Genomic DNA, 56,583 nt, shown 5'->3' with positions numbered 1-56,583 from the left:
GCGCTTTTTCATTCTCAGTCTTTGACAGAGGTCGCTCCATGCGCGTCGAACGGGTTCCATTCCGCTTAATCAGTGCCGCGACGGCTGCCATCTTGCTGGCGGCATGCGGACCAAAACAATCTGCTCCGCCGCCACAGGCCCCCGAAGTCGGCATCGTCACCCTCCAGCCGACGACCGTGCCCGTCGTCACCGAACTCCCCGGCCGTACCAGTGCTTTCCTCGTCGCGCAGGTGCGCGCGCGGGTCGACGGCATCGTGCTGCACCGCGAGTTCACCGAGGGTAGCGAGGTCAAGGCCGGCCAGCGTCTGTACAAGATCGATCCGGCGCCGTACATCGCGTCGTTGAACAACGCCAAGGCAACGCTCGCGAAGGCGCAGGCGAACCTCGCGTCGACCACCGCGCAGGCCAGTCGCTACAAGGTGCTGGTCGCCGCGAACGCGGTCAGCAAGCAGGACTACGACAACGCGGTCGCCGCCGAAGGCCAGGCCGCCGCCGACGTCGCCGCAGGCAAGGCCGCGGTCGATACCGCGCAGATCAACCTCGGCTATACCGACGTGACCTCGCCCGTGACCGGCCAGATCGGCGTGTCGCAGGTCACGCCGGGCGCCTTCGTGCAGCAGAGCGCGGCCACGCTGATGGCCACGGTCCAGCAGCTCGACCCGGTCTACGTCGACCTCACGCAATCGAGCCTCGATGGTCTGAAGTTGCGTCGCGACATCCAGGAAGGGCGTCTGAAGACGACCGGCCCCGGCGCCGCGCAGGTGTCGCTGGTGCTCGAAGACGGCCGTATCTACGCCGAGAAGGGCAAGCTGCAATTCACCGACGTGACCGTCGACCAGAGCACCGGCTCGGTCACGGTGCGCGCGATCTTCAAGAACCCGAACCATGTGCTGCTGCCGGGCATGTTCGTGCGCGCGAAGATCGACCAGGGCGTCAACCAGAACGCGCTGATCGTGCCGCAAGTCGGCGTCACGCACGACCAGAAGGGTCAGCCTACTGCGCTCGTCGTCGGCAGCGACAACAAGGTCGAACTGCGTCAGCTCGTCACTTCGGGCACCTTCGGCTCGTACTGGGTGGTCTCCGACGGCCTGAAAATGGGTGACCGCGTGATCGTCCAGGGCACCGACAAGGCGCGCCCCGGCCAGCAGGTCAAGCCCGTGCCGGCGCAGCTGCCCGGCACTCCGGCTTCCGAAGCCGCCGCGAACGGCGCGCAGACGGGGCAACCCGCGGCTCAACCTGCCTCCGCCGCGTCGGGCGCGTAATAACAGGGAGCCCGCCTCATGGCAAAGTTCTTTATTGATCGCCCGATTTTTGCATGGGTGATCGCCATCATCCTGATGCTCGCGGGTCTCGCGTCGGTGTTCACACTGCCGATCGCGCAATACCCGACCATCGCGCCGCCGTCCATCCAGATCAGCGCAACCTATCCGGGTGCTTCGGCGAAGACGGTGGAAGACACCGTCACGCAGGTGATCGAGCAACAGATGAGTGGTCTCGACCACCTGCTGTACCTCGCGTCGACCTCGGACGACTCGGGTACGGCCACCATCACGCTGACGTTCGCGGCCGGCACCAACCCTGACATCGCGCAGGTGCAGGTGCAGAACAAGCTGCAGCTCGCCACGCCGCTGCTGCCGCAGGCGGTGCAGCAGCTCGGCACCAAGGTCACGAAGTCGAGCAGCAGCTTCCTGCTGGTGATGGCGTTCGTGTCGACCGACGGCAGCATGAACAAGTACGACCTCGCGAACTACGTGGCGTCGAACATCCAGGATCCGATCAGCCGTATCGACGGCGTGGGCACGGTGACGTTGTTCGGCTCGCAGTACGCGATGCGGATCTGGCTCGACGCGAACAAGCTGAACAACTTCGGCCTGACGCCGCTCGATGTCGAAACCGCGCTGCAGGCGCAGAACGTGCAGGTCGCGGGCGGCTCGCTCGGCGGTACGCCGTCGGTGCCGGGTCAGGTGCTGCAGGCCACGATCACGCAGGCCACCCTGCTCAATACCCCCGAGCAGTTCGGCAACATCCTGCTGAAGGTGAATCAGGACGGCTCGCAGGTGCGTCTGCGCGACGTGTCGCACATCGAGCTCGGCGGCGAAAACTACAACTTCGACACCAAGTACAACGGTCAGCCGACGGCAGGCTTCGGTATCCAGCTCGCCACCGGCGCGAACGCGCTCTCCACCGCGAAAGCGGTGCGCACGAAGATCGCCGAACTGTCGAAGTACTTCCCGCACGGTCTCGTCGTGCAGTACCCGTACGACACGACGCCGTTCGTGCGCCTGTCGATCGAGGAAGTGGTCAAGACGCTGCTCGAAGGTATCGTGCTCGTGTTCCTCGTCATGTACCTGTTCCTGCAGAACCTGCGCGCCACGCTGATCCCGACGATCGCGGTGCCGGTGGTGCTGCTCGGTACGTTCGCGATCATGAGCGTGGTCGGTTTCTCGATCAACGTGCTGTCGATGTTCGGTCTCGTGCTTGCGATCGGTCTGCTGGTGGACGACGCGATCGTGGTGGTGGAAAACGTCGAGCGGGTGATGCAGGAGGAGGGCTTATCGCCTCGCGACGCAACCCGCAAGGCGATGGACCAGATCACCGGCGCGCTCGTCGGCGTGGCGCTCGTGCTGTCGGCGGTGTTCGTGCCGGTGGCGTTCTCGGGCGGCTCGGTCGGTGCGATCTACCGGCAGTTCTCGCTGACGATCGTCGCGGCGATGGTGCTGTCCGTGCTCGTCGCGTTGGTTCTGACGCCAGCGCTGTGCGCGACGATCCTGAAGCCGATTCCGAAGGGGCAGCACGAAAAAGCCACCGGCTTTTTCGGCTGGTTCAACCGTACGTTCAACACGAGCCGCGACAAGTATCACTCGGGCGTGCACCACGTGATCAAGCGCTCGGGCCGCTGGCTCATCATCTACATGGTGGTGATCTTCGCGGTGGGGCTGCTGTTCGTGCGACTGCCGAAGTCGTTCCTGCCTGACGAAGACCAGGGCACGATGTTCGTGCTCGTGCAAACGCCGGCGGGTTCCACGCAGGAAACCACCGCGCACGCGCTGAAGGACGTGTCGGACTACCTGCTCAACGACGAGAAGGCGATCGTCGAATCGACCTTCACGGTGAACGGCTTCAGCTTCGCGGGTCGCGGCCAGAATGCCGGTCTCGTGTTCGTGCGGATGAAGGACTACGCGCAGCGTCAGCATCCGGACCAGAAGGTGCAGGCGCTGGTGGGCCGTCTGTTCATGCACTTCAGCACCTACAAGAACGCAACGGTGTATCCGGTCAATCCGCCGTCGATTCCTGAGCTCGGCACCGCGGCGGGCTTCGACTTCCAGCTGCAGGATCGCGCGGGTATCGGCCACGCGAAGCTGATGGAAGCGCGCAACATGCTGCTCGGTCTGGCGGCGAAGGATCCGACGCTCGCGCAGGTGCGTCCGAACGGCCTGAACGATACGCCGCAGTTCAAGGTGAGCATCGACCACGAGAAGGCTTCGGCGCTCGGTGTGTCGCTGTCCTCGATCGACCAGACGTTCTCGATCGCGTGGGCGTCGGCGTACGTGAACAACTTCCTCGACACCGACGGCCGGATCAAGAAGGTGTACCTGCAGGGCGACGCGCCGTTCCGGATGAAACCGGAAGACGTGAACGCCTGGTTCGTGCGCAACGCCGCGGGCACGATGGTGCCGTTCTCGGCCTTCGCGAGCACCCAGTGGACGTTCGGCTCGCCGAAACTCGAGCGCTACAACGGTATCTCGTCGGTGGAAATCCAGGGTGCGGCCGCGCCGGGCAAATCGACCGGTCAGGCGATGGCGGCGATGGAAGCGCTCGTCACGAAGCTGCCGGCGGGCGTCGGTTACGAGTGGACGGGTCTGTCGCTGCAGGAGCGCCAGTCGGGTTCGCAGGCGCCGATCCTGTACGGCATCTCGATCCTCGTCGTGTTCCTGTGTCTCGCGGCGCTGTATGAAAGCTGGTCGATCCCGTTCTCGGTGATCATGGTGGTGCCGCTCGGCGTGATCGGCGCACTGCTGGCCGCGACGCTGCGCGGGCTCGAGAACGACGTGTTCTTCCAGGTGGGTCTGTTGACCACGGTCGGTCTGTCGGCGAAGAACGCGATTCTGATCGTGGAATTCGCGCGCGAACTGCAGCAGAGCGAAGGCATGGGGCCGATCGAGGCCGCGCTCGAAGCGGCGCGTCTGCGGTTGCGTCCGATCCTGATGACCTCGCTCGCGTTCATTCTCGGCGTGCTGCCGCTCGCGATCAGTAACGGCGCGGGCTCGGCAAGCCAGCACGCGATCGGTACCGGCGTGATCGGCGGGATGTTGACGGCGACCTTCCTCGCGATCTTCATGATCCCGATGTTCTTCGTCGTGATTCGCGCGAAGTTCGGCGGCGAGACGGAAGATCCGGATGAGGCGATGCGCCACTACCAACAACACCATCCGCACGATCCGCAAGGCGGCGCGACGGGTGGCACGGCCGACGGGTCGGATGACAATGGCACGGGCAAGGATGGGCATTGAGATGCAAAAACACTCTTTGATTGCAGTGGCGGTCGTGCTGCTCGCCACGGGTTGCACGATGGCGCCGCACTACGAGCGGCCCGCTGCGCCCGTGACGGCGACCTTCCCGACGGGCGGCGTCTACGACCAGCAGCCGGGCGCGTCCGGCGCGCACAGCGCGAACGGGCAGGCTGCCGCCGACATCGGCTGGCGCGACTTCTTCGTCGATCCGCGTCTGCAGCAGTTGATCGAAATCGCGCTGAAGAACAACCGCGATCTGCGTGTGTCGGTGCTGAACATGCAGGCGTCGGCGGCGCAGTACCGTATCGTCCGTGCGGAGCTGTTCCCGACGCTCAACGCCGCGGCCTCGCAAAGCAAGTCGCGCACGCCGAAAGACCTCACGGCCACCGGCCAGACGATCTCCAACTCGTACTCGGTGGGCTTGAACGCGTCGTGGGAAATCGACTTTTTCGGGCGCGTGCAGAGCCTGAGGGACCAGGCGTTGGCCACTTACCTCGGCACCGCGCAGGCGCGCAAGGCTGCGGAAATCGCACTGGTCTCGCAGGTGGCGAACCAGTACCTGACGGTGCTCGAACTGGACGATCTGCTGAAGGTCACGCAGAACACGCTGGTCACGGCGCAGGAGTCGTATCGGATTACCAAACTGCAGTTCGACAACGGCACCGGTTCGGAACTCGATCTGCGCCAGTCGCAAACGGTCGTCGAAACCGCGAGCGCGAACCTGCAGTCGCAGATGCGTTTGCGGGCGCAGGCCGACAACGCGCTGGCGCTGCTGATCGGTGAGCCGTTGCCGGCTGATCTGGCGCCAGGTCTGCCGCTGAGCGACCAGAGTCTGCTCACGGATATTCCAGCGGGCTTGCCGTCCGATCTGCTGACGCGTCGTCCGGACATCATGGAAGCCGAGGAGAATCTGCTCGCGGCCAACGCGAACATCGGCGCGGCGCGCGCGGCGTTCTTCCCGAAGGTCACGCTGACGGGCAGCGTCGGCACGCTGAGTCCCACACTCGGCGGCCTGTTCAAGCCGGGCTCGGCGGCGTGGAGTTTCGCGCCGTCGATCACGCTGCCGATCTTCGAGGGCGGGCAGAATATCGCCAACCTGAACCTCGCCAACATCGAGAAGAACGTGCAGATCGCCACGTATGAAAAGGCGATCCAGACGGCCTTCCGGGAAGTGGCGGACGGACTGGCCGCGCGCGGCACGTACGACGAGCAGATCGCCGCGCTTGAGCGGGATACCGCGGCCGAGCAGCGCCGGCTGGATCTGTCGACCCTCCGTTACAAGAGCGGTGTCGACAGCTATCTGTCGGTGTTGACCGCGCAGACTGCTCTGTATGTGGCGCAGCAGGCGCTGGTTACCGCGCGCATGGAGCGTCTGCAGAACCTGGTCACGCTGTATCAGGCGCTCGGCGGCGGCTGGATCGAGCACAACGGCGAGCAGCCGCGTCCCGCCGACGCACCGGTCGACTACGGTGCGGCGAGCGCGCCGGTTGCGGCATCGGCGGCGAGCGCGGGGTAAGCGCGGCGGGTTGATGAAACGCTGAAGCAAAACAGAAACGCCACGGCATGCCGTGGCGTTTCTGTTTATGCGCGGCATTCGGCGTCGCGCGAAGCATCAATGACGCATCAACGATGCTCAGTGCAGATCCGCCGCTCGCAGCATCTCGCTGTGCTGCGCTTCGCCGCCCACGCTTTTGTCGAGATCGCGGCCGGCACGGCGAATCTCGCTCTTCGCCTTCTTCTCGCTTTTCACGCCGTTGAAGATCAGGTTCAGCGCGACCGCAGAGACCGACGCGAGCAGAATCCCGCTATGCAATAGCGGCGACAGCGCCGGCGGCAGTTGCGAGAAGAAGTGCGGTGACACGACTGGTACGAGGCCGAGCCCGATGCTGACCGCGACGATGAACAGGTTGTGGTGATTCCTCACGAAGTCGACGCGCGACAGCACCTTGATGCCATTCGCCGCGACCATGCCGAACATCACGATGCCCGCGCCGCCGAGCACGAATGCCGGCACCGACGCGACCACCTGCGCCATCTTCGGAAACAGGCCGAGCAGCACGAGGATCACGCCGCCCATCGCGCAGACGAAGCGGCTCTTCACGCCGGTCACGCCGATCAGCCCGACGTTCTGCGAGAACGACGTATGCGGGAACGAGTTGAAGATGCCGCCGATCAGCGTGCCGAGGCCGTCGACGCGCAAGCCGCGCACCAGCGTTTTCTGGTCGACCGGACGATCGACCATGTCGCCAACCGCGAGGAACATCCCGGTCGATTCGATGAAGGTGACGAACATCACGGTGACCATCGTCGCGATCGACAGCGGATCGAAGTGCGGCAGGCCGAAGTGGAACGGCATCACGAAGCCGACCCACGGAGCGTGCGTGACGCCGTCCATGTTGACGCGGCCGAGCAGCAGCGCGATCACGAAGCCCGCGACGATGCCGAGAAGCACCGAGATATTGGCGACGAAGCCCCTGGCGAACTTGTTGATCAGCAGGATCAGCGTCAGCACGAGGAGCGACAGGCCCAGATACACCGGATTGCCGTAGTCGGGATTGCCCACGCCGCCGGCTGCCCAGTTGATGCCGACTTCCATCAGCGACAGGCCGATCACCGAGATCACGACGCCGATCACGACCGGCGGGAAGAAGCGCAACAGCTTGCCGACCGCGGGCGCGAGCAGAATGCCGATCACGCCGGCCGCGATCGTCGAGCCGAAGATGTCGAGGATGCCGAGCGAAGGATTGGTGCCGATCGCGACCATCGGGCCGACGGCCGCGAATGTGCAGCCCATGATGACGGGCAGGCGGATGCCGAAGATCCACAGTCCGAGCGTCTGGATCAGCGTGGCGATGCCGCAGGAGAACAGATCCGCGCTGATCAGGAAGGCGACCTGGTCTTTCGGCAGCTTCAGCGCCGCGCCGATGATCAGCGGCACCGCAACCGCGCCGGCGTACATGACCAGCACGTGCTGAATACCGAGGGTAAGCAACTGGCCCGCGGGTAGGCGCTCGTCGCACGGGTGAACCGTGTTTGCTTGCATATCGTCTGTCTCCACCATCTCGTTTTGGGATGACTCCAAGGTATCGGGGACGAAAAGTCGCAACAAGACCACGCGGGGCTATTCCGGCATTCCCGGCGGCGATATGCACGGGGGGCGTTTGAAAGGCAAATTAAAGCCACGCGTGGGACGGATCGGCCATCGGGCGGCGGCGAGCCCTATCGGGCGGCGGCCGCGAACGGTGCGTCGCGTGCGCGGCGCGGGTTCGTCGTGCGCGGGGATATGTGTGAGAATCAATGACGTCTATCAGGCTTCACGCATAGTGCTGTTTTGACGACGCACGTTGCCAGCCTCGCTGGCTGATTCCTCACCCTCATTTCAACGTCCCGCGCTCATGAGTTTTCTCGGCATCGACCTCGGCACCGGCTCCCTGAAAGCGGCAATCGTCGACGAACATGGACACGAGCAGGCGGTGTCGAGCGTCGCTTATGCGCTCATGACACCGCACGCGGGTTGGGCTGAAATCGACGTAAAGACCTGGTGGAACGCCCTCGTCGATGCCCTGGCGCGCCTGCCGCGCGAGCTGCGCGACGGGGTGCGCGCCATCGGCTTCTCGGGCCAGATGCACGGCGTCGTGCTGCTCGATGCAAACGGCGCAGCGGTGCGGCGGGCGATGCTGTGGCCCGACTCGCGCGCGCTCGCCGTGCTCGACGCGTGGCCCGAGCCGCAACCGAATCCGGTTGCGCCGGGCATGGCCGGTCCGCTGCTGCGCTGGCTCGTGCTGCATGAACCCGAAGCCGCGCGTCGCACGCGTTGGGCGCTGCAGCCGAAGGACTGGCTGCGTTTCGCGCTCGGCGGCGCGTGCGTGACCGATGCATCCGACGCGTGCGCGACCGCGCTCGCCGATCCCGCGGGCGTGCGGGACACGGCGCTGCTGGAACGCCTCGAGATTCCGCGCGAGTGGTTCGCGCCGCTGGCGCCGTCGTATGCGGCGGCGGGCGTGCTGTCGTCACAGGCCGCACAGTCACTCGGCCTGCCGGCCGGTATCGTGCTCGCGACCGGCGGCGCCGACACGCCGTGCGCGGCACTCGGCAGCGGACTTGTGTGTGACGGCGACGCGCTGCTGACGACCGGCACCGGCGGACAGATCGTCGTGCTCGCGAACGACGAGCCCGCGCCGCTGAAGGGCTTGCATCGCTATCGCGCGGCGAGCGATCACTGGTATCGGATGGCGGCGATGCAGAACGTCGGCATCGCGCTGGAGCGGGTGCGCGGGTGGCTGTCGTACGAATGGGCGGACGCTTATCGCGAGGCATTCGGCGATGCGGCAGACGCAAGCGCCCATGCAGCCGTTCACGCCGCGCCGACGCTGACCTTCCTGCCGTACCTGACCGGCGAGCGCACGCCGTGGTTGAATCCGCAGGCACGTGGCGGCTGGCTCGGTCTGTCGTTCGAGCATACGCGCGGCGCGATGATGCGTGCCGCGTTCGAGGGCGTCGCGTTCTCGCTGCGCGCGGGGCTCGACGCGATTCGCGCGAGCGGCGCGCCAGTGACGGCGCTCAAGCTCGCGGGCGGCGGCTCCGTCGATGCGCGCTGGCGACAACTGCTCGCCGACGCGCTCGACGTCGAGCTGCACGCGGTCGATTCTCCGAACGCGGCGCCGCGCGGCGCGGCGATCCTCGGCGGTCTCGCGTGCGGCCACTGGCAGATGCGCGATCTCGCCGCGCTCGCGCCGGGCGCGACGCGCGTCGCGGGTCCGCGAGGCGATGCGGCGCTCGTCGAACGCTATGCGCGTTTTATCGATCTGTATGGCAGGGTCGAGCCGTGGTTCGGTGCTACGACGCCGCGCGAGGCGAAGTAAAAGGCACGGTACTGAACGCGGCAACGCTACGGTCACGCACTTTGCAATACCATGACGCTTTTCGCGCGCCGCGCAGTCGACCGGCGCACTACGCCATTTCGCATTCACGGATCCAGAGGAGTATTGACGATGAAGACCAAAGCAGCGATCGCATGGAAAGCCGGTGCCCCGTTGACGATCGAGGAAGTCGATCTAGAAGGTCCGCGCGCCGGTGAAGTCCTGATCGAAGTGAAGGCGACGGGTATCTGCCACACCGACTACTACACGCTGTCGGGCGCGGACCCCGAAGGCATCTTCCCGGCGATTCTCGGCCACGAGGGCGCGGGTGTGATCGTTGATGTCGGGCCGGGCGTCGGCACGTTGAAGAAGGGCGATCACGTGATTCCGCTTTACACGCCCGAATGCCGCCAGTGCAAGTTCTGCCTGTCGCGCAAGACGAATCTCTGTCAGGCGATCCGCTCGACGCAGGGCAAAGGCCTCATGCCCGACGCGACCTCGCGCTTCTCGCTCGATGGCAAGCCGTTGTTCCACTACATGGGTACGTCGACGTTCTCGAACTACATCGTCGTGCCGGAGATCGCGGTCGCGAAGGTGCGTGAAGACGCACCGTTCGACAAGATCTGCTACATCGGCTGCGGCGTGACGACCGGCGTCGGCGCGGTCGTGTACTCGGCGAAGGTCGAGGCGGGCGCGAACGTGGTGGTGTTCGGGCTCGGCGGCATCGGCCTGAATGTGATCCAGGGTGCGAAGATGGTCGGCGCGGACAAAATCATCGGCGTCGATATCAACCCGGGCCGCGTCGAACTCGCGAAGAAGTTCGGCATGACGCACTTCATCAACCCGAACGAAGTCGAGAACGTCGTCGATCACATCGTGCAGTTGACCGACGGTGGCGCCGACTATTCGTTCGAATGCATCGGCAACGTCAAGGTGATGCGCCAGGCGCTCGAATGCACGCACAAGGGCTGGGGCCAGTCGTTCATCATCGGCGTGGCGGCGGCGGGCGAGGAGATCAGCACGCGGCCGTTCCAGCTGGTGACGGGCCGCGAGTGGAAGGGCTCGGCGTTCGGCGGCGCGCGCGGACGCACCGACGTGCCGAAGATCGTCGACTGGTACATGGAAGGCAAGATCAATATCGACGATCTGATCACGCACCGTCTGCCGCTCGAACGCATCAACGAGGGCTTCGACCTGATGAAGAAGGGCGAGTCGATCCGCTCGGTCGTGCTGTACTAAAAGAGGAGCGTCGCGATGCTCGAACTACTTTCGTCGCACGCCTGCCATGGCGGCGAGCAGCGCTTTTACAGGCACGAGTCGCGCACGATCGGTCTGCCGATGCGCTTCTCGGTCTACCTGCCGCCGCAGGCGTTGCCATCGAATGCGAATGTGCCCGCGCTGTTCTATCTCGCGGGGCTCACTTGCACCGAAGAGACGTTCGCGATCAAGGCCGGCGCGCAGCGCTTCGCGGCGCAGCACGGCATCGCGTTGATCGCGCCGGATACGAGCCCGCGCGGCGCAGGTGTGCCCGGCGAAGGCGCTGCATGGGACTTCGGCGTCGGCGCGGGCTTTTATGTCGACGCGATCCAGGAGCCGTGGGCGCGGAACTACCGCATGTACTCGTACGTGCGCGACGAGCTGCGCGAAACGGCGCTCGCGAACTTGCCGGTCGATGGCGCGCGCCTCGGCATCTTCGGTCATTCGATGGGCGGGCACGGCGCGCTGATGCTCGCGCTGCGCAATCCGGACCTCTATCGGTCGGTGTCGGCGTTCGCGCCGATTGCAGCGCCGATCCGCTGCCCGTGGGGCGAGAAGGCGTTCAGCGGTTATCTCGGCGAGAACCGCGAAGCGTGGAAGCAGTACGACGCGAGCGAGCTGGTCGCGCACGCAACACGCAAATTCGCGCAAGGGATTCTCGTCGATCAGGGGCTCGCGGATCAGTTCCTGCCCACTCAGCTGAATCCCGACGTGTTCGAAGCGGCGTGCAAAGCCGCGGGTCAGCCGCTGACGCTGCGCCGTCATGCTGGCTATGACCACGGCTACTACTTCATTTCGACGTTCATCGAGGATCATCTCGCGCATCACGCGAAGGTGTTGCTCGGCTGAAAAACGTTGCGGAGTGCGGCGCGAAATGAAAAACGGCGGCACGTGATGTGCCGCCGTTTTTTCGTGTGATCGGCGCAAGCAGCGCTCAATGCCGCTTCAGCAGACTCCCGCCATACACCACCGCCGACAGCACGGTGATCCAGAAGCTCGTCGGCCAATCGGTATAAAACGCGAGCGTTAGCCCGAGCCACGCCTGCGCGAGCGCGAACACGGCCGCGAGCACGACCCCGGTGGACAGCCGCGTGCTCAGGTTCTGCGCGGCGGCGGCCGGGCCGACCATCAACGTGAACACGAGCAGCACGCCGACGATCTGCGTGCAAGCGGCAACGGCCAGCGCGGCGATCGCGAGAAACAGCACCGACACGCGACGCAGCGACACGCCCTTCGCCTCGGCCAGCTCCGGTTGCAGCGACGCGAACAGCAGCGGCCGCATGATCGCCGCGAGCGCAACGAGACTGACCACGCCCAACGCCGCGAGCACGCCGAGCGTCGACGCATTCACGCCGAGCACGTTGCCGAACAGCAACGCCGTGACCTGCGTCGCATACGCGGTGAAGAAGTGCAGAAACAGCAGCCCGAAGCCAAGTGACAACGACAGGATCACGCCGATTGCGACGTCGCGTCCGGCGAGCCGTTCGCCGAGCGCGCCCATGCCGACACCGGCCGCGAGCGTGAAGCCGATCATCCCCCAGATGGGCGACACGCCGATCAGCACCGCGCCGGTCGCGCCGGTGAAGCCGACATGCGACAGCGCATGGCCGGCGAACGTCTGTCCGCGCATCACCAGAAAATAGCCGACCACGCCGGCCAGCACCGCGACGATCCCCGACGCCGCGAATGCGTTCACCATGAAATCGTATTCAAACATCGTGCGTGTGTCCGTCGCGTGAGTCGTGCGGGTGAGAGTGCTTGTGTGAATGACCGTGGCCATGATCATGCGAGTGACCGTGCGAATGCGCGTGCCCGCCGTCCCCATCGTCTTCGTGCTCGTGATCGTGCTTCTCGACTTCGACGCCGCCCGACATCACGAAGATGCGGCCATTGACGCGCATCACGTCGATCGGCGAGCCGTACAGACGCGACAGCACCGGCCGCGTAATCACTTCGTCGACGGTGCCGAGCGCCGCGACGCCGCTGCCGAGATACAGCACGCGATCGATCGAGTTCAGCAGCGGATTGAGTTCATGCGCGGAGAACAGCACGGCGATGCCGAGCTCACGCTGCACGTGCCGCACGAGTTCGACGACGCTCTTCTGATGATGCGGATCGAGGCTGATCAACGGTTCATCGAGCAGCAGCAGTTTCGGATTGCCGAGCAGGCACTGCGCGAGCAGGAGCCGCTGCCGTTCGCCGCCCGACAGCTCCGAGAGCGGCCGCTTCGCGAGATTCGTACCGCCGACGAGCTCCAGCACCCGATCGACGTCCGCGCGCGTTTTCGCATCCGCATGCGGCAGACCCCAGCGATGACCATCGGCGGCCATCGCGACGAAATCACGGCCGCGCACGCGGCGGCCGGCGAGCGCGCTGCGCGTCTGCGGCATATAGCCGATCGACGCGTTGCCGCGCTCGACCGTCTGCCCGAGTACGCGAAGCGAACCGGCCGCGGCCGGCACGAGGCCGAGCACCGCGCGCATCAGCGTCGTCTTGCCCGCGCCGTTCGGCCCGAGCACGCCAATGAACTCGCCCTGATTCACGACGAAGCTCGTGTCGCGCAGGATCGTGCGCTCGCCGAGTTCGAGCGTCACGTTATCGAGTTCGAGGACCGGCGTGCCGCCGCGGGCGGCGCTGGGTGCGCCCGGCGGCGCGCCCGCTGGCGCCTGATGGCCAGTCGAATTCATGGAGTCTTTCCTTTGGCGTTCGTTGCGCCGTTCACGTCACCGGTCGCAAGTGCCTGCTGCAGCGCATCGAGCTGCGTCAGCATCCACGTCTGATAGGTCTTGCCAGCCGGCAAGGTTTCGGTGACGCTCATCGTCGGTACCTTCGATTGTTGCGCGAGCTTCAGCATGCGTCGGGTCAGCGCCTCGGTGGCCTGGCTGTTGTAGATCAGCACGCGCACGCGCCGCTCGCGCAGATCGCGTTCGAACGCGGCGATATCGCCCGCGCTCGCTTCGGTGTCGTTCATCGTGGCCAGCTGGAAGCGCTGGTTGCGCATGGCGAGCCCGATCGCGTCCGACATGTAGCCGAACACCGGTTCGGTTGCCGTGACCGGCAGGCCCGCATAGCGGCCGTGCAACTCGGCGACCTTCGCGTCGATCGGCTTCAGCGAATCGAGAAACTTCGCGAGGTTCGCATCGTACGCCGACTTGTGCGCCGGGTCAGCAGCGGCGAGCGCGTCGCTCACCGCGCGCGCGACTTTCGGCATTGTCGCCGGGTCGTACCACAGGTGCGGATTGTCGCCGCCTTTTCTGCCGACCAGATCGGCCGCGACGATTACGTTGCGCTGCGCGACTTTCGACGCGGCCAGCAGCTTCGCCATCCACGGATCGTAGTCGGCGCCGTTGTAGACGACCAGGATCGCGTGCTGCAACGCGCGCGCGGTGGCCGGGCTCGCTTCGAACAGATGCGGGTCCTGGTCCGGATTGCTGAGGATGCTGGTCACGTCGACGCGATCGCCGCCGAGTTGCCGCACCACATCGCCATAAAAGTTCTCCGCGGCGACGACCGGGATTTTCGCGTCGGCGGCGAACGCGTTGTGGCCGAACCCGAGTGCCGCGACCGCGAGCAGGCAGGTGCACAGATGCGTGCGCGCAGACGTCGATCGCTTCAGCGCGCGGCGCGCTGCGGAGAACATCGAGCCGATTGTTTTCATCGTGGTTTCCTGCTGCGTGAGAGTCGAATGAGCCACTCGCGGTGGCGATGACGGCGTGAATCTCCCGACGGGGAGGGCGGGCCGGGCGGCGAGGCCGAAATGATATAACGTATCGCGATTTCGTGTCAGCGGGACGAATTTTCGCATGGCGCGCCGCACCATCGAAATTCGTCCGCGTGCCTTGACATGACCCAGTCCGTATCCGATCATTCGATCACTAACAGAGCAATTGTTCGCGCGACGAGCGTTCGCTCACTGCGCGCCAGAATGCAAGAACGAACCGGAGACAGGCAGTGGCACGATTGCAGGACAAGGTCGCCATTCTGACGGGCGCGGCGAGCGGTATCGGTGAAGCGGTGGCCCGGCGCTATCTCGACGAAGGCGCGCGCTGCGTGCTGGTCGACGTGAAGCCGACCGAAAGCATCGGCGGCGCGCTGCGCGGCACGTACGGCGAGCGCGTGTTGTGCGTCAGCGCCGACGTCAGGCGCCGCGAGGACATCGAGCGCATCGTCACGAGCACGCTCGGCTGCTTCGGCCAGATCGACATCCTGTTCAACAACGCGGCGCTGTTCGACATGCGCCCGCTCCTCGACGAATCCTGGGACGTGTTCGACCGCCTGTTCGCGGTCAACGTGAAGGGCATGTTCTTCCTGATGCAGGCGGTCGCGCGGCAGATGGTCGAGCAGGGCCGCGGCGGCAAGATCATCAACATGTCGTCGCAGGCCGGGCGGCGCGGCGAGGCGCTCGTTTCGCACTACTGCGCGACCAAGGCGGCGGTGTTGAGCTACACGCAGTCCGCGGCGCTCGCGCTGGCGCCGCATAAGATCAATGTGAACGGCATCGCGCCGGGCGTCATCGATACGCCGATGTGGAACGAGGTGGACGCGCTGTTCGCGCGCTACGAGAACCGGCCGCCCGGCGAGAAGAAGCGCCTCGTCGGCGAGGCGGTGCCGCTCGGCCGCATGGGCGTGCCCGACGACCTGACCGGCGCCGCGCTGTTCCTCGCGTCGGCCGATGCCGACTACATCACCGCGCAGACGCTGAACGTCGACGGCGGCAACTGGATGAGCTGAAAGACGAACTGGGAGCGGGCACGTCGGCTGCTCACAGCGGCGCGTGATGCCGTCAAACGAACGCAGCACCACATAACGTATGAGAAAGGAGACAACCATGAAACCAGCTTGCAAATTCGCGCTGAAGGCGGTCGGTGCCGGCGCGGCCACCTGCTTCGCGCTGAGCGCATCGGCGGCGACGGTGACGATCGCGACGCTGAACAATCCGGACATGATCGAGCTGAAGAAGCTGTCGCCCGCGTTCGAAAAGGCGAATCCCGACATCAAGCTGAACTGGGTGATTCTCGAAGAGAACGTGCTGCGGCAGCGCGCGACGACCGACATCACGACCGGCAGCGGCCAGTTCGACGTGATGACGATCGGCGCGTACGAAACGCCGCAATGGGGCAAGCGCGGCTGGCTCGCGCCGATCACGAACCTGCCGGCGAGCTATGACCTGAACGACGTCGTGAAGACGGCCCGCGACGGCCTGTCCGCGAACGGTCAGCTCTACGCGCTGCCGTTCTACGTCGAAAGCTCGATGACCTATTACCGCAAGGATCTGTTCGACAAGGCCGGCCTGAAGATGCCCGACCAGCCGACCTACGACCAGATCGCGCAATTCGCCGACAAGCTCACCGACAAGTCCAAGGAGCAGTACGGCATCTGCCTGCGCGGTAAGGCGGGCTGGGGCGAGAACATGGCGTACGGCACGACGGTCGTGAACACCTTCGGCGGGCGCTGGTTCGACGACAAGTGGAACGCGCAACTCACCTCGCCGGAATGGAAGAAGGCGATGACGTTCTACGTCGACCTGCTGAAGAAGGACGGCCCTCCGGGAGCCAGCTCGAACGGCTTCAACGAAAACCTGACGCTGATGTCGTCCGGCAAGTGCGCGATGTGGATCGACGCGACGGTCGCGGCCGGCATGCTGTACAACAAGCAGCAGTCGCAGATCGCCGACAAGGTCGGCTTCGCGGCCGCCCCGGTCGCCGTCACGCCGAAGGGCTCGCACTGGCTGTGGGCGTGGGCGCTCGCGATTCCGAAGTCGTCGAAGCAGCAAGATGCGGCGAAGAAGTTCATCGAGTGGGCCACGTCGAAGGATTACATCGAAATGGTCGCGAAGGATGAGGGCTGGGCCTCGGTGCCCCCGGGCACGCGCCAGTCCACTTATGCGCGCCCCGAGTACAAGCAGGCCGCGCCATTCGGCGACTTCGTGCTGAAGGCGATCCAGACCGCCGACCCGGATCATCCGACCTTGAAGCCGGTCCCGTACACCGGCGTGCAGTTCGTCGGAATCCCTGAGTTCCAGTCGTTCGGCACCGTGGTCGGGCAGAGCGTCTCCGGTGCGATCGCCGGTCAGATGACCGTCGACCAGGCGCTCGCGGCCGGCAACGCGGCCGCGGATCGCGCGGTCAAGCAGGCGGGTTATCAGAAGTAACTGCGCAGAAATAACTGCGCAGAAGTAACCCGGCAGGCCCGCCGCATCGACCGATGCGGCTCATGCAGCAGGGCGGCCGTTTGCCTGCGCCGTATGCGATGCGGCGCGTGTTGTGCGTCTTTCGGCACGGCATGCCGCATCGCGCGCACGCGGCTCAGGCGAATGCTCCGCGCATTACCGTACAGGTGTTCCATCATGCGTCCATTGCGCTTACCTCTGATGCACGCCCATCCACAGACAGAAAAAGAACGCGAGGCCCGTAAGGCCAATTCGGCGCGCTGGCTCGTCGCGCCGTCGGTCGGCGTGCTGGTTCTGTGGATGACGATTCCGCTCGCGATGACGATCTGGTTCTCGTTTTCGCACTACAACCTGCTGAACCCGGATCTGCGCGGTTTCGCGGGCTTCGACAACTACCGTTATCTGGCGACCGATCCTGCGTTCTGGCCGTCGATCGCGCACACGGTCGAGTTGATCGTCTCGGTGCTGGTGATCACCGTGGGCGGCGGCGTGCTGATGTCGATCCTGTTCGATCGCAAGTTCTACGGTCAGGGCGTGGCGCGCCTGCTCGCGATCGCGCCGTTCTTCGTGATGCCGACGGTCAGCGCGCTGATCTGGAAGAACATGATCCTGCACCCGGTGTACGGCCTCGTCGCGCAGGGCATGCGCGCGCTCGGCATGCAGCCGATCGACTGGTTCGCCGACTATCCGCTCACCGCGGTGATCATGATCGTCGCCTGGCAGTGGCTGCCGTTCGCGTTCCTGATCCTGTTCACGGCGATCCAGTCGCTCGACCAGGAGCAGAAGGAAGCCGCGAAGATCGACGGCGCCGGTCCATTCTCGATGTTCTTTTACATCACGCTGCCGCACCTGAGACGCGCGATCGCGGTCGTCGTGATGATGGAGACGATTTTCCTGCTGTCGATCTTCGCCGAAATCTATACGACCACGGGCGGCGGTCCGGGCAACGCGACCACCAACCTGTCGTACCTGATCTTCTCGCTGGGCCTGCAGCAGTTCGACGTCGGTCTCGCCTCGGCGGGCGGCATTCTCGCGGTCGTGCTGGCCAACATCGTGTCGTTCTTCCTCGTGCGGATGCTCGCGAAGAACCTGAAAGGGGAGTACGAAAAATGAGCCACGTTGCTTCCACTCCTGCGTCGACGACGCAGCCGATCGCGGTGGCGCACAAGTCGCCGTTCGAGCCGGTGCTGCGTGCGATTCCCGGCGTGCTCGCCTGGCTGGTCGCACTGCTGCTGTTCTTCCCGATCTTCTGGATGACGATCACCGCGTTCAAGACCGAGCAGCAGGCCTACGCGTCGTCACTCTTTTTCATCCCGACGCTCGACAGCTTCCGCGAGGTGTTCGCGCGCAGCAACTACTTCGCGTTCGCGTGGAACTCGATCGTAATCTCGATCGGCGTCACGCTGCTGTGCCTGATCCTCGCGGTGCCTTGCGCCTACGCGATGGCGTTCTTCCCGACGCACCGCACGCAGAAAGTGTTGCTGTGGATGCTGTCGACGAAGATGATGCCGTCGGTCGGTGTGCTGGTGCCAATCTACCTACTGTGGAAAAACAGCGGCCTGCTCGATACGGTGTCGGGTCTCATCATCGTCTACACGCTGATCAATCTGCCGATCGCCGTCTGGATGGCGTTCACGTACTTCGCCGAGATTCCGCGCGACATTCTCGAAGCCGGGCGCATCGACGGCGCGGCGACGTGGCAGGAGATCGTCTACCTGCTGATGCCGATGGCGCTGCCTGGACTCGCGTCGACCGCGCTCCTGCTCGTGATCCTGTCGTGGAACGAGGCGTTCTGGAGCATCAATCTGTCGAGCTCGAACGCGGCGCCGCTGACCGTTTTCATCGCATCGTATTCGAGCCCTGAAGGACTGTTCTGGGCGAAGCTGTCGGCCGCTTCGTTGCTCGCGGTCGCGCCGATCCTGATCGTCGGCTGGCTGTCGCAGAAGCAACTGGTGCGCGGGCTCACGTTCGGGGCCGTCAAATGACGGTAGGCCCGGGCAACGCGCGATATGCATTGATCTGCGATTGCGACGGCGTGCTGATCGACAGCGAGGCGGTGGCCGCGCGCATGCTGGTGCGCGAACTGGAGGCGCGCTGGCCCGGCATCGACGTCGAGCCGGTCGTGCTGCCGCTGCTCGGGCTGCGCATCGAGCGCGTGTTGCAGGACACCGCGACGCAGCTTGGCCAGCAACTCGGCGCCGACGATATCGACGCGATCCGTAGCGCGGTCGAAACGGCGGCGATCGAGGCGCCGGCGGTCGAAGGCATCGAGATGGCGCTCACCCAGGTGCCGCTCGTCAAAGGCTGCGCGAGCAATAGTTTCCGGCCGTATGTCGAGGCGGTGCTGGCGCGCACGGGCCTGAAGCGTTTCTTCGGCGAGCGGTTGTTCTGCGCCGACGCGGTGCCGAATCCGAAGCCCGCGCCGGACGTATATCTGGCGGCGGCGCAAGGTTTCGGGCTCGCGCCGGGCGCATGCCTCGTCGTCGAGGACAGCGTGACCGGCGTCACGGCGGCGGCCGCGGCGGGCATGGCGGTGCTGGGCTTCATCGGCGGCGGCCATGCGAGCGACGCGCAGGTCGATCGTCTGCATGCGGCGGGCGCGCGTCACGTGTTCGACGATATGCGGCAGTTGCCGGAGCTCGTCGCGCGATGGACGCTGTCGGCGACGGCCGCAGCGCCATAAGCGCACCGGACTACACTCCAATCAGTGACAGCACGAAGTATCGAACAGCATTACACGGAGACACATCATGGCAAGCGTAACCTTGCGCAACATCAGAAAGGCCTACGACGAGAACGAAGTGATGCGCGACATCAATCTCGACATCGCGGATGGCGAATTCGTCGTGTTCGTGGGCCCAAGCGGTTGCGGCAAATCGACCCTGATGCGGATGATCGCGGGCCTCGAAGACATCACGGGCGGCGATCTGAACATCGACGCCGTGCGCATGAACGACGTGCCGCCGGCCAAGCGCGGCATCGCGATGGTGTTCCAGTCGTACGCGCTGTATCCGCACATGACGCTGTACGACAACATGGCGTTTGGCCTGAAGCTCGCCGGTGCGAAGAAGCCGGAGATCGACGCGGCGGTGCGCAATGCAGCGAAGATTCTGCACATCGACCACCTGCTCGATCGCAAGCCGAAGCAGCTATCGGGCGGCCAGCGTCAGCGCGTCGCGATCGGCCGCGCGATTACCCGCAAGCCGAAGGTGTTCCTGTTCGACGAACCGTTGTCGAATCTCGACGCCGCGCTACGCGTGAAGATGCGCCTCGAATTCGCGCGCCTGCACGACGAGCTGAAGACGACGATGATCTACGTGACGCATGACCAGGTCGAGGCGATGACTTTGGCCGACAAGATCGTCGTGCTGTCGGCGGGCAACCTGGAGCAGGTCGGCAGCCCGACGATGCTGTATCACGCGCCGGCGAACCGCTTCGTCGCCGGCTTCATTGGCTCGCCGAAGATGAACTTCATGGAAGGCGTCGTGCAGTCGGTATCGCGCGACGGCGTCGCGGTGCGCTATGAGACCGGCGAGACTCAGCGCGTATTGGTCGAGCCTGGCGTGGCGAAGCAGGGCGACAAGGTGACGGTCGGCATCCGACCTGAGCATCTGCACGTCAGCGCGACCGAGGACGGCATCGAGGCACGCACGATGACGGTCGAATCGCTCGGCGATGCCGCTTATCTGTACGCGGAGTCGAGCGTCGCGCCCGATGGCCTGATCGCGCGGATTCCGCCGCTCGAGCGGCATGCCAAGGGCAACACGCAGAAGCTCGGCGCGACGCCCGAGCATTGTCATCTGTTCGACAGTGATGGCAGGGCGTTCCAGCGCAAGATCGTCGAGGTGCTCGCGGCTTGATGAAGCAAAGCGGCGCCAGGGCGCCGCTTTGCTTTTGCTACGAAGTTACTCTATGAGCATGCAGCCGCGGCTCACGCCTCCAACGCCGCCCGCGCACACGACTCGTCGGTCACGAGCCCCGACAGCCAGCCGCCCTTGAGCACCGCAATCAGCGCCTCGCGCTTGCGCTGCCCGCCCGCGAAGCCGATGGTCGGCCGGCGCGGCGGCGTGTCGAGCGCGATGCTGGTCACGCGCCGGCCGGTCGGCGATTCGACGTGCGCGCCGGCCGCATCGATCGGCAGGCCGAGCATTTCGGCGACCGCGCCGTTTTGCATCAGCTCCTCCACCTCGCCATCCGTGATGAAGCCGTCCTCGTGCAACGGGCAGGTCATGCCGATGTTGCCGATGCCGACGAATGCGACATCGGCCTGCGCGGACAGCGACTCGACGATCCGGTACAGCCGGTGATTGCACCACTGCGCACGCTCTGCCTCGCTATCGGCGAGCAGCGGCGCGGGCAGCAGAAAATGCTTGCCGCCGGTCTTCTCGGAAATGTGCAGCGCGACGTCATAGCGGTTCGAGGAGCCGTCCGAGGCGATCGCCCCGACCATCGATACCAGCCGATGCTGCGGACGGTCTAGCTGCGCGATCTGATCGACCGCGGCTTTCAGCGTGCGGCCGCTGCTGACCGCGACGACCATCGGCTTTTCCGCGGTCAGATAGCGCTCCATCACCTGTGCGCCGGCCACCGCGAGCTTGCGGTCGAGTTCCTCGGGCGTATCGCCGTCGATCGGCACGATCTCGCACAGGCTGAGACCGTAGCGCTTCGACAGCTGATCGGCGAGCGATAGGCAATCAGCGAGCTTGTGATCGACCCGCACACGGATCAGGTTCTTTTCGACTGCGAACGCGACGAGCCGCTGCGCGACCGGCCGCGACACCTGCAGCTTCTCGGCGATTTCGTTCTGGGTATTGCCCGCGACGTAGTAAAGCCACGCGGCGCGCGTGGCGAGATCGAGTTTTTCTGTGGACCTGGGCACGATGAGGTTTCGCTCGGGTTTTGCTTGAATGTGCCGATGATAGCGGCTGGCCTGCGCGTCTACCGCGCAGGCCAGCAGCGCTTGACGCTCAGGCGAGCGGCGCGCGCGCGGGATCGAACAGCGGCCGTACGTGGCGATACAACGCGCGATACGCTTCGAGGCGCGTGCGCAATTGCGCGTGCCGACGCGGATTCGGCGTGAACTCCTTTTCGACGGGCGGCTTGGTCAGCACGGTGGCGGGATCGCCACCCGCGGCGAGCCAGCCGAGGCGCGCCGCGCCGAGCGCCGCGCCGGTTTCGCCGCCGCCGTGCTTGACCGTGACGGTGTCGAGCGCGTCGGCGAGCAGCTGGGCCCAGTAGTCGCTACGTGCGCCGCCGCCGAGCAGCGACAGCACCTTCGCCTCGGTGCCGGCCGCGCGCAGTGCGTCGAGGCCGTCGGTCAGCGCGAGCGTCACGCCTTCGAGCACCGCGTAGCCGAGCAGCGCGCGATCGGTCGCGTGAGTCATGCCGAAAAACACACCTTGCGCGTACGGGTCGTTATGCGGCGTGCGCTCTCCCGACAGATACGGCAAAAAGAGCGGCGCGGTAGTCAAGGCGTCGGCGGGCAGCGCCTCGATTTCAGCGAGCAGCGTCGGCTCGTCGGTCGAGGTGAGCTTGCAGACCCAGCGCAGACAGCTCGCCGCCGACAGCACCACGCTCATCTGATGCCAGCGGTCCGGGATCGCATGACAGAAAGCGTGCACGGCGGAGGCCGGGTTCGGCCGGAAGCTGTCGCCGACCACGCACAGCACGCCCGACGTGCCCAATGATACGAAGCCGTCGCCCGGCTGCGTCGCGCCGATGCCGATTGCGCTGGTCGCGTTGTCGCCGCCGCCGGCCGCGACGATCACGTTCTCGCTGAGGCCGAATTCACGCGCGACTTCCGGCAGCAGCGTGCCGGCCGGCGCGCTGCCTTCGCGCAGCGCCGGCATTTGCGCGCGCGTCATGTTGCAGGCAGCAAGCAACGAATCCGACCAGTCGCGTTTTGCGACGTCGAGCCACAGCGTGCCGGCCGCATCCGAGGGATCAGACACCTTGCCGCCCGTCAGTTGCAGACGCAGATAGTCTTTCGGCAGCAGCACGCAGGCCGTTCTCGCGAAAATGTCCGGCTCGTGATGCGCGACCCACAGCAGCTTCGGCGCGGTGAAACCGGGCATCGCCAGATTGCCGGCCACGCGGTGCAGCTCCGGCGCGCGCTCGGTGAGCTCCGCGCATTCCTTGTCGCTGCGCATGTCGTTCCACAGGATCGCGGGCCGCAGCACGCGGTTATCCGCGTCGAGCAGCACCGCGCCGTGCATCTGCCCAGACAGGCCGATGCCGCGAATCTGCGCGAACTCGTCGGGATGGCGCGCGCGCAAGGCGGCGAGCGCCGCGCGCGTGCCTGCCCACCAGTCTTCGGGATTCTGCTCGGACCAGCGCTGATGCGGACGCGAAACCGTGAACGGTGAGCCGGCCGTGCCGATCACGCGGCCGTCGGAGGCGAGCAGCAGAACTTTCACTTCGGACGTGCCGAGGTCGATGCCTAGGTACATGGGAGCGAAACCTTCGTCGTTGGGGATGCGCTACTTTAGCCGGACATCGCGCGCGCTGTCATGCGCATTAAGCCTGGCTCGTTGCACCGCGTTTTGCGAGCCATGCGTCCACACGCGCGAGCGCGCCGGCAAGCGCCGCTTCGAGCTCGGCTGTCTGCGCCATGCCGCCCCACAGCAGCCGGTCGGCCGCGAACGCGCGCAGCGGATCGGGCGCTGTGAAGAAACCGTGTGCGACGCGCTCGTCCATTACGCCATCCTGATACGCGTACGGCAGCTTGCCCTTGTGCCAGCGTTCGAGAAAGCGGAAGAACAGCGCGGGCAGAATCGCGGTCGCTGCCGGCGTCGCTCCGCGCTCGAAGCATTCGGCCAGGGTCGGCGCGATGAAGCCGGGCAGCTTCGAGAAGCCATCGGCGGCGACGCGCTGGTTCGTGTCGAGGATATGCGGGTTGCTGAAGCGCTCGAGCACGACATCGCGATAGCGTTCGAGATCGAGCGGACTTGGCAACAGACACGGGATCACGTCGTCGGTCACGTAGTCGTACGCGAACTGGCGGATGTCGGCGTCGAGCGCGCCTTCGTGGATGTAGTTCAGGCCGACCAGCGTGCCTGCCCACGCGATGCAGCTATGCGTCGCGTTGAGGATGCGGATCTTCGCTTCCTCATACGGCAGCACGGAATCCACGAGTTCCGCGCCGACCTTCTCCCAGGCCGGCCGCCCCGCGATGAAGCGGTCCTCGATGACCCACTGGATGAACGCCTCGCCCATCACGGGACACGCGTCGTCGACGCCGGTCGCGGCCTTCACGCGCTCGCGCACGTCGGGCGTCGGACGCGGCGTGATGCGATCGACCATCGAGCATGGGCACGACGTGTAGTCGTCGAACCATTGCGCGAGTTCGTTCGCGCCGCGCCGTTCGAGAAACTCGCTCATGCCCGCATGAAAGCGCTCGCCGTTGCTGCGCAGGTTGTCGCAGCTCTGCAGCGTGACGGGGCCCGCGCCGCGCTTCACGCGCGCGTCGAGAATCGCCGCGAGCGCGCCGTAGATGGTCGTGTGGGCGCCGGCGAGGTCAGCGGCGAGGTCGGGATTCGCGGTGTCGAGCCGGTCGTGCTCGTCGAGGTAATAGCCGCCTTCGGTCACGGTGAACGCGATGATCTTGCAGGCTGGATCGGCACCCGCTTCGATCAGTCCGTCGAGGCTTTCGCTCCACGGCAGCACGCGCTCGATCGAGCGGATCGTCTCGTACGCGCGCTCGCCGTGCGGCGTGACGGTTTCGAGCGTGTAGACGCCGTTCTGCGCGGCGAGCGCTTCGAGCACCGGGTTCATGTCGCTGCGGATATTGCCGACGGTCAGAGACCAGTGCGGCTCGCTGGCCGCCCTCGCTGCGTTGAGGCGATGCAGATACCACGCCTGATGTGCGCGATGGAACGATCCCGCGCCGATGTGCAGGATCACGTGTGCGGCCGCGCCGCTGCCTTGCCCGCTGTCCATGTTTGTCTCCGAAAAACCTGATCGCAGCGCTCGGGGCGCGCTTTTTCTGCGTACAGAGCATTTGCTCTGTATGTGAGCGAATGATCGTACCCGGACAGGTGAAAGTCAAGGCAAGGGCACGGGGTTTTCGTGGCGCAGCGCGGCATGCGGGATGCGAGGGGTGCAATGACAAGTGCCGGAGGGCGGAAAAGCCGCCGCACCATTCATATTGCATTGCATCAAATTTGACCTATCGCGCGTCGGGACTAACCCGAGTGCAAAAAAGTATCGGTCCGCGGTCGCTTTTTAAGTGGCCGCCCAGTCGTTTGGCGGTTATTTTTCGCTTATACAAGATCAAGATCGGCGACGCCTCTCGCGTGCCGCTTCATGGAGGCAGACAGTGCAACCTGATCTCGAAATCGTGGCTGTCCGCCACGACGAATCGTTCAAAGTGTGGTCGCATGGCTATCCGTATCGCACGGTACGCTGGCACTTTCATCCGGAGTACGAGATCCACCTGATCGTCGCGACCACCGGCAAGATGTTCGTCGGCGATCACATCGGCAGTTTCGCGCCGGGCAATCTCGTGCTGATGGGGCCGAACCTGCCGCACAACTGGGTCAGCGATGTGCCTGAAGGCGAGAGCGTCGCGCAGCGCAATCTGGTCGTGCAGTTCGGTCAGGAGTTCGTATCGAACTGTCTCGAGAGCTTTCCCGAGTGGCGTCAGGTCGAGGCGATGCTCGCCGATGCGCGACGCGGCCTGTCGTTCGGCACGCAGACTTCGGCGCAGATCAAGCCGCTCTTTCTCGAATTGCTCGCGGCGCGCGGTCTGCGCCGGCTCGTGCTGTTCATGTCGATGCTCGAGATCCTGATGAACGCGCCGGATCGCGACACGCTCGCGAGTCCCGCGTATCAGGCTGATCCGACCAGCTTCGCGGCAACCCGCATCAATCACGTGCTCGCGTATATCGGCAAGAACTTCGCGAACGAGTTGCGTGAGTCGGAGCTCGCACAACTTGCCGGTCAGAGCGTCAGCGCGTTTTCGCGTTATTTCCGCCGCCATACCGGGCTGCCGTTCGTGCAGTACGTGAACCGCATGCGCATCAATCTCGCTTGCCAGTTGTTGACCGATGGCGAACTGAGCGTGACCGACATCTGCTTCAAGGCGGGCTTTAACAACCTGTCGAATTTCAACCGGCAGTTTCTCGCGATGAAGGGCATGGCGCCGTCGACGTTTCGCCGTTATCAGCAACTGAACGACGCGAGCCGCGATGCTTCGGAGCAAGCGGCCGCGCACGGCAGGGGCATCGACAACGCGCCGGCGATCGTGCTCGCGCCGGGTTTGCCTCGTAGCGGCGTCGCGTATCCGGTCACATAGTGCCCGCTCAGTAGTCCACTCGCGTTTCACCACGCATCGATCGCGCTGTGCGCTCACAGCGCGAGGGGCGTGCTCACTTCAAAGAATGGAGACAACCATGAAGTCATCTGCTTTTTCGCTTAACCCGATGCCCGCTTCAATGACGTTCGCGCGCCGCGTCGCTGCGCTCGGGTTCGGCTTGTCGCTCGTCGCTATCCAGGCCGCGCAGACTGCGCAGGCCGCGCCGCTGAAAATCGGCATGACGTTCCAGGAACTGAACAACCCGTACTTCGTGACGATGCAAAAAGCGCTGAACGACGCAGCCGCGTCGACCGGCGCGACGGTCGTCGTCACCGACGCGCATCACGATGTCAGCAAGCAGGTCAGCGACGTCGAAGACATGCTGCAAAAGAAGATCGACATCCTGCTGGTCAATCCGACCGACTCGACCGGCATCCAGTCGGCGGTCACGTCGGCGAAGAAAGCGGGTGTGGTGGTCGTCGCGGTCGACGCGAACGCGAACGGTCCGGTCGATTCGTTCGTCGGCTCGAAGAACTACGATGCGGGCGTGATGGCCTGCGACTACCTCGCGAAGTCGATCGGCGGCAGCGGCGAGGTGGCGATTCTCGACGGCATTCCGGTCGTGCCGATTCTCGAACGCGTGCGCGGCTGCAAGGCGGCGCTCGCGAAATCGCCGGGCGTGAAGCTCGTCGATACGCAGAACGGCAAGCAGGAACGCGCGACCGCGTTGTCCGTCACCGAGAACATGATTCAGGCCCATCCGAACCTGAAGGGCGTGTTCAGCGTGAACGACGGCGGCGCGATGGGCGCGCTCTCGGCGATCGAATCGTCGGGTAAGGACATCAAGCTCACGAGCGTGGACGGTGCGCCCGAAGCGATCGCCGCGATCCAGAAGCCGAATTCGAAATTCGTCGAGACGTCAGCGCAATTTCCGGCCGATCAGGTGCGGATCGCGCTGGGCATCGCGCTCGCGAAGAAGTGGGGCGCCAATGTGCCGAAAGCGATTCCGGTCGACGTGAAGATGATCGACAGGAGCAACGCGAAGGGCTTCAGCTGGTAACGCGAGAGCAGGCCGCCGCGGGCGGGGATCATGCGCGGCGGCGCGCGGCAGAGGAACACGCGATGGACACGATTCTGAAGCTCGACAACATCAGCAAGAGCTTTCCCGGTGTGAAGGCGTTGCAAGGCATTCACCTCGAGATCGCGCGCGGCGAGATTCATGCGCTGCTCGGCGAGAACGGCGCGGGCAAGTCGACGCTGATGAAGATTCTGTGCGGCATCTATCAGCCTGACGAAGGCACGATCACACTCGACGGCGAGCCACGCCACTTCGCGAACTATCACGACGCGGTGGCTGCGGGCGTCGGCATTGTGTTTCAGGAGTTCAGCCTGATTCCGTATCTGAACGCGGTGGAGAACATGTTTCTCGGCCGCGAATTGCGCAACCGCATCGGCCTGCTCGAACGCGGCAGGATGCGGCACGCGGCTGCGGAGATTTTCGCGCGGCTCGGTGTAACGATCGATCTGTCGGTGCCGATCAGGGAACTGTCGGTCGCGCAGCAGCAGTTCGTCGAAATCGGCAAGGCGTTGTCGCTCGATGCGCGCGTGCTGATCCTCGACGAACCGACCGCGACACTGACGCCCGCCGAGGCCGCGCATCTGTTTGCGATCATGCGCGAGCTCAAGCAGCAGGGCGTCGCGATGATCTTTATCTCGCACCACCTCGAAGAGATTTTCGAAGTGTGCGACCGCATCACGGTGCTGCGCGACGGCCAGTACGTCGGCATGACCGAGGTCGCGCAATCCGACGTGAGCCGGCTCGTGCAGATGATGGTGGGCCGCCGCATCGAAAGCAGCTTTCCGCCGAAGCCGGCGCCGCGCGCGGACGCGAAGATCGTGCTCGACGTCGTGCGCCTGCAGCGGTTCAAGGACAGCCCTGAGCTGAGCTTCACGCTGCGCGAAGGCGAGATTCTCGGCTTCGCGGGACTCGTCGGTTCGGGGCGCACCGAGACCGCGCTCGCGGTGATCGGCGCGGACCCCGCGTACGTGAAGGAGATTCGCGTGAACGGCGCGGCCGCGAAGCTTGCCGATCCGGCCGATGCGTTGCGCGCGGGCGTCGGCATTCTGCCCGAGAGCCGCAAGACCGAAGGGCTGATTACCGACTTCTCGATCAAGCAGAACATCTCGATCAACAACCTCGGCAAGTATCGCTCGCTGCGCTTTTTTATCGACCAGCGCAGCGAGGCGCGCGCGACCGCCGACATCATGAAGCGCGTCGGCGTGAAGGCGCCGACGATGCACACCGAAGTCGCGACGCTCTCGGGCGGCAATCAGCAGAAGGTCGTGATTGCGCGTTGGCTCAATCACCACACCAACATCTTGATCTTCGACGAGCCGACGCGGGGCATCGACGTCGGCGCGAAGGCCGAAATCTATCTGCTGATGCGCGAACTGACCGCGCGCGGCTACTCGATCATCATGATTTCATCCGAATTGCCGGAGATCGTCGGCATGTGCGATCGCGTCGCCGTGTTCCGCCAGGGCCGCATCGAAGTATTGCTCGAAGGCGACGCGATCGAATCGAACGCCGTGATGACGTATGCGACCGCCGGGTCGTCTGGAGCTGCTCATGAACATGCCTAATCCGTCTTCCTCGCCGAAAACTTCGAGCGTCGGCGGTGACACGCCAGGTGCGCCGGTGAGTTTCACCTGGGCTGCGCTGAAACGCTCGACGCTGTTCTATCCGTTCATCGGCCTGCTGGTCGTCTGCGTCGTGATGGTGTTCGCGAGCGATAGCTTCCTGTCCGCCGCGAACATCGAGAACGTGCTGCGCCAGGTGTCGATCAACGCGATCATCGCGGTCGGCATGACCTGCGTGATCCTGACGGGCGGTATCGATCTGTCGGTCGGCTCGGTGATGGCGCTCGCGGGCACGCTGTCGGCCGGGCTGATGGTCGCCGGCCTGAATGCGGTGGCCGCGCTGGCGGTCGGCATCGCGGTCGGCCTCGGCTTCGGCGCGGCCAACGGTTTCTTCGTCGCGTTCGCCGGCATGCCGCCGATCATCGTCACGCTCGCGACGATGGGGATTGCGCGCGGTCTCGCGCTGATCTACACGGGCGGCTATCCGATCGATGGCCTGCCCGAGTGGGTCAGCTTCTTCGGCAGCGGCAAGATTCTCGGCATCCAGGCGCCGGTCGTGATCATGGCGGTGATCTATCTGATCGCGTGGGTGCTGCTCGAACGCATGCCGTTTGGCCGCTACGTGTATGCGATCGGCGGCAACGAGCAGGCGACGCGATTGTCAGGTGTGCGCGTCGCACGCGTGAAGCTGATCGTCTACACGATCGCCGGGTTGACGTCCGCGTTCGCCGCGATCGTGCTGACCGCGCGTCTGATGAGCGGTCAGCCGAACGCGGGCGTCGGCTTCGAACTCGACGCGATCGCCGCCGTCGTGATGGGCGGCACATCGATTTCCGGTGGACGCGGTTCGATCATCGGCACGCTGATCGGTGCGTTATTACTCGGCGTGCTGAACAACGGCCTGAACATGGTTGGCGTGAATCCTTACGTGCAGAACGTGATCAAGGGCGGAATCATTCTGCTCGCGATCTATATCAGCCGCGACCGTAGAAAGTAGTGCTCTCTTCCTCACAACCCTCTTTTCGCAGGACCCTGCAATGACGACTCAATCCGATAAGCAGAACATGACGGCGATCGTCTGTCATGCACCAAGAGACTATCGCGTCGAACAGGTAAAGAAGCCGCGCGCCCGCGCGCATGAACTCGTGATCCGCATTGCCGCATGCGGCATTTGCGCGAGCGACTGCAAATGCCATTCGGGCGCGAAGATGTTCTGGGGCGGCCCGAGCCCGTGGGTCAAGGCACCGGTGATTCCGGGCCACGAGTTCTTCGGCTATGTCGAGGAACTCGGCGAGGGCGCGGCCGAGCATTTCGGCGTGAAGAAGGGCGAGCGCGTGATCGCCGAGCAGATCGTGCCGTGCGGCAAGTGCCGTTATTGCAAATCCGGTCAGTACTGGATGTGCGAAGTGCACAACATCTTCGGCTTTCAGCGCGAAGTCGCAGACGGCGGCATGGCCGAGTACATGCGCATTCCGCCGACTGCGATCGTCCACACGATTCCCGACGGCATCTCGCTCGAAGACGCCGCGATCATCGAGCCGCTCGCCTGCGCGATTCATACGGTCAATCGCGGCGATCTGCAACTGGACGACGTCGTCGTGATCGCGGGGGCGGGGCCGCTCGGTTTGATGATGACGCAGGTCGCGCATCTGAAGACACCGAAGAAGCTCGTCGTGATCGATCTCGTCGAAGAACGGCTCGACCTTGCGCGCGAATATGGCGCGGACGTGGCGATCAATCCGAAGCAGCAGGACGCGCTCGCGATCATCCATTCACTGACAGACGGATACGGCTGCGACGTCTATATTGAAACGACCGGCGCGCCGATCGGCGTGAACCAGGGCATGGACCTGATCCGCAAGCTCGGGCGCTTCGTCGAATTCTCTGTGTTCGGCGCGGATACGACGCTCGACTGGTCGGTGATCGGCGATCGCAAGGAGCTCGACGTGCGTGGTGCGCATCTTGGACCCTATTGCTATCCGATCGCGATCGATCTGCTCGCGCGCGGGCTCGTTACGTCGAAGGGCATCGTCACGCACGGCTTTTCGTTGGAAGAATGGGACGAAGCGATCAGGATCGCGAACTCGCTCGACTCGATCAAGGTGCTGATGAAGCCGCGCGCGTGAATCACGTACGTGGCTTTTCAACGGAGACTCTATGAACTACGTGATCGGCGTCGATATCGGCACTCAGAGCACGAAGGCGTTGCTGGTCGACGCGCACGGCGCGATCGTCGCGCAGCATGCCTCGGCTTATAAGCCCGATACGCCGAAGCCGTTGTGGGCCGAGCAGTGGCCCGCGGTGTGGCTGAAGGCGGTCGTCGAGTGCGTCGCCGCGTGCGTCAGCGACGCGAAGGAGGCCGGCATTGAGCCTGGCTCGATCAAGGCGCTGTGCGTGAGCAGCCTGTACGGCGGCTCGGGCATTCCGGTCGACTCCGACATGCGGCCGCTCGCGCCGTGCCTGATCTGGATGGACCGGCGCGCGACCGTGCAGGTCGACTGGGTGCGTGAGAACGTCGATCTCGCACGGCTCTATACGATCACTGGCAACGGCGTCGATAGCTACTACGGCTACACGAAGATGCTGTGGCTGCGCGAGAACGAGCCAGACGTCTGGGCGCATACGCGCTTTTTCCTGCCGCCGAATGCGTACGTGATCTACAGGCTGACCGGCGAGGTCGCCGTCGATCACAGTTCGGCCGGCAATATCGGCGGCGTCTACGATATCGCGCGGCGCGACTGGTCCGACGAAGCGCTCGACATGCTCGGCATTCCCGCGACGATGATGCCGGAGCGGCTCGTCGAATCGTCGGAGGTGGTGGGCGGGCTGCTGTCGCAATGGACCGGGCAGCTCGGGCTGGAAGCGGGCACGGCGATCGTGGCGGGCGGCGTCGATGCCGCGATGGCGACGTTCGCGGCCGGCGTCACGCGTGCGGGGCAGCACGTCGCGATGATCGGCACGAGCATGTGCTGGGGCTACATCAATCAGCGAGTCGACGCGCGGCACGGCTTGATCAGCATGCCGCACGTTTTCAACGGGCAACACGATATCTACGTGTTCGGCGGCGCGATCACTGCGGGTGCGTCCGTCACGTGGTATCGCGAGCAGTTCTGTCATGCGGAGATCGAGGCGGCGCGAGTGATGCCGCATGGCGATCCGCATCGGTTGCTCGAAGAAGCGGCCGCGCAAGTGCCGGCCGGTGCCGATGGCGTGCTGTTCCTGCCGTATTTGATGGGCGAGCGCAGTCCGGTATGGGATGCGAAAGCGAGCGGCGCGTTCGTCGGATTGTCGCTGTTTCATACGCGAGCGCATCTATATCGAGCGGTGCTCGAAGGCGTGTCGTTTGCGCTCAAGCACAACATCGAGGCGGGGCGCAAAGGAGCCCAATCGCTCGATGAGAGGCTGATCGTGGTGGGCGGCGCCGCGCATTCAGACTTGTGGATGCAGATCATCGCCGACGTCACCGGTTATCCGGTCTACACGATCGAGCAGGACGTCGAGGCCGCGATGGGGGCCGCGCTGCTCGCCGCGCTCGGGGTCGGACTCGTGTCGCGCGAAGCGGCGCAAGGCGGCTGGGTCACACTCGTCGAGCGCGCACAGCCTGACGCACAGCGCATGGCGTTATACGAACAGCGTTTTGGCGTATATACGGATCTCTATCCGGCGTTGAAGCCGGTCATGCATCGCTTGCAATCATCATGAACGCCACTTTCGATTTTTCCGGCCGCTCGATTCTGGTGACGGGCGCCTCCAGCGGCATCGGCCGCGCGACGGTCGAGGCGCTGTGCGCGAGCGGCGCGTCGGTCGTCGCGGCCGCGCGCAACGTGAACGAGCTTGCGCGGCTCGCCGAGGAAACCGGCTGCGAGCCGTTGATGCTCGACATCAGCGACGAAGCGGCGATCGACGAAGCATTCGCCTCGCTCGCACCGTTCGATGGTCTCGTGAATTGCGCGGGCATCGCGTTGCTCGAACGCGCGGTGGATACGACGGCCGCGAGCTTCGATCGCGTGATGGCGGTGAATACGCGCGGCGCGGTGCTGGTCGCGAAGCACGTCGCGCGCGGCATGCTCGACGCGGGGCGCGCGGGCAGCATCGTCAACGTGTCGAGCCAGGCCGCGCTCGTCGCGCTCGACGATCATCTGAGCTATTCGGCCTCGAAGGCCGCGCTCGATGCGGTCACACGCGCGCTGTGCATCGAGCTGGGGCCGCACGGGATTCGCGTGAACAGCGTGAACCCGACGGTCACGCTGACGCCGATGGCGGTGCAGGCCTGGAGCGATCCCGTCAAACGCGATCCCGCTTTACAGGCGATTCCGCTCAGGCGCTTCGCCGAATCAGACGAGGTCGCCGCGCCGATTCTGTTTCTGTTGAGCGACGCGGCGTCGATGATCAGCGGGGTGTGTCTGCCGATCGATGGGGGTTACACCGCGCGGTAGAGGGTGTCCGGCGCTGTCGGTGTGGGGCCGTCCGGTGGGAGGAATCGAAGGCTACTCAACTCAGAAGAAGACGCTTAATCTCGTCAAGAAAAGATTCGGTCGTGTGACCCCACAGCGTCGGATCGAACTGCCTGCCAAAATTTTCCTCAAAGGCTGTGTCAAGATTTCCGGCGTGATCTCTCTTGAACCGGTCTATGTCGGCCACCTTCGCGTTGATCATTTCTGGGGTGCATTCGCTTGCACAAGCCTGGACCAACTCTTTAATCGTGTCTCCCCAGTAGTCGGAATCTTCATTGAAGTAGACACCGATCAATTGATCCAGACCGTCGTATCTCATGTATCGATATTCACTCGAAATCAGTACACGGAAGCCCTACCAACCGACCGGGTGGCCGTCCGGTGCGAGGAAAGTCAGGCTACTGACTCAGAAGCAGACGCCTAAGCTTGTCGAGAAAAGCCTCAGTGGTCTGCTCCCACGCCGTTGGATCGCACTGGTAGCCAAATTCCTCCTCGAAGGCCGCGTCAAGATTTCCAGCATGATCGCTCTTGAATAGGTCTATCTCGGCCACCGTTGCGCGAATCTCTTCCGGTGTGCATTCGCATGTAAAGGACAAAACCAATTCTTCAATTGTGTTTCCAAACAAGTCGAAATCTTCATGGAAGCGGCCACAGATCAATTGATACAAATTTTCGTATCTCATATATCAATATCCATTCGAAATCAGCGTTCGACCATAGCCGTAATAATGTAGTACGGCATCCCGTTATACGGCCCGTACTTCAAGATGATCTTCACGTTGCTGCTATCCACCAACGTGTCGGTCTTCCTGACCAATGCATAACCTACATTTCTTCCAACGTTCTTTTCCAGCGTCAGAGTTCGCTTTGGTGATTTTGTCCATGCCCGAATTTTTAAGGTATTTGCAAGCATCGTTTCCGATATAGCCCATTCCGCTGCCTCAAGATTTACGAAAGACGATACTACGGTCCTTTCCGGCTCCAGCCTTAGCCTCTCCCGCAACTGCGCTTCAGTCCGTCCGACGTGTTTCAAAATCGTATGTCCACCAATCCGGCTGCCCGCCTTCGCCTCATGCATGTGCAGGTTGATCCGGCCGATCGTGATGCGCGCGGCGCGGGCCGCCCTGATCGAGACAGCAAAGCCGAATGGCACGGCGATGTCGAGCGACAGGCCGATATTGTTCGCCATGTCGGGGCTCGCCTTCATCGCTTTAGCGAGTTTCGTCGTGCCCTGCTGGGTCAACGTGGCTGTGTCCTGACCCGTCCAGACCTGCCGCAGGCCTGCCGCCGCCGAGTCCGAGCCATGTACCCCGAACACGACACACGCGGCTTTGCTCGCCATGGTCGGCTCCGGCAAAACGCATAGCGCACCCGCACCGACCATTTCCAGCACGCCGCCGACGATCTGTAACCCGCCCCAAAGGCGGTTGGAAAGCATCTCCGACTGGCTGATCGACTGGCGGGATAGCACGGCCGCGAGTTGCGGAGCACTCAGTACAACCTTCACTCCTTCGATGTTATCGGCACCGGGCATATCGAAACCCTCTAATGTTTTTATGGGGCTCCGATGCTGCCTTGCTGACCATCTCTCAAGATTCGGATAACTCCGAATTTTCCGTAGCCCGATGCACGGGACCTGTTCTGCATCGAGCGGGAATAGCCACGAGTATTACGCTCGCTGTGATTCTCCGGTTGCCGGGAAAGTGCCTTACACGCGCTAACCGTTACAGCACCGTCCGCACATGCCACAACTCGGGAAACAGCACGACGTCGAGCATCTTGCGCAGATACGGCGCGCCGCTCGTGCCGCCGGTGCCCTGCTTGAAGCCGATGATTCGCTCCACCGTCGTGACGTGACGGAAGCGCCATTGGCGGAATGCGTCTTCGAGATCGACGAGTTCCTCGGCCATCTCGTACAGCTCCCAATGCTCGGATGGATTGCGATACACCTCGAGCCACGCCGCTTCGACCGATGCATCATGTTCGGTCGGCTTCGTCCAGTCGCGCTCGAGCCGTGCGGGCGCAATCGCGAAACCGCGGCGCGCGAGGAGGCGCACCACTTCGTCATAGAACGACGGCGCTTCGAGCGATGCCTTCACTTGCGCGTACACGTCGGCACGATGCGCATGCGGCTTCAGCATCTGGTCGTTCTTGTTGCCGAGCAGGAATTCGATCTGCCGGTACTGGTACGACTGGAAGCCCGACGAGCTGCCGAGGTACGGCCGCATCGCCGTGTATTCGGACGGCGTCATCGTCGCGAGCACGCTCCACGCCTGCACCAGTTGCTCCATGATCCGCGAGACGCGCGCGAGCATCTTGAACGCGGGCGGCAGCTCGTCGCGATGCACGGCCGCGAGCGCCTCGCGCAGCTCGTACAGCGCGAGCTTCATCCATAGCTCGCTCGTCTGATGCTGGATGATGAACAGCATCTCGTTGTGATCCGGCGACAACGGATGCTGCGCGTCGAGCAGCGTGCCGAGCGACAGATAATCGCCGTAGCTCATCGACTCCGAGAAGTCGAGCTGCGCTTCGTGCCAGCCGCTGTCGGCCGCGCTGGCGGGCGGCGCCGAAGCGGTCTGTCCATGCCCGAACGGGCAGCCTCGTACCGCCAGTTCTTCTGGCAAGCCCGGCGTGTGCATGTGATCGGTCATTTCTGCAATCCTCAGGTAACGGCGCCGCGCGCGGCAAATTCAGGCGCCCGCCAGGCTTCGCGGGTGAGCACGTCGCGCAACGTTTCGACGGCGTCCCAGACGTCGACGAAGCGCGTGTACAGCGGCGTGAAGCCGAAGCGCAGCACATGCGGCTCGCGATAGTCGCCGATCACGCCGCGCGCGATCAGCGCCTGCATCACCTCATAGCCGTGCGGATGCTCGAAGCTCGCATGCGAGCCACGCTGCGCATGCTCACGCGGCGTCACGAGCTTGAGCGGAAATTCGCCACAACGCGTCTCGACGAGTTCGAGGAACAGATCGGTCAGCGCGAGCGACTTCTCGCGGACCGCCTGCATAGTCGTTTGCAGGAACACGTCGAGCCCGCATTCGACGAGCGCCATCGATACCATCGGCTGCGTGCCGCACAGGTAGCGGCCCACGCCGTTATCGGGCTGATACGTCGGGTTCATCTCGAACGGTGCGCGATGCCCCCACCAGCCCGACAGCGGCTGCGCGAACTCGTTCTGGTGGCGCCTCGGCACCCACACGAACGCGGGCGAACCGGGGCCGCCGTTCAGATACTTGTACGTGCAGCCGACCGCATAGTCGGCGTTCACGCCGTTCAGATCGACCGGCACCGCGCCCGCCGAATGCGCGAGATCCCACAGCGCGAGCGCGCCCCTGGCGTGGATCAGCTTCGTCAGCGCGGCCATGTCGTGCATGTAGCCGGTGCGGTAGTTCACGTGCGTGATCATCGCGATCGCGGTGTCCTCACCGATCGCGTCGGGCAGCTCGGACGGATCGTCGACGAGGCGCAGCGCGTAGCCGCGATCGAGCTGCTCGATCAGGCCCTGCGCGATATACAGATCGCTCGGAAAATTCGATCGCTCGGACACGATCACGCGGCGCTTCGGATCGCGCGCATTCGCGAGCCGCACCGCCGCCGACAGCAGCTTGAACAGGTTGATCGAGATCGTGTCGGTGATCACGACTTCATCTTCGGCCGCGCCGATCAGCGGCGCGAGCTTGTTGCCGAGCCGGCGCGGCAGCGCGAACCAGCCGGCGTTATTCCAGCTGCGGATCAGCCCTTCGCCCCATTCGGCGGCGATCACGGTCTGCGCGCGCTGCGCGGCGGCGGCCGGCGGCACGCCGAGCGAGTTGCCGTCGAGATAGATGGTGGTCGGCGACAGCGCGAACTGGTCGCGCAGCGCTGCGAGCGGATCGGCGCTGTCGAGCGCCACGGCTTCGTCACGATGGTTCATGGTGGGTTCGATCGGTTGGGCAGGTCTGCCTGATGTTGCGGGTCTTGTTCAGTGTGCATCCGGTAGCGCGCGCAGCACCGCGCGTACCGGGCTCGCGTCGAGCGTGGTCAGTTTCAGCGGGAGCGCGATCAGTTCGTAGTCGCCGGGCTCGACCGCGTCGAGCACGATCCCTTCGAGAATCGCCATCCGGTGCGCTCGAATCCGGTGGTGCGCGTCCATCGTCTTCGATTCCTGCGGATCGAGCGACGGCGTATCGATGCCGATCAGCTTCACGCCGCGCGCCGCAAGCAGATCGACGGTCTCGGGCGCGACTGCGCAGAACGCGCTATCCCACTCGCGCGTCGGCGCATTTCTGTAAGTGCGCAGTAAGACTCGCGGCGGCAGATCGTCGAGCGAGCCAGCCAGGTGTTGTGGCGTCACAACAGGCGACGCGCCGATACAGTGAATCACTCTGCATAAACCGAGGTATGCGTCGAGGGGCACGTCGCCGATCGCGGCACCGTCGGCGTCGTAATGCAGCGGCGCGTCGGTATGCGCGCCGGTGTGCGGCGAGATCGTCAGACGCGCGACATTGACCGGCGAGCCAGTCTCCATGCGCCAGACGCGCTCGATGCCGACCGGCGTGTCGCCGGGCCAGACGGGCGTGGCGGTATCGACGGCGGGGGTGAGGTCCCAAAGTGCTTGCATGACGGTTCCGGCGCAAGGTGACTATCTCTGAATGATAGAGGTCAAGCCGCGAAATGTGATTGCGAAAAAATCTCCTTCTTCGCGGTGTCTTGGAACATAATTTGAGTCAAATGGGAAAGGGAGACCGAATATGAACGCGATCTCGCTCGACGCCACCGATTGCCGTATCTTGACGGTGCTGCAGCAGGAAGGACGGATCAGCAATCTGGACCTCGCGGAGCGCATCTCGCTCTCGCCATCGGCGTGTCTGCGACGCCTGCGTCTGCTGGAGGAGCAGGGCGTCATCGAACACTACCGCGCGTGTCTGAACCGGGAAGTATTGGGATTCGAGCTGGAAGCGTTCGTGCAGGTATCGATGCGCAACGACCAGCAGAACTGGCACGAGCGCTTTGCCGAAGCGCTGCGTGACTGGCCCGAAGTGGTCGGCGCGTTCGTCGTGACCGGCGAAACCCACTACCTGCTGCGGGTGCTCGCGCACAACCTCAAACACTATTCCGATTTCGTGCTCCATCGCCTGTACAAGGCGCCGGGCGTGCTGGACATCCGCTCGAACATCGTGCTCGAAACGCTGAAGGAAGATTCGGGCGTGCCGGTGTCGCTCGTGAAGAAGAGCAGCGGGCACGGGGCCACGCATAGCGAGCGCTGAGGGTAGTGAGGGCGGGGGCGCGCAGCTTTTGCCCCGCCTGATTGACAGACCCTAGCCGCTCAAAGAGGCTTCAGGCCGTGGAACTGGCCGCTCTGAAACACCAGCGGCAGAATCTCCGCGGCATTTTCATGCACGCCACAGCGTTCCACTTCACCGACGAAAATCACGTGGTCGCCTTCGTCGTAGCGGCTGCGGTTATGGCATTCGAACCACGCGAGCGCGCCGTCGAGCACCGGCATGCCGGTGTCGCCCGCCGCGTGCGACACGCCCTCGAAGCGGTCGCCCTTCACGGTTGCGAAGCGCTTGCACAGATCGAGCTGCGACGCGGCCAGCACGTTGACCACATAGTGACTATTGGAGCGGAACACCGGCATGGACGCCGAGCGCGTCGCGAGACTCCACAGCACGAGCGGCGGATCGAGCGACACCGAGTTGAAGGAACTGGCCGTGATGCCGATCAGCTGGCCGGACGCGGCGCGCGTCGTGATCACGGTGACGCCGGTCGCGAACTGGCTGAGCGCCTGTTTGAAGGCGTTCTGATCGAAGTTGGGGGGGCTCGCGCGCTTCATCGGGGCAAGATCCCCGGCGCGCGCCGTGAGAAAGACGGGCTAAAGCGCGAATAAGAGCGCAGACATGTGAGGCTGGCAGCGGAAGTTTCGAAAGTCATGGTGAAAATCGTCGATTTCCACCAATTTTAACTGCAATCGACGCGCGAGCCGCACAGCGTTGTGTGCGATGCGTGGTCGGGCGTCATCGCCCTCACAGGTCGAGCATGAACCGGCTGCGTCGAATTCGCTCGCGTCGGCCACCGGGGACCTGTCGTGGCGGAGATATTCGCCCATCGTACGCCGGCGTTTCTATACTCGATATCGGTATGGCCAGATTTGCGGGAATGGCGCAGCGCGTCGCGCGACAGGTGTCTGGCGTGTGCCTTTCAGGACGCGTTTTCGACCATATATTCGAATGCGGCGGCAGAACCGGCGGCGCCAGGCAGGCCGGTTGCCGACCATTTTGTGTTTCTGATTCTGGGGTGAAGCTTATGAACGAGACGGCAACGCTCGGCGGTGGATGTTTCTGGTGCCTCGAAGCGGTGTATCTGGGCGTCGAGGGGGTCAATGCGGTGGAGTCGGGTTATGCGGGCGGCCACACGCGCCATCCGAGTTACGAGCAGGTCTGCGATGGCGACACCGGTCACGCGGAAGTGGTCAAGGTCGACTTCGATCCGGCGAAGATCAGCTATCGCGAGATTCTCGACATCTTCTTCGCAATCCACGATCCAACCCAGCTGAATCGGCAGGGCAACGACGTCGGCACGCAATACCGCTCGGCGATCTTCACGCATTCCGACGTGCAGCGCGAAACCGCGCTGCAGGCGATTCGCGAGATCGGCGAAGAACGCATCTACGACGGCAAGATCGTGACCGAGGTGCTGCCGCTCGGCGAGAACTACTGGCCCGCCGAGACGTATCACCAGAACTACTTCGCGCAGCACCCGAATCAGGGCTACTGCTCGTTCGTGGTTGCACCGAAGGTCGCGAAATTCCGCCAGAAGTTCGCGCACCGGATCAAGGCAGGTTGACGGCGGGGCGGCGCGACTGGAGGGCTTCGACAATCGCTTCGGCCAGTTTCACGCAGCTGAGCGGCGCCGATCCTTCCGCCTTGTTGTTGACCGCGATCACGACCGGCTGGCCGGCGAGCGCGTAGCGCGCGGCCAGCTCGGCGAGCGAGGCGCGCGTCGCCGGATCTTCGTCGACGAGCCGATTGAACGGCTCGTACTTCGCTTTCGCCTGCTCGTATTTGAAGCCGCCGTGCAAACTCCAGCGCACGATCAGCGGGCCGGCCGGTTCGCCGTCGAGCAGCGCGAGCGCCGCGGCCTGGCGCAGCGGATCGGGCATCCGCGCATGAATGCCGACGCAGTAGCGCACGCCTGCCGTCTTCAGCATGCGGATGAAGCGCGGCGTGAGCAGACTCGCGTCGCGAATCTCGACCGCGTAGCAACTGCCCTCGGGCAGCCTGGGCAGTGCGTTGAAAAACTCGCCGAGACGCTCGATGAACATCGCCGGCTGCGCGAGCATCTGATCCGGCAGCGGCGAAAACTGGAACGCGAGCGCGCCGGCTTTTGCGCCGAGGCCTTCGAGACAGGGCGTGACGAAATCGTCGATCGCCATCTGCGCGTTCAGGAAGCACGGGTTCAGCGACACCGGCTCGCCGCGCTCGGCGCGCACAGTGGCGTCGGTGATCGTCATCGGCGCCTTGACGATGAAGCGGAAATGCTCGGGCACCTGCTGCGCGTAGCGCAGGTATTCGGTGACCGTCAGCGCCTGGTAGAACGACCGGTCGATGCTGACCGTCTTCAGCAGCGGATGCGCGCCGTACGCACTCAAGCCCTCGCGCGACAGTTTGCTGTTGCTGTAGTCGTCGCCGTAGACGATGCCGCTCCAGCCCGGAAACGACCACGTCGAGGTGCCGAGGTGGATCTGCGGCGGCAATTGCGCCGCGAGCGCGAGCAGTTCGGGCGAGGGCGGCGCGGCGAGCACGTCGCGGGTGCGGCGTCTTTTCGGAGCGTCGGTCGAGGCGGGCGGGGACGGCGGGGACTCTGTTTCAGGGGCGGGCCCGTCGGGCGTGGCGTCGTCTTCGAACAGCGACGCAGCGGCGTTGGCTTTGGCGGTCTTTGGCGCGCGCTTGCGCTCTTGCGCTGCCGCGCTGCCGGTGGACCCGGGGGCGGCCGAATCGGCTTCGCCCGGCGACACAGCCGGCGTCTCTACCAGAGTCTTCACCGGCATCCCGAACAGATCGAACTGCTGCGTGGCCTCGTACGCCGCGCCGTCCGGGCTGCCGCCGTTACCGTCTTTGCCGTTCGACGGCTTTTCAACGTCACTCGTCCTGCTATGGTCCATCAATGTCCGGCCTGCTGTTGATCAGAATTGCGCCGCGGCGCGCGCTCATGCACGCCGTCGCGGCGCAACCGGTCACAGCCGGGTCGGGTCACAGCGGTTTTTCGTACATGTAGCGGCGCGACCACGGCAGGGTTTTCGCGCTACGGCCGGCTTTGCGGCACACCACCTGGAAGATCGACACGTCGTCGTTTTCGAACGCATACGCGCAGCCGGCCAGATACACGCGCCAGATGCGGAATTTTTCGTCGTCGACGAGCTTGCGGGCTTCGTCCGCATGGGCTTCGAAATTCTCCGCCCAGATGTCGAGCGTGTGCGCATAGTGGCGGCGCAGGCTTTCGACGTCAACCGGTTCGAGGCCGCCGCGCTGCATCGCTTCGAGCGCGAGGCTGATATGCGGCAGCTCGCCGTCCGGAAACACGAAGCGGTCGATGAACTCGCCGCCGCCGAGCGCGGTTTCGCCGCTATCGGCGTCGCTCGATGTGATGCCGTGGTTCATGGCGACGCCGTCGTCGGCGAGCAGATCGTGGATCTTCTGGAAATAGCCGGGCAGATTCTTGCGGCCGACGTGCTCGAACATGCCGACGCTCGTGATGCGATCGAATTGTCCCTGCACGTCGCGATAATCCTGCAGGCGGATTTCGATCTGGTTTTCGAGACCCGCCGCCTTCACGCGCGCGGTGGCGAGATCGAACTGGTTCTGCGACAGCGTGACGCCTACGCACTGCGCGCCGAACTTCCGGGCGGCGCGCAGCACGAGCGCGCCCCAGCCGCAGCCGATGTCGAGCAGACGCTGCCCGGGCTGCAGCTGGATTTTGGTCAGAATGTGATCGATTTTCTTCAGCTGCGCAGTCGCGAGGTCTTCGGTACCGGTCTCGAAGTACGCGCATGAGTAGACCATGTTCTCGTCGAGCCACAGCTTGTAGAACTCGTTCGAGACATCGTAGTGATACTGGATTGCTTTCTTGTCCGAGTTCTTCGAATGATTGAAGTAGCGCCGCACCCGCGCGAGCTTGCCGGCGCTCGTCACGGTGCTGCGAGCAAGCTGGTAGCTGATATTGATGATGTCCGAGAGCTTGCCCTCGATGTCGATCTTGCCTTTCACATAGGCTTCGCCGAGATTGTCGAGGCTCGGTTCGAGCAGATAGGGCAGCGCGGTTGCGCTCTTCACGTGTAGCGTGACCCGGGGCGCGGCGAACTGCCCGAAGTCGTGTTGCTGACCGTCCCACAGCACGAGGCGTGCGGGAACGTTAGCTTTGATTTTGACGTCTTCAACCCACTGCGCCAGCTTTTTCTCCCAGAACATGTGATCTCTCCGTGTTCGTTGATTTAAAGCAAAGCTGTGTGGATCGCGACAGGGCGCGGCGCATTCCGCGGGCCGCGCAACGCAATCCAGCCGGCGCGCCGCTACGTTCGCGGCATGGCCGGCTTCATTCGTCGGGTCAGGGCGACAGGCGCGCGATTTGCCAGGTGCCGCCTTCCTGCGCGCGCGTAAAGAGCAGACGGTCGTGCAGCCGCGATGGCCGCCCCTGCCAGAATTCGATCGCGTCGGGCACCAGACGGTAGCCACCCCAGTGCGGCGGACGCGGAGGATTGTCGCCGTATTGCAGGCTGATTTCGCGTTCGCGCACTTCGAGCTGCGAACGGCTTTCAATCACCTGACTCTGATTCGAAGCCCATGCGCCGATGCGCGAGCCGAGCGGACGAGACGCGAAATACGCATCGCTGTCTGCTTCGCTCGTTTTGACGACGCGGCCCTCGATGCGCACCTGGCGCTCGAGTTCGATCCAGTGAAACAGCAGGCTCGCGTAGGGGTTCGCGCTTAGCTCGCGGCCCTTGCGGCTCTCGTAATTGGTGAAGAACACGAAACCGTGCTCGTCGACACCCTTGATCAGCACGATGCGTGCCGATGGCCGGCCGCGCGCGTCGACCGTGGCCAGGGTCATTGCATTCGGCTCGGGCAGCCTGGCGTCGATTGCCTGCTGGAACCACGTGTCGAATTGACGGAACGGATCGTGGTTGACGTCGGCAACGTCCAGTGACCCCAGCGAATAATTTTTGCGAAGCTCGGCGAGTGAGATCATGTTCTTATGCGAACGCTACAGTAAGCCAAGTATAACTAAGGAGCCAGGTTTTTGCGCGCGAGCGGATCAACGTATCGCGCGGCGCATGTTGAGCCAGCGCAAGCCTGCAACGTTGCGTTGCTGCACGGGACCCCGCGCGGCGGCTTTCACGGCTTCAGGCAAAATACGGGCTGCGCGCGTTGGCCTCTGCCAGTACGCCGCCGCTTTCTCCGTTCCGCCTGTGTTTTCGAGCCCTGCCACCATGTCCAGCACCACTGCGCAATCCGATCTTACTACCAGCCTCGACGCGAATGAATCCGCCGACCGTGCACGCCGTTTCGGCGGCATTGCGCGTCTGTACGGCGCGCCTGCGCTCGCCGCGTTCGAGGGCGCGCACGTCGCCGTGATCGGCATCGGCGGGGTGGGGTCGTGGGTCGCGGAGGCGCTTGCGCGCAGCGCGCTCGGCACGCTGACGCTGATCGATCTCGACAACGTCGCGGAAAGCAACACGAACCGCCAGATTCACGCGCTCGACGGTAACTACGGAAAGCCGAAGGTTGAAGCGATGGCCGAACGCATCGCGGCGATCAATCCGTATTGCGACGTGCGGCTGATCGAGGACTTCGTCGAGCCGGACAATTTCGCGGCGACGCTCGGCGGCGGCTTCGATTACGTGATCGACGCGATCGACAGCGTGCGCACGAAGACCGCGCTGATCGCGTGGTGCGTCGAGCGCAAGCAGCCGCTGATCACGATCGGCGGCGCGGGCGGTCAGCTCGACCCGACGCGCATCCGCATCGACGATCTCGCGCTGACGATCCAGGATCCGCTGCTCTCGAAGGTGCGCGGCCAGTTGCGCAAACAGCATGGCTTTCCGCGCGGGCCGAAGGCGAAGTTCAAGGTGAGCGCCGTGTATTCGGACGAGCCGTTGATCTATCCGGAAGCGGCGGTATGCGATATCGACGAGCAAGCCGAGCACGTGAGCACGTCGCCCGGACATACGGGGCCGGTCGGGTTGAATTGCGCGGGGTTTGGGTCGAGCGTGTGCGTGACCGCGAGCTTTGGTTTTGCGGCTGCGGCGTACGTATTGCGGGAGTTGGGGAAGAAGGCGGCGGTTTAGGCGGCCGGATTCTTCAACCCGCACACCACCCAACCCGCCGCGCGGCGAATCACGACAAACGATCAGTACAACGACGCGCTCAACTTGCGCCGCCACTGCGACACCAGCTCCGGCTGATGCGCGGCCAGGTCGAATACCGACAACATCGTCTTGCGGCCGATATCGTCGCGGAACGTGCGGTCGCGCTGCACGATCGCGAGTAGGTGTTCCAGCGCCTGCGCATATTTATGCCGCGCGATAAATGCGCTCGCGAGATCGAAGCGCGCTTCGAGATCGTCAGGGTTGCCGGCGACGCGCGCTTCGAGCGCATCGGTGGGCGGCAGGTCGGCGGCGGCGTCCACCGCGTCGAGCCGCGTCTTGATCGCGTTGAAGCGCGCGTCGATGCCTTGCGTGGTTTTTGGCGACAGCAGATCGACTTCGTTGCGCGCCTCGTCGATGCGATTGTCCTGGAGCAGCAGCTCGATGCGGTCCATGCGCGCGTCGTCGAAGCCAGGGTCGTACGCGAGCGCCGCTTGCAGCAGGTCGTACGCGTCGTCGCGGCGGCCTTCGGCGAGCGCGGTCTGCGCTTCGATGCGCGCGCCCGCCGCACCCTGCGGCACGAGCCGCTCGAGGAACTCGCGCAGCTGTCCTTCCGGCAGTACGCCGACGAACTGATCGACGGCCTGGCCGTCGGCGAACGCGATCACGTGCGGAATGCTGCGCACCTGGAAGTGCGCGGCCAATTCGTGATTCTCGTCCACGTTGACCTTCACGAGCTTCCATTTGCCGGCGGCCTCGGCTTCGAGCTTTTCGAGCATCGGGCCGAGACTCTTGCAGGGGCCGCACCATGGCGCCCAGAAATCGACCAGCACGGGGGCCAGCATCGACGCCTTGATGACGTCCTGTTCAAAAGTGGCCAGAGTGGTGTCCATTGCGTCCTCGTCGATAGAAACGGTTTGTGGCTAGTTGGGGCCGAAACGCACGGATTCAATGCGGTCCTGCGCGCGCGGCCCCGCCGCCGTCACTTGCGCTGCGGCAGCGGAATCCATTCGGTTTCGCCGGGCACGTGGCCCATTTCCTGATTCGTCCATGCGAGCTTCGCGGCTTCGATCTTCTCGCGCGAACTCGCAACGAAATTCCATTCGATAAAGCGCTCGCCGTCGAGCTTTTCGCCGCCGAGCAGCATCACGCGCGCGCCGTGGGTGCTCGCGAGCGTGACGGTTTCGTCGAGCGCGAGCACGGCCATCTGGCCCGCTTCGAGCGGCGTGCCGTCGATCTCCAGATCGCCTTCCACCAGATATACGCCGCGCTCCTCGTGCTCGGGTTCGAGCGCGAACGCGCTGCCCGGCGTGAAGTCGGCGGCGACGTACAGCGTGCCCGAAAACGTCGCGACCGGCGACACCGCGCCGAACGCGGTGCCCGCGATCACGCGCAGCGTCACGCCGTTGCGCTCGACGACCGGCAAGGTCGTGGCCGCATGATGCGTGAACGACGGTTGCGCGTCTTCATCGGCTAGCGGTAGCGCGACCCAGGTCTGGATGCCGTGAATCTTCTGGCCGCGCGCGCGGTCTTCCGGCGGCGTGCGCTCCGAATGGACGATGCCGCGGCCGGCCGTCATCCAGTTGACGTCGCCGGGAACGATCTTCTGCTCGGAGCCGAGGCTGTCGCGATGCATGATCGCGCCGTCGAACAGATAGGTGACGGTCGCGAGGCCGATGTGCGGATGCGGGCGCACGTCGAGGCCGGTGCCGGGTTCGAGGGTCGCGGGGCCCATGTGGTCGAAGAAGATGAACGGGCCGATCAGGCGCGCTGCCAGCGCCGGCAGCACGCGCCGCACGGTCAGATTGCCGATGTCGCGCAAATGCGGTTTGAGGACGGCTTTGATCGAGGTACTCATGGGCAGGCTCGCCGGGAAAGTGGAGGGACAAGGCTCGAATGGTCGATTCTACTGCGCGTCGCCGCCTCCGCTACACTGCCGGATTGAACCATCACACAGGAGACGCGGATGTCGCCGAGAGACTTGCTGCTCGCGCTGATCGTCGTGATCGCGTGGGGCGTCAATTTTGTCGTGATCAAGGTCGGCCTGCATGGCGTGCCGCCCATGCTGCTCGGTGCGCTGCGCTTCACGCTCGCGGCAGTGCCGGCGGTGTTTTTCGTCAAGCGGCCGCAAATGCCGTGGCGGTGGTTGTTCGCCTACGGCGCGACGATCTCGTTCGGGCAGTTCGCGTTCCTGTTCTCGGCGATGTACGTCGGCATGCCGGCTGGGCTCGCGTCGCTGGTGCTGCAGGCGCAGGCGTTTTTCACACTGATCTTCGCGGCGCTGTTTCTGCACGAGCGCTTCCGTGTGCCGAACGTCGCCGGTCTGCTGATTGCCGCGGCGGGCCTCGGGGTGATCGGTCTGCAAGGCGGCCACACGATGTCGCTCGCCGGTTTCCTTTTGACGCTGTGCGCCGCGTGCATGTGGGCGCTCGGCAATATCGTCACGAAGAAGGTCGGCCAGGTCGATCTGGTCGGGCTCGTCGTGTGGGGCAGCCTGATTCCGCCGCTGCCGTTTTTCGCGGCGTCGTTCGTGTTCGAAGGGCCGCGCGAGATCGCGACCGCGCTGACCGGCATCAGCGCGCTGTCGATTTTCGCGATCGTCTATCTCGCCTTTATCGCGACGTTGCTCGGCTATGGTTTGTGGAGCCGTCTGCTGTCGCGCTATCCGGCAAGCCAGGTCGCGCCGTTCTCGCTGCTGGTGCCGATCGTCGGGCTCGCGTCGGCGTCGCTGATGCTCGGCGAGCAGCTCTCCGAGATGCAGGTGGCGGGCGCGTTGCTCGTGATGGCGGGGCTCGCGGTCAACGTGTTCGGCGGCTGGGTCGTGCAGCGTTTGATGCCGGCGCGCTGAGCGCCGGTTGCATCCTGGCTGGCGACATCACGTCATGCGGTTCTTCGCGAGCGGCGGATTGGCCGCGAAATAGCGCTTGATGCCGGTCAGGATCGCGTTGGCCATCCTGTCGCGATAGGCGTCGTCGTTCAGGCGGCGCTCTTCATCCGGATTGCTGATGAACGCGGTCTCGACGAGGATCGACGGAATGTCCGGCGCCTTCAGCACCGCGAAACCGGCCTGCTCGACCGAGCCCTTGTGCAGCTTGTTGATGTCGCCGATCTCGTTGAGCACGAAGTTGCCGTAGCGCATCGAGTCGCGAATCTGCGCGGTGGTCGACATGTCGAACAGTGCGCGGTTCACGGTCGCGTCGTCGGACTTGATGTTGATGCCGCCGATCAGATCCGACGAGTTCTCCTTGTTCGCCATCCAGCGCGCGGCAGCGCTCGACGCGCCGTGCTCCGACAGCGCGAACACCGACGAGCCCTTCGCCTCGGGTGTGGTGAACGCGTCGGCGTGGATCGACACGAAAAGGTCCGCGCCGACGCGGCGTGCTTTCTGCACGCGCACGTTCAGCGGCACGAAGAAATCGGCGTCGCGCGTCATCATCGCGCGCATGTTTGGCTGCGCGTCGATCTTCGCGCGCAGCTTCTTCGCGATGTCGAGCGCGACGTGCTTCTCGTAGGTGCCGCTGCCGCCGATCGCGCCCGGGTCCTCGCCGCCATGACCCGGATCGATCGCGACCGTGAGCAGCCGCACGGTGTTGCCGCGGCTCGGCTTCGGCGTGGTGAACGCGTAGGTGTCGTCGCCGTTGCCGAGGTTGTCGCTGTCGGGGCCGCGCGCGGGACCGCCGTTGCTGGTATTGCCGCCCTTGTTGCGGGCGATCGCAGCAGGCGGCGCAAGTGGAGCGGAGGGCGTCGCCTGCCTGCCGGCGATGACCGGTGCGGACGGCGGCGTCGTGCCACGCGCGGGCGGATGCGGTACGCCCGTTGCGGCGCCACTACCCGCGCCGTTGCCCGCACCGCCGTTCTGCGCGTAATGCTCGAAGAACGCCTCGCTGTTGTCGACGGGCGGCGCCGTGCCGGGGCCGGCGAGCGTCGCGGGCGGCGCGCTGTTTTCTTCGTTGAGCGCCTGCTGCTTGCGCTCGGTCTGCGCGAGCAGATCCATCAGCGGATCGGGCGCGACAGCCGGATACAGGTCGAACACGAGCCGGTATTTGTACGCGCCGACCGGCGGCAGCGCGAACACCTGCGGCTTCACCGAGCCCTTCAGGTCGAACACCATGCGCACTACATGCGGCTGGTACTGCCCGACCCGCACCGACGAAATCTGCGGATCGTTCGGCGTGATCTTCGACACCAGATCCTTCAGCGCCTGATCGAGATCGAGGCCGTTCAGATCGACCACGAGCCGGTCCGGTCCCTGCAGCAGTTCCTGCGTGTTCTGCAGCGGTTGGTCGGATTCGATCGTCACGCGAGTGTAGTCGCGCGCGGGCCACACGCGCACGCCGAGCACCGAGCTCGCGAAGGCGAGACGCGGCGCGACGAGGCCGAGCACGAGCGTCGACGCGCCGGCGCGCAGGATCTGCCGGCGCCGCCAGTTATGCGTTGCGCTCGCCGCCGATTCGATCGAGTGGAACGGTTTGATTAACATCTTTCGAGACATGCCTTTCCTGATTCGCTATAGGCGCGTGCGGCGAGTACGCGTGCGTCCGCGTTTGCGTCTGTGCCGCCGATGAGCCCGAGCGAGAAGACGAGATCCGGCACGCCGAGCAGCGGGCCCGCGCGTTCCGGCCATTCGACGAGGCAGACCGCGCCGCTGTCGAAATATTCGCGAAAGCCCGCGTCGGCCCATTCGGCCGGATCGGTGAACCTGTACAGATCGAAGTGATAGAGCGCGAGTTCCCCGGCGGGCCGCTCGAGCACATACGGTTCGACGAGCGTGTAGGTCGGACTGCGCACGCGGCCGGTGTGGCCGAGGCCGCGCAAGGTCGCGCGCACCAGCGTGGTTTTGCCGGCGCCGAGGTCGCCGACCAGTTGTACTTGCAAGCCGTGAAACGCGAGGCCGCTTGCGGTGCCCGGCTGTGCCTGCGAGGCTGCGCGCACGCTTTCTATCGCCTGTGCGAAGCGCGCGCCGAATGCTTGCGTGGCGGCTTCGTCCGCGAGCGCGAAAGTGCGTTCGAGCAACACGGGAGCGGACGGTAGAGTCGCGTGATCGGGATTGGCAGGCATTCTCGTAAAATGGCGTGATGAACCGAAGTCCGAAGTCCCCTGATTCCTGCACGACCGCGTCGGCCGGTGATGCCGCGCGAGTCTCGTGTGCAATGTCCCGTTTCGATGAAGCGGCGCTCCATGCGCTTGCGCTCGACATCAAGACGTGGGGCCGTGAGCTTGGTTTCGGGGCAATCGGCATCAGCGATACCGATCTGTCGGCCGCCGAAGCGCCGCTTGCAGCGTGGCTCGAAGCGGGTTGCCACGGCGAGATGGATTATATGGCCAAACACGGCATGAAACGCGCGCGGCCGGCCGAGCTTGTGGCCGGCACGCGACGCGTGATCACCGCGCGCATCGCCTATTTGCCTGCGCAGATGCTGGAGGCAGAGGCGCCTGAAAGCTCGCCCCAGAAGGCCGGGCAGTCCACCTCACGCGCGACGCCACAACCGCGCGACTGGCGCGCGGCCGAGCTCGCGCGGCTCTCGGACCCGTCGACGGCGGTCGTATCGATCTATGCGCGCGGCCGCGACTATCACAAGGTGATGCGTCATCGCCTGCAACAGCTGGCCGACCGGATCGAAGCGGCGATCGGGCCGTTCGGCCATCGCGTGTTCACCGATTCGGCGCCGGTACTCGAAGTCGAACTCGCGCAGAAGGCCGGCATCGGCTGGCGCGGCAAGCACACGCTGCTGTTGCAGCGCGACGCCGGCTCGCTGTTTTTCCTCGGCGAGATCTATGTCGACATCCCGCTGCCGACCGACGCCGAGACCTCGCCCGAGGTCGCGCCCGAAACGCCGGGCTCGCATTGCGGCAGTTGCGCGCGTTGCATCGGCGCCTGTCCGACCGGTGCGATCGTTGCGCCGTACAAGGTCGACGCGCGGCGCTGCATCTCGTATCTGACGATCGAACTGAAGGGCAGTATTCCGCTCGACATGCGGCCGCTGATCGGCAATCGCGTGTACGGCTGCGACGACTGCCAGCTCGTGTGTCCGTGGAACAAGTTCGCGCAGGCCGCGCCGGTCGCCGATTTCGACGTGCGACATGGCCTCGATCGCGCGTCCCTGGTCGAATTGTTCGCGTGGAGTGCGGACGAGTTCGATACGCGCATGCAGGGCAGTGCGATTCGCCGCATCGGTTACGAGAGCTGGCTGCGCAATCTCGCGGTCGGCATGGGCAACGCGTTGCGCGCCGCGCCCGCGAGCCTTGACGCCGACGCGCGCGCCGCGATCGTGCGGGCATTGCAGCAGCGTGTTGACGATCCATCGGCGCTCGTGCGCGAGCATGTGGAGTGGGCGCTCGAAGCGGCGTAAAGTGGCGGCAATCGGGCACGCTAGAGGAGCAGGCAATCATGTTCAACGCAGTGATCGATGCGCCGTTCGGCAAGGTCGGCATCCGGCTCGAAGGCAACGCCGTGCGCGAGATCGTCTATCTGCCCGGGGCGACGCCCAACGTCACGCCCGCGACACCGCTCGCGCGCGAGGCGGCCGAACAGATCGAGCGTTACTTCGAGCGCGCGTCCGCGAAGTTCGAGCTGCCGCTTGCCGAGTGCGGCACCGCGTTCCAGCGGCGCGTGTGGCAGGCGATCAGCGATATCCCGCCTGGCGTCGTGCTGACCTACGGGCAACTCGCGAAGCAGCTTGGCAGCACACCGCGCGCGGTCGGCCAGGCGTGCGGCGCGAATTTCTTTCCGATCGTGATTCCGTGTCACCGCGTGGTGAGTTCGAGCGGCATCGGCGGCTTCGCGCATGATGGCGGCGATGGCTTCTTTCGCAACGTGAAGCGCTGGCTGCTCGCGCATGAAGGTGTGCCGTACGCATGAGCATGGCCACCCCCATCGATACTGCCGCACACGTCGAAGATCCAGCCGCCGCCTCGCCGCTGCTGCTGACCAGCTCTGCATCGATCGACGCCTTCTGCGACGCCCTGTGGCTCGAACACGGCCTGTCGCGCAACACGCTCGACGCGTATCGCCGCGACTTGCGCCTCTTCTGCGAATGGCTCGCGCACACGCGCAACGCCTCGCTCGACATCGCGAGCGAAGCCGACCTGAGCGCCTACAGCGCGGCGCGGCAAACGGACAAGGCGACCTCGGCGAACCGTCGGCTGTCGGTGTTTCGCCGCTATTACGCGTGGGCGGTGCGCGAGCATCGCGCAGCCGCCGATCCGACGCTGCGCATTCGCTCGGCGAAGCAGCCGCCGCGGTTTCCGTCGACGTTGAGCGAAGCGCAGGTCGAAGCGCTGCTCGGCGCACCCGACATCGACACGCCGCTGGGCTTGCGCGATCGCACGATGCTCGAGCTGATGTACGCGAGCGGTTTGCGCGTGACCGAACTGGTCACACTGAAAACCTTCGAGGTGGGGCTCAACGAAGGTGTCGTGCGCGTGACGGGCAAAGGTTCGAAGGAGCGGCTGATTCCGTTCGGCGAAGAAGCGCACGCGTGGATCGAGCGTTATCTACGCGAGGCGCGCCCGGCGCTGCTCGGCCCGCGCGCGGCCGATGCGCTATTCGTGACGGCACGCGCGGAAGGCATGACGCGCCAGCAGTTCTGGAACATCATCAAGCGACATGCGCAGGTGGCGGGCGTCCATGCGCCGTTGTCGCCGCACACGCTGCGCCACGCGTTCGCGACCCATCTGCTCAATCACGGCGCGGATCTGCGCGTCGTGCAATTGCTGCTCGGCCACACCGATATTTCGACGACGCAGATCTATACGCACGTCGCGCGCGAGCGTTTGAAATCGCTGCATGCGCAGCATCATCCGCGCGGGTGAGTGCGGCGTGAGACGCGCGGGCGTGTAAGCGGCGCGCGCCGTTTTACGCGAGCTCGCGCAACCGGTGCTTGAGAATCTTCCCGGTCGACGCAGCCGGCAGCGCCGCGAGCACCTTCAACTCGGCCGGCCGCTTGTACGGCGCGAGCCGCTCACCGCACCACGCGATCAACTCCGCGGGCTTGACCGTCGCGCCTGAAATCAGCTCGACGAACGCGATCACTTCCTCGTTGCCCTCGACTGCGCGTCCGATCACCGCCGACTGCACGACTTGCGGATGCGCGTTCAGCACGTGCTCGACCTCGGCCGGATACACGTTGAAGCCCGAGCGGATGATCAGCTCCTTGCTGCGCCCGACGATATGCAATGCGCCGTCCGCGTCCCGCCGCGCGAGGTCGCCGGTTTTCAGCCAGCCGTCTTCGGTGAGCGTCGCGCGAGTTTGCTCAGGGCTGCGATAGTAGCCGAGCATCACGTTCGGCCCGCGCACCCACAGTTCGCCGATCTCGCCCGGCGCCGCTTCGACGCCGTCGAGCCCGACGAACTTCACCTCGACGCCAGGAATCACCTCGCCGACCGAGCAGTCGCTGCGCGGCGCGTCGAGCATCGTGTGCGACACGGTTGGGCTGCTTTCGGTCATCCCGTAGCCGTTGTGCAGCGGCAGACCGTACACGGCTTCGGCCTGCGCCTTCAGCGCCGCGTCGAGCGGTGAGCCGCCCGAATACGCGAAGCGCAGCCGCGGCGCGGACCATGCGTGGCCGTGCGTGTGCAGATGTTCGAGCAGCTTCGCGTGCATCGCCGGCACGCCCTGGAAGATCGACACGCGTTCGTCGGCGAGTGCGCGGCGCACCGCTTCGGGCACGAAGCGCGGCGCGAGCCGCAATGTCGCGCCCGCATGCAGGCTGCCGAGGCACACCGACGCGAAGCCGTACACGTGCGAGATCGGCAGCACCGCATAGACGACGTCGTCCGGCCCGACCTGGCGCAACCGGCTCGACACCGCCGCGATGTAAAGCAGATTGCGATGCGACAGCATCACGCCCTTCGGCGCGCCGGTGGTGCCGGTCGTGTAGATCAGCGCCGCGCATTGGCGATCGTTGGCGGCTTCGACCGGTTCGCTCTGCACGCTGCCATCCACTGCATACGACCATGCGCCGATGTCCGGCGACAGCGTGGGCGCCTGTGCTGCCTGATGGCGCTCGGCATGCTGGCGCGCGTCGGGCGAGCTTTCGAGCGCATACGCGACGACGCGCGGCTGCGCGTGCTCGCGGATCGAATCGAGCTCGGCCGCGGATAACCGTGCGTTCGACACGAGCGCCCATGCATCGAGCCGCGCGGTCGCAAACAGCAGGACGATCTGCGCGATGCTGTTCTCCGCGACGATCATCACGCGATCGCCGCCGCGCACGCCCCAGTCGCGCAGCAGGGCGGCGGCGGCATCGACGGCCTCTAGCAGTTGTGCGTTGGTCAGGCGGCGCGCATCTTCGATCAGCGCGACGTGCTGCGGATCGCGTGCGGCGGCGAGCGCCGGAATGTCGCTGATGCGCGCGGGCAGGGCGGCGAGCAACGTGGGGATGTCGATCGTCGAACGGTTGGACGAAGCTGAGCTCAACACTCTCTCCTAAAAGCAGATCATTGTCCTTGCCGCGGTATCGCGCACCGCGCAGGCATGTATTCGAACGATCGTGCCACACGCATCGGGCCCGCACAATTGACCGTTCGGCGAATAGCCGTTGCGCGAACTCGCCATTACAATGCGCCGATGAGCAAATCCAGACACGTCTCCGAAACGCCCGCCACGCAGTTTCTGCGCCGTCACGGCGTCCCGTTCGGCGAGCATCCGTACGACTATGTCGAGCATGGCGGCACCGCGGAATCGTCGCGCCAGCTCGGCGTCGACGAGCATCATGTCGTGAAGACGCTGGTGATGGAAGACGAACACGCGAAGCCGCTGATCGTGCTGATGCATGGCGATCGCACCGTCAGCACGAAAAATCTCGCTCGGCAGATCGGCGCGAAGCGCGTCGAGCCATGCAAGCCCGACGTCGCGAACCGGCATTCGGGTTATCTGATCGGCGGCACGTCGCCGTTCGGCACGCGCAAGCAGATGCCGGTGTATGTCGAGTCGACCATTCTCGAGATGGACAAGATCTGGCTGAACGGCGGGCGGCGTGGCTTTCTCGTCAGTATCGAGCCGAAGGTGCTCACCGATCTGCTCGCGGCAAAGCCGGTGCAATGCGCGAGCGTGGACTGACGCCCATGCGCGCGTTGACGTTTGCCTGAATGTCTTTCGCGCGGACGGGTTCGGTAAAATGTGCGCCGCCTTGTTTCGACGGGCATGCCCTGTTGCGGTTGGGGTGTCGAATGTCAGACCGCGATCCTTATAAGAGTCCCAGATGCAAAACCTGATCGTCGCTGTCGTTGCCTATCTGATCGGTTCGTTGTCGTTTGCCGTGATCGTGAGCGCCGCGATGGGTCTCGACGACCCGCGCTCCTATGGCTCGGGCAACCCGGGCGCCACCAACGTGCTGCGCAGCGGTAGCAGGAAGGCCGCGATTCTGACGTTGATCGGCGATGCCTTCAAGGGTTGGCTGCCGGTATGGCTGGTCGTGCATTTCGGCGCGCGTTACGGACTCGACGAGCGTTCGATCGCGATTGCGTCGCTCGCGGTGTTTCTCGGTCACCTGTATCCGGTTTTCTTCCGCTTCAAGGGCGGCAAGGGCGTGGCGACCGCCGCGGGCGTGCTGCTCGCGATCAACCCGACGCTCGGCGTCGCGACCTTGCTGACCTGGCTGATCGTCGCGTTCTTCACGCGCTACTCGTCGCTCGCGGCGCTGTGCTCGGCGCTGTTCGCGCCGCTCTTCTACGTGTTCCTGTTCGGCCCGCGCATCGTTGCGCTTGCGGTTCTGGTGATGAGCCTGCTGCTCGTGTGGCGGCATCGCGGCAATATCGCGAAGCTGATGCGAGGGCAGGAGAGCCGCATCGGCGACAAGAAGAAGGCCGCCAGCCCGGCGGCGGGCAACGATCTCTGAAGTGGGCTGAGCGCATCGCCCGGCCTGATGCGAAGCGTTTCCGAGTCCGCGTGAGGCTCGTTGCAAGCCTCACGCGGCGTGTCGCTTAATCGCGGAAGTTGTTGAAGTCGAGCGGCGTGTCGGTCACGTCCTTGCGCAGCATCGCAATCACGCTTTGCAGATCGTCGCGTTTCGCACCGGTGATGCGCACCGCATCGCCCTGAATGCTAGCCTGCACCTTGATCTTGCTGTCTTTCACGAGTCGCACGATTTTCTTCGACAGATCGCCGGACACGCCCTTCTTGATCTTGATGACCTGCTTGACCTTGTCGCCGCCGATCTTCTCGATCTTGCCGTAGTCGAGGAAGCGCACGTCGACGTTGCGCTTGGCCATTTTCGACAGCAGCACGTCCTTCACCTGGCCGAGCTTGAAGTCGTCGTCGGCATAGGCGGTGATTTCGTTTTCCTTGTGTTCGACGCGCGCGTCGGACCCCTTGAAGTCGAAACGCGTGGAAATTTCCTTGTTGGACTGTTCGATCGCGTTCTTGACCTCGATCATGTTCGCTTCGCAGACGACGTCAAACGATGGCATTGCATTCTCCCAATAGTGCGGCAGTGTGCGACGCGGCCGGTCGGCTGCGTGCGAGGCACTCGCTATAATCACGGACCGGACGTCATTTTACCGATGCCGCTCCCTTTTGCCCAAGGCCGCCGCGCAGGGTCGTGACGGCGGGCCAGCCCGCGACGGACGGCGCCGCGCCGGTCGCCACACGTGTCATTCGTCGCTTTTCGTTGCTTCCCGTCGTTGCCTCGTTGCCCTGTTGCCATTCCGATGTCCCAATCCGATCTTGCCGCTCCCGCCGTCGCGTCCCTCATGGCTGGGTATCCGCTGAAGGCCCACAACACCTTCGGCTTCGACGTGCGCGCGCAGTTCGCGTGCCTGATCGAGCGTGAGGCGCAGTTGCTTGCCGCGGTGCGCGATCCGCGCGTCGCGGGCCTGCCGCGCCTCGTGCTGGGCGGCGGCAGCAACGTCGTGCTGACCGGCGACTTCGCCGGACTCGTGCTGCTGGTGGCGCTGCGCGGCCGCCGCGTGGTGCGCGAGGACGAGGACGCGTGGTATGTCGAGGCGGCCGGCGGCGAGACGTGGCACGAGTTCGTCGCGTGGACGTTGGCGCAGGGCATGCCCGGCCTCGAGAACCTTGCGCTGATTCCGGGCACGGTCGGCGCTGCGCCGATCCAG

At 64.7% G+C, this 56,583-nt stretch carries 52 protein-coding genes (1 of these 52 cut by a window edge); 29 read left to right on the top strand and 23 right to left on the bottom strand.

What is annotated here, in order from left to right:
- The first annotated feature begins 38 nt into the window (after positions 1–38).
- Genes L0U81_RS12755 through L0U81_RS12745 form a run of 3 tightly spaced genes read left to right on the top strand, consistent with a single transcriptional unit; the run spans position 39 to position 6,027 of the window.
- Positions 39–1,262 (top strand): efflux RND transporter periplasmic adaptor subunit, encoded by a 1,224-nt coding sequence (locus L0U81_RS12755; RefSeq protein ID WP_233803165.1) that lies wholly within the window; start codon positions 39–41, stop codon positions 1,260–1,262.
- A gap of 18 nt (positions 1,263–1,280) precedes the next feature.
- A complete protein-coding gene (locus L0U81_RS12750; protein WP_233803163.1) occupies positions 1,281–4,511 on the top strand; it encodes an efflux RND transporter permease subunit in 3,231 nt (1,076 codons plus the stop codon).
- A gap of 1 nt (position 4,512) precedes the next feature.
- The gene (locus L0U81_RS12745; protein WP_233803161.1) at positions 4,513–6,027 is read left to right on the top strand and encodes an efflux transporter outer membrane subunit; all 1,515 of its coding nucleotides are present in this window, start codon (positions 4,513–4,515) and stop codon (positions 6,025–6,027) included.
- 117 nt (positions 6,028–6,144) lie between these two features.
- Here L0U81_RS12745 and L0U81_RS12740 read toward each other — a convergent pair whose 3' ends face one another.
- Entirely contained in the window at positions 6,145–7,554 is a 1,410-nt protein-coding gene (locus L0U81_RS12740) for a nucleobase:cation symporter-2 family protein (RefSeq protein WP_233803159.1), read from the bottom strand.
- A gap of 352 nt (positions 7,555–7,906) precedes the next feature.
- Here L0U81_RS12740 and L0U81_RS12735 point away from each other — a divergent pair, with 352 nt between their 5' ends.
- The 3 genes from L0U81_RS12735 to fghA all read left to right on the top strand — a co-directional run bounded on the left by L0U81_RS12735 (position 7,907) and on the right by fghA (position 11,476).
- A complete protein-coding gene (locus L0U81_RS12735) occupies positions 7,907–9,373 on the top strand; it encodes a xylulokinase (RefSeq protein ID WP_233803157.1) in 1,467 nt (488 codons plus the stop codon).
- Between the two features lie 129 nt (positions 9,374–9,502).
- The gene (locus tag L0U81_RS12730; protein ID WP_008924412.1) at positions 9,503–10,609 is read left to right on the top strand and encodes an S-(hydroxymethyl)glutathione dehydrogenase/class III alcohol dehydrogenase; all 1,107 of its coding nucleotides are present in this window, start codon (positions 9,503–9,505) and stop codon (positions 10,607–10,609) included.
- A 15-nt stretch (positions 10,610–10,624) separates the two neighbouring features.
- Entirely contained in the window at positions 10,625–11,476 is an 852-nt protein-coding gene (gene fghA, locus L0U81_RS12725) for an S-formylglutathione hydrolase (RefSeq protein ID WP_233803155.1), read from the top strand.
- Between the two features lie 85 nt (positions 11,477–11,561).
- Here fghA and L0U81_RS12720 read toward each other — a convergent pair whose 3' ends face one another.
- From L0U81_RS12720 to L0U81_RS12710, 3 genes are read right to left on the bottom strand one after another with little or no spacing between them, the layout of a single operon-like run.
- Positions 11,562–12,344: a metal ABC transporter permease gene (locus L0U81_RS12720; protein ID WP_233803153.1), complete on the bottom strand. Its 783-nt coding sequence runs from the start codon at positions 12,342–12,344 to the stop codon at positions 11,562–11,564.
- The gene (locus L0U81_RS12715) at positions 12,337–13,314 is read right to left on the bottom strand and encodes an ABC transporter ATP-binding protein (RefSeq protein ID WP_233803151.1); all 978 of its coding nucleotides are present in this window, start codon (positions 13,312–13,314) and stop codon (positions 12,337–12,339) included. The genes L0U81_RS12720 and L0U81_RS12715 overlap by 8 nt, the downstream gene beginning before the upstream one ends.
- Entirely contained in the window at positions 13,311–14,285 is a 975-nt protein-coding gene (locus tag L0U81_RS12710; RefSeq protein WP_233803149.1) for a metal ABC transporter solute-binding protein, read from the bottom strand. Before L0U81_RS12710 ends, L0U81_RS12715 begins: the two co-directional genes overlap by 4 nt.
- Before the next feature lie 293 nt (positions 14,286–14,578).
- Here L0U81_RS12710 and L0U81_RS12705 point away from each other — a divergent pair, with 293 nt between their 5' ends.
- From L0U81_RS12705 to L0U81_RS12680, 6 genes are all read left to right on the top strand, one after another.
- Positions 14,579–15,358 (top strand): L-iditol 2-dehydrogenase, encoded by a 780-nt coding sequence (locus tag L0U81_RS12705; protein WP_233803147.1) that lies wholly within the window; start codon positions 14,579–14,581, stop codon positions 15,356–15,358.
- Between the two features lie 97 nt (positions 15,359–15,455).
- Positions 15,456–16,778 carry an ABC transporter substrate-binding protein gene (locus L0U81_RS12700; protein ID WP_233803145.1) on the top strand — a complete coding sequence of 441 codons (1,323 nt, stop codon included), beginning with the start codon at positions 15,456–15,458 and terminating at the stop codon, positions 16,776–16,778.
- 195 nt (positions 16,779–16,973) lie between these two features.
- Positions 16,974–17,909, top strand: coding sequence for a carbohydrate ABC transporter permease (locus L0U81_RS12695; RefSeq protein ID WP_233803143.1), 936 nt, complete (start codon positions 16,974–16,976; stop codon positions 17,907–17,909).
- Positions 17,906–18,781 (top strand): carbohydrate ABC transporter permease, encoded by an 876-nt coding sequence (locus tag L0U81_RS12690; protein ID WP_233803141.1) that lies wholly within the window; start codon positions 17,906–17,908, stop codon positions 18,779–18,781. The genes L0U81_RS12695 and L0U81_RS12690 overlap by 4 nt, the downstream gene beginning before the upstream one ends.
- Complete coding sequence (locus L0U81_RS12685; protein ID WP_233803139.1) at positions 18,778–19,479, top strand: HAD family hydrolase; 702 nt, start codon at positions 18,778–18,780, stop codon at positions 19,477–19,479. The genes L0U81_RS12690 and L0U81_RS12685 overlap by 4 nt, the downstream gene beginning before the upstream one ends.
- A gap of 67 nt (positions 19,480–19,546) precedes the next feature.
- On the top strand, positions 19,547–20,656 hold the full coding sequence (locus L0U81_RS12680) for an ABC transporter ATP-binding protein (protein WP_233803137.1): 1,110 nt from the start codon (positions 19,547–19,549) through the stop codon (positions 20,654–20,656).
- 71 nt (positions 20,657–20,727) lie between these two features.
- On the opposite strand, the gene L0U81_RS12675 is transcribed toward L0U81_RS12680, so the two are convergent.
- From L0U81_RS12675 to dalD, 3 genes are all read right to left on the bottom strand, one after another.
- Positions 20,728–21,675, bottom strand: coding sequence for a sugar-binding transcriptional regulator (locus L0U81_RS12675; protein WP_233803135.1), 948 nt, complete (start codon positions 21,673–21,675; stop codon positions 20,728–20,730).
- An 88-nt stretch (positions 21,676–21,763) separates the two neighbouring features.
- The gene (gene xylB, locus L0U81_RS12670) at positions 21,764–23,245 is read right to left on the bottom strand and encodes a xylulokinase (protein WP_233803133.1); all 1,482 of its coding nucleotides are present in this window, start codon (positions 23,243–23,245) and stop codon (positions 21,764–21,766) included.
- Positions 23,246–23,312: 67 nt separating this feature from the next.
- On the bottom strand, positions 23,313–24,734 hold the full coding sequence (gene dalD, locus L0U81_RS12665; protein ID WP_233803131.1) for a D-arabinitol 4-dehydrogenase: 1,422 nt from the start codon (positions 24,732–24,734) through the stop codon (positions 23,313–23,315).
- Positions 24,735–25,113: 379 nt separating this feature from the next.
- Between dalD and L0U81_RS12660 the strand changes: the two genes are divergently transcribed.
- The 7 genes from L0U81_RS12660 (at position 25,114) to L0U81_RS12630 (ending at position 33,167) form a co-directional block, all read left to right on the top strand.
- Positions 25,114–26,091: an AraC family transcriptional regulator gene (locus L0U81_RS12660; RefSeq protein WP_233803129.1), complete on the top strand. Its 978-nt coding sequence runs from the start codon at positions 25,114–25,116 to the stop codon at positions 26,089–26,091.
- Between the two features lie 139 nt (positions 26,092–26,230).
- Entirely contained in the window at positions 26,231–27,151 is a 921-nt protein-coding gene (locus L0U81_RS12655) for a substrate-binding domain-containing protein (protein WP_442793419.1), read from the top strand.
- Positions 27,152–27,213: 62 nt separating this feature from the next.
- On the top strand, positions 27,214–28,734 hold the full coding sequence (locus L0U81_RS12650; protein WP_233803125.1) for a sugar ABC transporter ATP-binding protein: 1,521 nt from the start codon (positions 27,214–27,216) through the stop codon (positions 28,732–28,734).
- Positions 28,721–29,728, top strand: coding sequence for an ABC transporter permease (locus L0U81_RS12645; protein ID WP_233803123.1), 1,008 nt, complete (start codon positions 28,721–28,723; stop codon positions 29,726–29,728). The genes L0U81_RS12650 and L0U81_RS12645 overlap by 14 nt, the downstream gene beginning before the upstream one ends.
- Before the next feature lie 40 nt (positions 29,729–29,768).
- Positions 29,769–30,857, top strand: a complete 1,089-nt coding sequence (locus L0U81_RS12640) for an alcohol dehydrogenase catalytic domain-containing protein (RefSeq protein ID WP_233803121.1) — start codon at positions 29,769–29,771, stop codon at positions 30,855–30,857.
- A 31-nt stretch (positions 30,858–30,888) separates the two neighbouring features.
- Positions 30,889–32,433 (top strand): FGGY-family carbohydrate kinase, encoded by a 1,545-nt coding sequence (locus tag L0U81_RS12635; RefSeq protein ID WP_233803119.1) that lies wholly within the window; start codon positions 30,889–30,891, stop codon positions 32,431–32,433.
- Positions 32,430–33,167, top strand: a complete 738-nt coding sequence (locus L0U81_RS12630) for an SDR family oxidoreductase (RefSeq protein WP_233803117.1) — start codon at positions 32,430–32,432, stop codon at positions 33,165–33,167. Before L0U81_RS12635 ends, L0U81_RS12630 begins: the two co-directional genes overlap by 4 nt.
- Before the next feature lie 55 nt (positions 33,168–33,222).
- Here L0U81_RS12630 and L0U81_RS12625 read toward each other — a convergent pair whose 3' ends face one another.
- The 6 genes from L0U81_RS12625 to kynB form a co-directional block, all read right to left on the bottom strand.
- Positions 33,223–33,504, bottom strand: a complete 282-nt coding sequence (locus L0U81_RS12625) for a contact-dependent growth inhibition system immunity protein (protein ID WP_233803115.1) — start codon at positions 33,502–33,504, stop codon at positions 33,223–33,225.
- A gap of 79 nt (positions 33,505–33,583) precedes the next feature.
- Entirely contained in the window at positions 33,584–33,868 is a 285-nt protein-coding gene (locus L0U81_RS12620; RefSeq protein WP_233803113.1) for a contact-dependent growth inhibition system immunity protein, read from the bottom strand.
- Positions 33,869–33,888: 20 nt separating this feature from the next.
- Positions 33,889–34,719 carry an RNase A-like domain-containing protein gene (locus tag L0U81_RS12615; protein ID WP_233803111.1) on the bottom strand — a complete coding sequence of 277 codons (831 nt, stop codon included), beginning with the start codon at positions 34,717–34,719 and terminating at the stop codon, positions 33,889–33,891.
- 190 nt (positions 34,720–34,909) lie between these two features.
- Positions 34,910–35,836 carry a tryptophan 2,3-dioxygenase gene (kynA, locus tag L0U81_RS12610; RefSeq protein WP_233803109.1) on the bottom strand — a complete coding sequence of 309 codons (927 nt, stop codon included), beginning with the start codon at positions 35,834–35,836 and terminating at the stop codon, positions 34,910–34,912.
- An 11-nt stretch (positions 35,837–35,847) separates the two neighbouring features.
- A complete protein-coding gene (kynU, locus tag L0U81_RS12605; RefSeq protein WP_233803107.1) occupies positions 35,848–37,098 on the bottom strand; it encodes a kynureninase in 1,251 nt (416 codons plus the stop codon).
- A gap of 48 nt (positions 37,099–37,146) precedes the next feature.
- Entirely contained in the window at positions 37,147–37,785 is a 639-nt protein-coding gene (kynB, locus tag L0U81_RS12600) for an arylformamidase (RefSeq protein WP_233803105.1), read from the bottom strand.
- Between the two features lie 130 nt (positions 37,786–37,915).
- Between kynB and L0U81_RS12595 the strand changes: the two genes are divergently transcribed.
- Positions 37,916–38,431 carry an Lrp/AsnC family transcriptional regulator gene (locus tag L0U81_RS12595; RefSeq protein WP_233803103.1) on the top strand — a complete coding sequence of 172 codons (516 nt, stop codon included), beginning with the start codon at positions 37,916–37,918 and terminating at the stop codon, positions 38,429–38,431.
- 59 nt (positions 38,432–38,490) lie between these two features.
- Here L0U81_RS12595 and L0U81_RS12590 read toward each other — a convergent pair whose 3' ends face one another.
- On the bottom strand, positions 38,491–39,000 hold the full coding sequence (locus L0U81_RS12590) for a flavin reductase family protein (RefSeq protein WP_233803101.1): 510 nt from the start codon (positions 38,998–39,000) through the stop codon (positions 38,491–38,493).
- Between the two features lie 470 nt (positions 39,001–39,470).
- On the opposite strand from L0U81_RS12590, the gene msrA reads away from it, so the two are divergent.
- On the top strand, positions 39,471–40,010 hold the full coding sequence (msrA, locus tag L0U81_RS12585; protein ID WP_233803099.1) for a peptide-methionine (S)-S-oxide reductase MsrA: 540 nt from the start codon (positions 39,471–39,473) through the stop codon (positions 40,008–40,010).
- On the opposite strand, the gene L0U81_RS12580 is transcribed toward msrA, so the two are convergent.
- The 3 genes from L0U81_RS12580 to pdxH all read right to left on the bottom strand — a co-directional run bounded on the left by L0U81_RS12580 (position 39,997) and on the right by pdxH (position 43,409).
- Positions 39,997–41,328 carry a DUF72 domain-containing protein gene (locus L0U81_RS12580; RefSeq protein WP_233803097.1) on the bottom strand — a complete coding sequence of 444 codons (1,332 nt, stop codon included), beginning with the start codon at positions 41,326–41,328 and terminating at the stop codon, positions 39,997–39,999. The genes msrA and L0U81_RS12580 overlap by 14 nt on opposite strands.
- 88 nt (positions 41,329–41,416) lie before the next feature.
- Positions 41,417–42,631 carry an SAM-dependent methyltransferase gene (locus L0U81_RS12575; RefSeq protein WP_233803095.1) on the bottom strand — a complete coding sequence of 405 codons (1,215 nt, stop codon included), beginning with the start codon at positions 42,629–42,631 and terminating at the stop codon, positions 41,417–41,419.
- A 136-nt stretch (positions 42,632–42,767) separates the two neighbouring features.
- Positions 42,768–43,409, bottom strand: coding sequence for a pyridoxamine 5'-phosphate oxidase (gene pdxH, locus L0U81_RS12570; RefSeq protein WP_233803093.1), 642 nt, complete (start codon positions 43,407–43,409; stop codon positions 42,768–42,770).
- Positions 43,410–43,650: 241 nt separating this feature from the next.
- Between pdxH and tcdA the strand changes: the two genes are divergently transcribed.
- Positions 43,651–44,508, top strand: coding sequence for a tRNA cyclic N6-threonylcarbamoyladenosine(37) synthase TcdA (tcdA, locus tag L0U81_RS12565; protein WP_233803091.1), 858 nt, complete (start codon positions 43,651–43,653; stop codon positions 44,506–44,508).
- Positions 44,509–44,570: 62 nt separating this feature from the next.
- Here tcdA and trxA read toward each other — a convergent pair whose 3' ends face one another.
- A complete protein-coding gene (gene trxA / locus L0U81_RS12560; RefSeq protein WP_233803089.1) occupies positions 44,571–45,419 on the bottom strand; it encodes a thioredoxin in 849 nt (282 codons plus the stop codon).
- An 89-nt stretch (positions 45,420–45,508) separates the two neighbouring features.
- Positions 45,509–46,384 (bottom strand): pirin family protein, encoded by an 876-nt coding sequence (locus tag L0U81_RS12555; RefSeq protein WP_233803087.1) that lies wholly within the window; start codon positions 46,382–46,384, stop codon positions 45,509–45,511.
- A gap of 108 nt (positions 46,385–46,492) precedes the next feature.
- Between L0U81_RS12555 and L0U81_RS12550 the strand changes: the two genes are divergently transcribed.
- Positions 46,493–47,374 carry an EamA family transporter gene (locus L0U81_RS12550; protein ID WP_233803084.1) on the top strand — a complete coding sequence of 294 codons (882 nt, stop codon included), beginning with the start codon at positions 46,493–46,495 and terminating at the stop codon, positions 47,372–47,374.
- A 27-nt stretch (positions 47,375–47,401) separates the two neighbouring features.
- On the opposite strand, the gene L0U81_RS12545 is transcribed toward L0U81_RS12550, so the two are convergent.
- Together L0U81_RS12545 and tsaE are read right to left on the bottom strand one after the other, a co-directional pair.
- Complete coding sequence (locus L0U81_RS12545) at positions 47,402–49,018, bottom strand: N-acetylmuramoyl-L-alanine amidase (protein WP_233803082.1); 1,617 nt, start codon at positions 49,016–49,018, stop codon at positions 47,402–47,404.
- Complete coding sequence (gene tsaE / locus L0U81_RS12540) at positions 49,000–49,584, bottom strand: tRNA (adenosine(37)-N6)-threonylcarbamoyltransferase complex ATPase subunit type 1 TsaE (protein WP_233803080.1); 585 nt, start codon at positions 49,582–49,584, stop codon at positions 49,000–49,002. Before tsaE ends, L0U81_RS12545 begins: the two co-directional genes overlap by 19 nt.
- Positions 49,585–49,601: 17 nt before the next feature.
- Between tsaE and queG the strand changes: the two genes are divergently transcribed.
- From queG to xerD, 3 genes are read left to right on the top strand one after another with little or no spacing between them, the layout of a single operon-like run.
- Complete coding sequence (gene queG, locus L0U81_RS12535; protein WP_233803078.1) at positions 49,602–50,876, top strand: tRNA epoxyqueuosine(34) reductase QueG; 1,275 nt, start codon at positions 49,602–49,604, stop codon at positions 50,874–50,876.
- Positions 50,877–50,914: 38 nt separating this feature from the next.
- Positions 50,915–51,385 (top strand): methylated-DNA--[protein]-cysteine S-methyltransferase, encoded by a 471-nt coding sequence (locus L0U81_RS12530; RefSeq protein ID WP_233803076.1) that lies wholly within the window; start codon positions 50,915–50,917, stop codon positions 51,383–51,385.
- A gap of 2 nt (positions 51,386–51,387) precedes the next feature.
- A complete protein-coding gene (gene xerD, locus L0U81_RS12525) occupies positions 51,388–52,338 on the top strand; it encodes a site-specific tyrosine recombinase XerD (RefSeq protein ID WP_233803074.1) in 951 nt (316 codons plus the stop codon).
- Positions 52,339–52,381: 43 nt separating this feature from the next.
- Here xerD and L0U81_RS12520 read toward each other — a convergent pair whose 3' ends face one another.
- Entirely contained in the window at positions 52,382–53,944 is a 1,563-nt protein-coding gene (locus L0U81_RS12520; protein ID WP_233803072.1) for a class I adenylate-forming enzyme family protein, read from the bottom strand.
- Between the two features lie 150 nt (positions 53,945–54,094).
- Between L0U81_RS12520 and ybaK the strand changes: the two genes are divergently transcribed.
- Both ybaK and plsY read left to right on the top strand, forming a co-directional pair.
- Complete coding sequence (gene ybaK, locus L0U81_RS12515; protein ID WP_233803071.1) at positions 54,095–54,586, top strand: Cys-tRNA(Pro) deacylase; 492 nt, start codon at positions 54,095–54,097, stop codon at positions 54,584–54,586.
- Positions 54,587–54,728: 142 nt separating this feature from the next.
- On the top strand, positions 54,729–55,364 hold the full coding sequence (gene plsY, locus L0U81_RS12510; RefSeq protein WP_233803070.1) for a glycerol-3-phosphate 1-O-acyltransferase PlsY: 636 nt from the start codon (positions 54,729–54,731) through the stop codon (positions 55,362–55,364).
- An 85-nt stretch (positions 55,365–55,449) separates the two neighbouring features.
- On the opposite strand, the gene L0U81_RS12505 is transcribed toward plsY, so the two are convergent.
- Positions 55,450–55,935, bottom strand: coding sequence for a YajQ family cyclic di-GMP-binding protein (locus L0U81_RS12505; RefSeq protein ID WP_018421633.1), 486 nt, complete (start codon positions 55,933–55,935; stop codon positions 55,450–55,452).
- Positions 55,936–56,175: 240 nt separating this feature from the next.
- On the opposite strand from L0U81_RS12505, the gene murB reads away from it, so the two are divergent.
- On the top strand, positions 56,176–56,583 hold the 5' portion of the coding sequence (gene murB, locus L0U81_RS12500) for a UDP-N-acetylmuramate dehydrogenase (RefSeq protein ID WP_233803068.1). The gene runs 675 nt beyond the window's last position; the window shows 408 of its 1,083 coding nt (coding positions 1–408); its start codon is at positions 56,176–56,178; its stop codon lies off the right edge, out of view.

The sequence above is a fragment of the Paraburkholderia sp. HP33-1 genome, assembly GCF_021390595.1.
GTDB lineage: Bacteria > Pseudomonadota > Gammaproteobacteria > Burkholderiales > Burkholderiaceae > Paraburkholderia.
Note: the sequence above shows the minus strand (reverse complement) of the source record. Positions and strands in the feature narration are given on the sequence as shown.

Bases quoted from the DNA above. Each gene is read 5' to 3' on its own strand.
- L0U81_RS12755 (WP_233803165.1), top strand. From the start codon at position 39: ATGCGCGTCGAACGGGTTCCATTCCGCTTAATCAGTGCCGCGACGGCT.
- L0U81_RS12750 (WP_233803163.1), top strand. From the start codon at position 1,281: ATGGCAAAGTTCTTTATTGATCGCCCGATTTTTGCATGGGTGATCGCC.
- L0U81_RS12745 (WP_233803161.1), top strand. From the start codon at position 4,513: ATGCAAAAACACTCTTTGATTGCAGTGGCGGTCGTGCTGCTCGCCACG.
- L0U81_RS12740 (WP_233803159.1), bottom strand. From the start codon at position 7,554: ATGCAAGCAAACACGGTTCACCCGTGCGACGAGCGCCTACCCGCGGGC.
- L0U81_RS12735 (WP_233803157.1), top strand. From the start codon at position 7,907: ATGAGTTTTCTCGGCATCGACCTCGGCACCGGCTCCCTGAAAGCGGCA.
- L0U81_RS12730 (WP_008924412.1), top strand. From the start codon at position 9,503: ATGAAGACCAAAGCAGCGATCGCATGGAAAGCCGGTGCCCCGTTGACG.
- fghA (WP_233803155.1), top strand. From the start codon at position 10,625: ATGCTCGAACTACTTTCGTCGCACGCCTGCCATGGCGGCGAGCAGCGC.
- L0U81_RS12720 (WP_233803153.1), bottom strand. From the start codon at position 12,344: ATGTTTGAATACGATTTCATGGTGAACGCATTCGCGGCGTCGGGGATC.
- L0U81_RS12715 (WP_233803151.1), bottom strand. From the start codon at position 13,314: ATGAATTCGACTGGCCATCAGGCGCCAGCGGGCGCGCCGCCGGGCGCA.
- L0U81_RS12710 (WP_233803149.1), bottom strand. From the start codon at position 14,285: ATGAAAACAATCGGCTCGATGTTCTCCGCAGCGCGCCGCGCGCTGAAG.
- L0U81_RS12700 (WP_233803145.1), top strand. From the start codon at position 15,456: ATGAAACCAGCTTGCAAATTCGCGCTGAAGGCGGTCGGTGCCGGCGCG.
- L0U81_RS12695 (WP_233803143.1), top strand. From the start codon at position 16,974: ATGCGTCCATTGCGCTTACCTCTGATGCACGCCCATCCACAGACAGAA.
- L0U81_RS12690 (WP_233803141.1), top strand. From the start codon at position 17,906: ATGAGCCACGTTGCTTCCACTCCTGCGTCGACGACGCAGCCGATCGCG.
- L0U81_RS12685 (WP_233803139.1), top strand. From the start codon at position 18,778: ATGACGGTAGGCCCGGGCAACGCGCGATATGCATTGATCTGCGATTGC.
- L0U81_RS12680 (WP_233803137.1), top strand. From the start codon at position 19,547: ATGGCAAGCGTAACCTTGCGCAACATCAGAAAGGCCTACGACGAGAAC.
- xylB (WP_233803133.1), bottom strand. From the start codon at position 23,245: ATGTACCTAGGCATCGACCTCGGCACGTCCGAAGTGAAAGTTCTGCTG.
- dalD (WP_233803131.1), bottom strand. From the start codon at position 24,734: ATGGACAGCGGGCAAGGCAGCGGCGCGGCCGCACACGTGATCCTGCAC.
- L0U81_RS12655 (WP_442793419.1), top strand. From the start codon at position 26,231: ATGACGTTCGCGCGCCGCGTCGCTGCGCTCGGGTTCGGCTTGTCGCTC.
- L0U81_RS12650 (WP_233803125.1), top strand. From the start codon at position 27,214: ATGGACACGATTCTGAAGCTCGACAACATCAGCAAGAGCTTTCCCGGT.
- L0U81_RS12645 (WP_233803123.1), top strand. From the start codon at position 28,721: ATGAACATGCCTAATCCGTCTTCCTCGCCGAAAACTTCGAGCGTCGGC.
- L0U81_RS12640 (WP_233803121.1), top strand. From the start codon at position 29,769: ATGACGACTCAATCCGATAAGCAGAACATGACGGCGATCGTCTGTCAT.
- L0U81_RS12635 (WP_233803119.1), top strand. From the start codon at position 30,889: ATGAACTACGTGATCGGCGTCGATATCGGCACTCAGAGCACGAAGGCG.
- L0U81_RS12630 (WP_233803117.1), top strand. From the start codon at position 32,430: ATGAACGCCACTTTCGATTTTTCCGGCCGCTCGATTCTGGTGACGGGC.
- L0U81_RS12625 (WP_233803115.1), bottom strand. From the start codon at position 33,504: ATGAGATACGACGGTCTGGATCAATTGATCGGTGTCTACTTCAATGAA.
- L0U81_RS12620 (WP_233803113.1), bottom strand. From the start codon at position 33,868: ATGAGATACGAAAATTTGTATCAATTGATCTGTGGCCGCTTCCATGAA.
- L0U81_RS12615 (WP_233803111.1), bottom strand. From the start codon at position 34,719: ATGCCCGGTGCCGATAACATCGAAGGAGTGAAGGTTGTACTGAGTGCT.
- kynA (WP_233803109.1), bottom strand. From the start codon at position 35,836: ATGACCGATCACATGCACACGCCGGGCTTGCCAGAAGAACTGGCGGTA.
- kynU (WP_233803107.1), bottom strand. From the start codon at position 37,098: ATGAACCATCGTGACGAAGCCGTGGCGCTCGACAGCGCCGATCCGCTC.
- kynB (WP_233803105.1), bottom strand. From the start codon at position 37,785: ATGCAAGCACTTTGGGACCTCACCCCCGCCGTCGATACCGCCACGCCC.
- L0U81_RS12595 (WP_233803103.1), top strand. From the start codon at position 37,916: ATGAACGCGATCTCGCTCGACGCCACCGATTGCCGTATCTTGACGGTG.
- L0U81_RS12590 (WP_233803101.1), bottom strand. From the start codon at position 39,000: ATGAAGCGCGCGAGCCCCCCCAACTTCGATCAGAACGCCTTCAAACAG.
- msrA (WP_233803099.1), top strand. From the start codon at position 39,471: ATGAACGAGACGGCAACGCTCGGCGGTGGATGTTTCTGGTGCCTCGAA.
- L0U81_RS12580 (WP_233803097.1), bottom strand. From the start codon at position 41,328: ATGGACCATAGCAGGACGAGTGACGTTGAAAAGCCGTCGAACGGCAAA.
- L0U81_RS12575 (WP_233803095.1), bottom strand. From the start codon at position 42,631: ATGTTCTGGGAGAAAAAGCTGGCGCAGTGGGTTGAAGACGTCAAAATC.
- pdxH (WP_233803093.1), bottom strand. From the start codon at position 43,409: ATGATCTCACTCGCCGAGCTTCGCAAAAATTATTCGCTGGGGTCACTG.
- tcdA (WP_233803091.1), top strand. From the start codon at position 43,651: ATGTCCAGCACCACTGCGCAATCCGATCTTACTACCAGCCTCGACGCG.
- trxA (WP_233803089.1), bottom strand. From the start codon at position 45,419: ATGGACACCACTCTGGCCACTTTTGAACAGGACGTCATCAAGGCGTCG.
- L0U81_RS12555 (WP_233803087.1), bottom strand. From the start codon at position 46,384: ATGAGTACCTCGATCAAAGCCGTCCTCAAACCGCATTTGCGCGACATC.
- L0U81_RS12550 (WP_233803084.1), top strand. From the start codon at position 46,493: ATGTCGCCGAGAGACTTGCTGCTCGCGCTGATCGTCGTGATCGCGTGG.
- L0U81_RS12545 (WP_233803082.1), bottom strand. From the start codon at position 49,018: ATGTCTCGAAAGATGTTAATCAAACCGTTCCACTCGATCGAATCGGCG.
- tsaE (WP_233803080.1), bottom strand. From the start codon at position 49,584: ATGCCTGCCAATCCCGATCACGCGACTCTACCGTCCGCTCCCGTGTTG.
- queG (WP_233803078.1), top strand. From the start codon at position 49,602: ATGAACCGAAGTCCGAAGTCCCCTGATTCCTGCACGACCGCGTCGGCC.
- L0U81_RS12530 (WP_233803076.1), top strand. From the start codon at position 50,915: ATGTTCAACGCAGTGATCGATGCGCCGTTCGGCAAGGTCGGCATCCGG.
- xerD (WP_233803074.1), top strand. From the start codon at position 51,388: ATGGCCACCCCCATCGATACTGCCGCACACGTCGAAGATCCAGCCGCC.
- ybaK (WP_233803071.1), top strand. From the start codon at position 54,095: ATGAGCAAATCCAGACACGTCTCCGAAACGCCCGCCACGCAGTTTCTG.
- plsY (WP_233803070.1), top strand. From the start codon at position 54,729: ATGCAAAACCTGATCGTCGCTGTCGTTGCCTATCTGATCGGTTCGTTG.
- L0U81_RS12505 (WP_018421633.1), bottom strand. From the start codon at position 55,935: ATGCCATCGTTTGACGTCGTCTGCGAAGCGAACATGATCGAGGTCAAG.